This is a genomic window from Shewanella sp. MF08487 (assembly GCF_050848685.1).
Lineage (GTDB): Bacteria > Pseudomonadota > Gammaproteobacteria > Enterobacterales > Shewanellaceae > Shewanella > Shewanella glacialipiscicola.
Window position 1 is genome coordinate 57,672 of sequence record NZ_JBOZPB010000005.1, and the last position, 57,671, is coordinate 115,342.

46 protein-coding genes are annotated in these 57,671 nt (G+C 45.8%); 10 read left to right on the forward strand and 36 right to left on the reverse strand.

Annotated elements, in window-relative coordinates; translation table 11 throughout:
• Positions 1 to 90 precede the first annotated feature (90 nt).
• Positions 91 to 597 (forward strand): TIGR00645 family protein, encoded by a 507-nt coding sequence (locus tag ACRN9H_RS05160; RefSeq protein ID WP_432312738.1) that lies wholly within the window; start codon positions 91 to 93, stop codon positions 595 to 597.
• A 309-nt stretch (positions 598 to 906) separates the two neighbouring features.
• Positions 907 to 1,401, forward strand: coding sequence for a TIGR00645 family protein (locus tag ACRN9H_RS05165; RefSeq protein ID WP_432312740.1), 495 nt, complete (start codon positions 907 to 909; stop codon positions 1,399 to 1,401).
• 87 nt (positions 1,402 to 1,488) lie between these two features.
• Here the strand turns inward: ACRN9H_RS05165 and ACRN9H_RS05170 are convergent, their stop codons facing one another.
• The 7 genes from ACRN9H_RS05170 to ACRN9H_RS05200 form a co-directional block, all read right to left on the reverse strand.
• Positions 1,489 to 2,733: a dicarboxylate/amino acid:cation symporter gene (locus ACRN9H_RS05170; RefSeq protein WP_432312742.1), complete on the reverse strand. Its 1,245-nt coding sequence runs from the start codon at positions 2,731 to 2,733 to the stop codon at positions 1,489 to 1,491.
• 401 nt (positions 2,734 to 3,134) lie between these two features.
• Positions 3,135 to 4,007: a DUF7281 domain-containing protein gene (locus ACRN9H_RS05175; RefSeq protein ID WP_432312743.1), complete on the reverse strand. Its 873-nt coding sequence runs from the start codon at positions 4,005 to 4,007 to the stop codon at positions 3,135 to 3,137.
• Positions 3,995 to 5,215, reverse strand: coding sequence for a phosphoenolpyruvate carboxylase (locus tag ACRN9H_RS05180; protein WP_220733356.1), 1,221 nt, complete (start codon positions 5,213 to 5,215; stop codon positions 3,995 to 3,997). Before ACRN9H_RS05180 ends, ACRN9H_RS05175 begins: the two co-directional genes overlap by 13 nt.
• 48 nt (positions 5,216 to 5,263) lie before the next feature.
• Positions 5,264 to 5,917 (reverse strand): hypothetical protein, encoded by a 654-nt coding sequence (locus ACRN9H_RS05185; protein WP_432312745.1) that lies wholly within the window; start codon positions 5,915 to 5,917, stop codon positions 5,264 to 5,266.
• Positions 5,917 to 9,591, reverse strand: a complete 3,675-nt coding sequence (locus ACRN9H_RS05190; RefSeq protein WP_432312746.1) for an ATP-binding protein — start codon at positions 9,589 to 9,591, stop codon at positions 5,917 to 5,919. The genes ACRN9H_RS05185 and ACRN9H_RS05190 overlap by 1 nt, the downstream gene beginning before the upstream one ends.
• 291 nt (positions 9,592 to 9,882) lie before the next feature.
• The gene (locus ACRN9H_RS05195) at positions 9,883 to 10,503 is read right to left on the reverse strand and encodes a response regulator transcription factor (protein ID WP_432312748.1); all 621 of its coding nucleotides are present in this window, start codon (positions 10,501 to 10,503) and stop codon (positions 9,883 to 9,885) included.
• Positions 10,503 to 12,560, reverse strand: a complete 2,058-nt coding sequence (locus tag ACRN9H_RS05200; protein WP_432312750.1) for a sensor histidine kinase — start codon at positions 12,558 to 12,560, stop codon at positions 10,503 to 10,505. The genes ACRN9H_RS05195 and ACRN9H_RS05200 overlap by 1 nt, the downstream gene beginning before the upstream one ends.
• Before the next feature lie 374 nt (positions 12,561 to 12,934).
• Here ACRN9H_RS05200 and dsrO point away from each other — a divergent pair, with 374 nt between their 5' ends.
• From dsrO to ACRN9H_RS05215, 3 genes are read left to right on the forward strand one after another with little or no spacing between them, the layout of a single operon-like run.
• A complete protein-coding gene (gene dsrO / locus ACRN9H_RS05205) occupies positions 12,935 to 13,735 on the forward strand; it encodes a sulfate reduction electron transfer complex DsrMKJOP subunit DsrO (protein ID WP_432312751.1) in 801 nt (266 codons plus the stop codon).
• Positions 13,725 to 14,807, forward strand: coding sequence for an NrfD/PsrC family molybdoenzyme membrane anchor subunit (nrfD, locus tag ACRN9H_RS05210; RefSeq protein WP_432312752.1), 1,083 nt, complete (start codon positions 13,725 to 13,727; stop codon positions 14,805 to 14,807). Before dsrO ends, nrfD begins: the two co-directional genes overlap by 11 nt.
• A 51-nt stretch (positions 14,808 to 14,858) precedes the next feature.
• Entirely contained in the window at positions 14,859 to 17,966 is a 3,108-nt protein-coding gene (locus ACRN9H_RS05215; RefSeq protein ID WP_432312753.1) for a tetrathionate reductase subunit A, read from the forward strand.
• Positions 17,967 to 18,070: 104 nt separating this feature from the next.
• Here the strand turns inward: ACRN9H_RS05215 and ACRN9H_RS05220 are convergent, their stop codons facing one another.
• The 7 genes from ACRN9H_RS05220 to ACRN9H_RS05250 all read right to left on the reverse strand — a co-directional run bounded on the left by ACRN9H_RS05220 (position 18,071) and on the right by ACRN9H_RS05250 (position 27,424).
• Positions 18,071 to 18,772, reverse strand: a complete 702-nt coding sequence (locus ACRN9H_RS05220; RefSeq protein ID WP_263187617.1) for a DUF3581 domain-containing protein — start codon at positions 18,770 to 18,772, stop codon at positions 18,071 to 18,073.
• Positions 18,773 to 18,981: 209 nt separating this feature from the next.
• Complete coding sequence (locus tag ACRN9H_RS05225; RefSeq protein ID WP_432312754.1) at positions 18,982 to 19,212, reverse strand: hypothetical protein; 231 nt, start codon at positions 19,210 to 19,212, stop codon at positions 18,982 to 18,984.
• 150 nt (positions 19,213 to 19,362) lie between these two features.
• A complete protein-coding gene (locus tag ACRN9H_RS05230) occupies positions 19,363 to 19,758 on the reverse strand; it encodes a DUF2391 family protein (protein ID WP_432312755.1) in 396 nt (131 codons plus the stop codon).
• Between the two features lie 107 nt (positions 19,759 to 19,865).
• Positions 19,866 to 20,144, reverse strand: coding sequence for a peptidylprolyl isomerase (locus ACRN9H_RS05235; protein WP_076497981.1), 279 nt, complete (start codon positions 20,142 to 20,144; stop codon positions 19,866 to 19,868).
• 160 nt (positions 20,145 to 20,304) lie between these two features.
• The gene (mrcB, locus tag ACRN9H_RS05240; RefSeq protein ID WP_432312756.1) at positions 20,305 to 22,611 is read right to left on the reverse strand and encodes a penicillin-binding protein 1B; all 2,307 of its coding nucleotides are present in this window, start codon (positions 22,609 to 22,611) and stop codon (positions 20,305 to 20,307) included.
• A 93-nt stretch (positions 22,612 to 22,704) separates the two neighbouring features.
• The gene (hrpB, locus tag ACRN9H_RS05245) at positions 22,705 to 25,278 is read right to left on the reverse strand and encodes an ATP-dependent helicase HrpB (RefSeq protein WP_432312757.1); all 2,574 of its coding nucleotides are present in this window, start codon (positions 25,276 to 25,278) and stop codon (positions 22,705 to 22,707) included.
• A gap of 154 nt (positions 25,279 to 25,432) precedes the next feature.
• Positions 25,433 to 27,424: a TonB-dependent copper receptor gene (locus ACRN9H_RS05250; RefSeq protein ID WP_432312758.1), complete on the reverse strand. Its 1,992-nt coding sequence runs from the start codon at positions 27,422 to 27,424 to the stop codon at positions 25,433 to 25,435.
• Between the two features lie 364 nt (positions 27,425 to 27,788).
• Here ACRN9H_RS05250 and thpR point away from each other — a divergent pair, with 364 nt between their 5' ends.
• Positions 27,789 to 28,346 carry an RNA 2',3'-cyclic phosphodiesterase gene (thpR, locus tag ACRN9H_RS05255; RefSeq protein WP_432312759.1) on the forward strand — a complete coding sequence of 186 codons (558 nt, stop codon included), beginning with the start codon at positions 27,789 to 27,791 and terminating at the stop codon, positions 28,344 to 28,346.
• Between the two features lie 139 nt (positions 28,347 to 28,485).
• Here thpR and ACRN9H_RS05260 read toward each other — a convergent pair whose 3' ends face one another.
• Entirely contained in the window at positions 28,486 to 29,265 is a 780-nt protein-coding gene (locus ACRN9H_RS05260) for a sel1 repeat family protein (protein ID WP_432312760.1), read from the reverse strand.
• Between the two features lie 432 nt (positions 29,266 to 29,697).
• Here ACRN9H_RS05260 and crp point away from each other — a divergent pair, with 432 nt between their 5' ends.
• From crp to ACRN9H_RS05280, 4 genes are all read left to right on the forward strand, one after another.
• Positions 29,698 to 30,333, forward strand: a complete 636-nt coding sequence (crp, locus tag ACRN9H_RS05265; RefSeq protein ID WP_220773948.1) for a cAMP-activated global transcriptional regulator CRP — start codon at positions 29,698 to 29,700, stop codon at positions 30,331 to 30,333.
• An 82-nt stretch (positions 30,334 to 30,415) separates the two neighbouring features.
• Positions 30,416 to 30,763 (forward strand): PepSY domain-containing protein, encoded by a 348-nt coding sequence (locus tag ACRN9H_RS05270; RefSeq protein WP_432312761.1) that lies wholly within the window; start codon positions 30,416 to 30,418, stop codon positions 30,761 to 30,763.
• Positions 30,744 to 31,418, forward strand: a complete 675-nt coding sequence (locus tag ACRN9H_RS05275; RefSeq protein ID WP_432312762.1) for a response regulator transcription factor — start codon at positions 30,744 to 30,746, stop codon at positions 31,416 to 31,418. The genes ACRN9H_RS05270 and ACRN9H_RS05275 overlap by 20 nt, the downstream gene beginning before the upstream one ends.
• Positions 31,415 to 32,743, forward strand: coding sequence for an ATP-binding protein (locus ACRN9H_RS05280; protein ID WP_432312763.1), 1,329 nt, complete (start codon positions 31,415 to 31,417; stop codon positions 32,741 to 32,743). Before ACRN9H_RS05275 ends, ACRN9H_RS05280 begins: the two co-directional genes overlap by 4 nt.
• 93 nt (positions 32,744 to 32,836) lie before the next feature.
• Here the strand turns inward: ACRN9H_RS05280 and ACRN9H_RS05285 are convergent, their stop codons facing one another.
• The 21 genes from ACRN9H_RS05285 to ACRN9H_RS05385 form a co-directional block, all read right to left on the reverse strand.
• Positions 32,837 to 33,640, reverse strand: a complete 804-nt coding sequence (locus ACRN9H_RS05285; protein WP_432312764.1) for a DUF1338 domain-containing protein — start codon at positions 33,638 to 33,640, stop codon at positions 32,837 to 32,839.
• Positions 33,641 to 33,849: 209 nt separating this feature from the next.
• Positions 33,850 to 35,310 carry a succinylglutamate-semialdehyde dehydrogenase gene (astD, locus tag ACRN9H_RS05290; RefSeq protein WP_432312765.1) on the reverse strand — a complete coding sequence of 487 codons (1,461 nt, stop codon included), beginning with the start codon at positions 35,308 to 35,310 and terminating at the stop codon, positions 33,850 to 33,852.
• Positions 35,311 to 35,319: 9 nt separating this feature from the next.
• Entirely contained in the window at positions 35,320 to 36,339 is a 1,020-nt protein-coding gene (astA, locus tag ACRN9H_RS05295; protein WP_432312766.1) for an arginine N-succinyltransferase, read from the reverse strand.
• Between the two features lie 127 nt (positions 36,340 to 36,466).
• Entirely contained in the window at positions 36,467 to 37,684 is a 1,218-nt protein-coding gene (locus ACRN9H_RS05300; protein WP_432312767.1) for an aspartate aminotransferase family protein, read from the reverse strand.
• 782 nt (positions 37,685 to 38,466) lie between these two features.
• Positions 38,467 to 39,612, reverse strand: a complete 1,146-nt coding sequence (locus ACRN9H_RS05305) for an HDOD domain-containing protein (RefSeq protein ID WP_432312768.1) — start codon at positions 39,610 to 39,612, stop codon at positions 38,467 to 38,469.
• Positions 39,613 to 39,816: 204 nt separating this feature from the next.
• On the reverse strand, positions 39,817 to 42,297 hold the full coding sequence (locus ACRN9H_RS05310) for a S9 family peptidase (RefSeq protein ID WP_432312769.1): 2,481 nt from the start codon (positions 42,295 to 42,297) through the stop codon (positions 39,817 to 39,819).
• Positions 42,298 to 42,488: 191 nt separating this feature from the next.
• On the reverse strand, positions 42,489 to 43,073 hold the full coding sequence (locus tag ACRN9H_RS05315; protein ID WP_338726521.1) for an anthranilate synthase component II: 585 nt from the start codon (positions 43,071 to 43,073) through the stop codon (positions 42,489 to 42,491).
• Between the two features lie 181 nt (positions 43,074 to 43,254).
• Positions 43,255 to 43,692: a ClpXP protease specificity-enhancing factor gene (locus tag ACRN9H_RS05320; RefSeq protein ID WP_432312770.1), complete on the reverse strand. Its 438-nt coding sequence runs from the start codon at positions 43,690 to 43,692 to the stop codon at positions 43,255 to 43,257.
• Positions 43,692 to 44,321, reverse strand: coding sequence for a stringent starvation protein SspA (gene sspA / locus ACRN9H_RS05325; protein WP_076498011.1), 630 nt, complete (start codon positions 44,319 to 44,321; stop codon positions 43,692 to 43,694). Before sspA ends, ACRN9H_RS05320 begins: the two co-directional genes overlap by 1 nt.
• A gap of 96 nt (positions 44,322 to 44,417) precedes the next feature.
• On the reverse strand, positions 44,418 to 45,116 hold the full coding sequence (locus ACRN9H_RS05330) for a cytochrome c1 (RefSeq protein WP_432312771.1): 699 nt from the start codon (positions 45,114 to 45,116) through the stop codon (positions 44,418 to 44,420).
• Positions 45,116 to 46,330 carry a cytochrome b gene (locus ACRN9H_RS05335; protein WP_432312772.1) on the reverse strand — a complete coding sequence of 405 codons (1,215 nt, stop codon included), beginning with the start codon at positions 46,328 to 46,330 and terminating at the stop codon, positions 45,116 to 45,118. Before ACRN9H_RS05335 ends, ACRN9H_RS05330 begins: the two co-directional genes overlap by 1 nt.
• The gene (gene petA, locus ACRN9H_RS05340) at positions 46,330 to 46,920 is read right to left on the reverse strand and encodes a ubiquinol-cytochrome c reductase iron-sulfur subunit (RefSeq protein ID WP_006080059.1); all 591 of its coding nucleotides are present in this window, start codon (positions 46,918 to 46,920) and stop codon (positions 46,330 to 46,332) included. Before petA ends, ACRN9H_RS05335 begins: the two co-directional genes overlap by 1 nt.
• A gap of 368 nt (positions 46,921 to 47,288) precedes the next feature.
• Entirely contained in the window at positions 47,289 to 48,182 is an 894-nt protein-coding gene (hflC, locus tag ACRN9H_RS05345) for a protease modulator HflC (protein WP_432312773.1), read from the reverse strand.
• Positions 48,183 to 48,185: 3 nt separating this feature from the next.
• Entirely contained in the window at positions 48,186 to 49,328 is a 1,143-nt protein-coding gene (hflK, locus tag ACRN9H_RS05350; protein WP_432312774.1) for an FtsH protease activity modulator HflK, read from the reverse strand.
• Positions 49,329 to 49,364: 36 nt separating this feature from the next.
• A complete protein-coding gene (hflX, locus tag ACRN9H_RS05355) occupies positions 49,365 to 50,672 on the reverse strand; it encodes a ribosome rescue GTPase HflX (RefSeq protein ID WP_432312775.1) in 1,308 nt (435 codons plus the stop codon).
• Between the two features lie 23 nt (positions 50,673 to 50,695).
• Entirely contained in the window at positions 50,696 to 50,968 is a 273-nt protein-coding gene (hfq, locus tag ACRN9H_RS05360) for an RNA chaperone Hfq (RefSeq protein ID WP_263187640.1), read from the reverse strand.
• Positions 50,969 to 51,060: 92 nt separating this feature from the next.
• Positions 51,061 to 51,987, reverse strand: coding sequence for a tRNA (adenosine(37)-N6)-dimethylallyltransferase MiaA (gene miaA / locus ACRN9H_RS05365; RefSeq protein WP_432312776.1), 927 nt, complete (start codon positions 51,985 to 51,987; stop codon positions 51,061 to 51,063).
• A complete protein-coding gene (gene mutL, locus ACRN9H_RS05370) occupies positions 51,980 to 53,893 on the reverse strand; it encodes a DNA mismatch repair endonuclease MutL (protein ID WP_432312777.1) in 1,914 nt (637 codons plus the stop codon). The genes miaA and mutL overlap by 8 nt, the downstream gene beginning before the upstream one ends.
• Positions 53,894 to 53,906: 13 nt before the next feature.
• The gene (locus ACRN9H_RS05375) at positions 53,907 to 55,379 is read right to left on the reverse strand and encodes an N-acetylmuramoyl-L-alanine amidase (protein WP_432312778.1); all 1,473 of its coding nucleotides are present in this window, start codon (positions 55,377 to 55,379) and stop codon (positions 53,907 to 53,909) included.
• Positions 55,380 to 55,387: 8 nt separating this feature from the next.
• On the reverse strand, positions 55,388 to 55,846 hold the full coding sequence (gene tsaE / locus ACRN9H_RS05380; protein ID WP_432312779.1) for a tRNA (adenosine(37)-N6)-threonylcarbamoyltransferase complex ATPase subunit type 1 TsaE: 459 nt from the start codon (positions 55,844 to 55,846) through the stop codon (positions 55,388 to 55,390).
• A 95-nt stretch (positions 55,847 to 55,941) separates the two neighbouring features.
• Complete coding sequence (locus tag ACRN9H_RS05385) at positions 55,942 to 57,426, reverse strand: NAD(P)H-hydrate dehydratase (protein WP_432312780.1); 1,485 nt, start codon at positions 57,424 to 57,426, stop codon at positions 55,942 to 55,944.
• Between the last annotated feature and the right edge of the window lie 245 nt (positions 57,427 to 57,671).

The window sequence follows — 57,671 nt, forward strand, 5'->3', positions numbered from 1 at the left end:
ACTAGCACCATTAAACCTATTAATATCAATACCTTTAATAATTTAAATAGATTAACTTATGCTATGCGTTATAGGAGGGTTAAACGTTATATGGAAAAGTTTTTTGAAAAATTGATGTACGAGTCGCGCTGGATCATGGCGCCTATTTATCTGGGATTAAGCCTAATGTTATTCGTATTAGGTGTGAAGTTTTTTCAGGAAATCTGGCATATTCTGCCCATCATTTTTGACATGCATGAAGTGGACTTAGTGCTCATCACACTGTCGCTAATTGATATCACTTTGGTGGGCGGGCTTATCGTGATGGTGATGTTTTCAGGCTATGAGAACTTTGTTTCGCAGCTGGATGTCGATGAAGATAGCGAAAAGCTGAGCTGGCTTGGCAAGCTAGATGCTGACTCCCTCAAAAATAAGGTCGCCGCTTCTATTGTGGCCATTTCATCCATTCATTTGCTTAAGGTGTTCATGAATGCTGAAAATATCTCTAACGACAAGATTATGTGGTACTTGCTGATCCATATTACGTTTGTGCTATCAGCCTTTGCCATGGGATATCTGGACAAAATTACCCGTACCAGTAAACAGCTGACGTCATAGTCAAATAGCATGAATTAAGTCGTATTATTTCTGTGATAAAGTAAAAAGAATAAAAAGCCACTGCTGACAGTGGCTTTTTATATTTATCATCGACGACTTAGCGTCAGCATTGGCTTTAACTCACTCAAGCTAGTGCACTTTCTCGGTTTGAGCGGCTAAGGTAATACCACGGCGTAACGCTTAGTGTATCAATGAGTGCATACAACTTGTCACGGCCTAAATGCACAGTTAAAGTGCATTATGTTATTGTTTTGCAATAAGCGACTGAATTAATTTCTAGCGCATTTTATCTGAAGGGTTAAAATTTTTATGGAAAAACTGTTTGAACGATTGATGTATGCATCGCGCTGGATAATGGCGCCCATTTACTTAGGATTAAGCCTAGTACTAATGGGTTTAGGCATTAAATTTTTTCAAGAGATCTTTCATGTACTACCGATCATTTTTGAGATGCGCGAAGTCGATTTAGTGCTCGTTACGCTGTCATTGATTGATATCACGCTTGTCGGCGGTCTTATCGTGATGGTGATGTTTTCTGGCTACGAAAACTTTGTATCGCAGCTAGATGTTGATGAGGATAGCGAAAAGTTAAGCTGGCTGGGTAAGCTGGATTCAGGCTCGCTGAAAAACAAAGTAGCCGCCTCTATTGTGGCAATTTCGTCGATTCACTTGCTCAAAATATTTATGAATGTTGAGAACATTTCCAATGACAAGATTATGTGGTACCTGCTGATCCATATCACTTTTGTGTTATCGGCCTTTGCCATGGGGTATTTAGATAGAATCACCCGCGTTAGCAAGTAACAAGTTCGCAGCTTATCCATTGTAAAATCGTGAAAAAGAAAGCCACTGTAATCAGTGGCTTTTGCATTTATACAAGAGGGTTTAGCGTTAGCTCTTCGCTAATGCAACTTGATGCACTTTCTCAGTTTGATCCACTATGGTCAATACCGCAGCGTCCCCCACTACATTACAAGAGGTGAGCACCATGTCGATAATGCGATCTAAGGCCGCCACAATCGCAAACGCTTCTATCGGTAAACCTATTTGATGAATTAACACACCAAGCATTACCATGCCGCCACCGGGCACGCCGCCCGCTCCCACCGACAATAGGAAAATACTAAAGAGCAACGAAGGCAGTTGATCTGTGGTAATCGGCATATCAAAGGCGTTGGCGACAAAAAATATTGCGATCGTGATATAAATGGCCACACCGCCCATATTCATGGTCGCGCCAAGCGGCACACCAAAACCTGCGACTGCACGATTTACGCCTAATTTTTCGGTTAAAGTGCGCATAGTCACCGGAATCGTCGCGTTTGAGCTTGCGGTTGAGAGTGAAAAAAGCACCAGTTCTTGGGTTTTATCGCGAAAGTTTTTAGCAGAGATAGGGGTAAATATGCCCACTGCTATAGGGTAAACAACAAATATCCACAGTAGCAGCAGCGCGAGTATCAGCACCATATACTCAACCACGCTCACCAACATGCCCGCATCTAAGGTTGCGCCAAGCTTAAGCATCAGCGCAAAAACACCGTAAGGGGCGAGGCACATCACCACTGAAATCAGCTTCATCATAATTTTGTTAGCGGTCTGAAAGCCTTGTATCGTGCCAGCAACATGCTCACCGAGTGACTTAATCACGCCGCCAAGCATTAGCGCCATAAAAATCACTTGCAGCATATTGCCCGACATAAAGGCCGCCACAGGATTACGCGGGACGATATCAATCACCAGTGCCATTAAGTTTGGTAGCTCAGTTGCGGTAATCGCCACGCCATCCGTGCTGCCCATATCCACACCCTTTCCGGGCTCGAGTAATAACACCAGCAATAACGCAGTTGCGATGGCTACCACGGTATTAATGATATAAAAACCGAAGGTTTTACCGCCTAAACGGCCAAAGCTTTTGAGATCTTGTAGCTCGCACACGCCACAAACAATACTCACAAACACTAATGGCACCACCAGCATCATGATCATATTAACAAACATAGTGCCAACGCCGTCGGCAAGCTCGACCAAATTGTCCGAGAAGAAGCCGATATCGTTTAAAAAATACTGCACTATGGTGCCGAAAATAAGGCCCGCAAACAGACCAATAAAGATCCGCGTCGAAAGTGATTTCATCATGTTTGTGGTTTCCGCAAAGATGTTATTTCTGGTGAGTCATTGTCCATAATGAGCGCAATAGCCAATCCACTTTTGGCCTAGGCGGGGGATAGTGAAACATGCTGCAGGTTAATTCAATGAGTTTATTTCATTTTTTAATGTTTAATAAAACTGCAAATATCACGTTAATTACACATAACATTGATAATTAAAGCTAATTAAAACATCGAAATGATATGCCAATAGTTTGCACACTTATTTAAGATATTTTAAAAAACAAAATTACATCAAAAATATATCAAATTAAACATTTAAATAACCAAGTAGGGGTTGCCCTAAGATTTAATGACTGATTTATTGACTATAAAAGCATTAAACACTATTGAAGTGACGAAAAAGTAGAGAGATGAAATAAAGATGGGCTAAATATATGGCACTAACACTAGTTCAAGCTCGTGAGCCAGCAGGTGTTGCTGTTTGATGCTGAGCCGATGTTGACTGATCCAACAAGCGAATTTCTGCCAATTATGTAAATCAGCATGCTGTAAATACTTAGCCTGTTTAGCTTGCTTGTCGAAATCACTGCTCGAATTAATTTGTGCTATCGCCAATAACTGCGCTGGTGCGCTCAGCGCAAGTTGCGGCACAAGCCAATGAGTCACGCCCATTAAGAGATGGGCGATTTGCAGCCCTGCGGGATCTAAGTCGGTAAAAGCGATAATTGGCAATCTACCTGCCATAGCTTGTAAAAAGTGCCGCACACCAATCGGTGAATGATGACCGTTGCCACGGTAGATAACCATCACATCAGTTAAATCCTGTGGCAAACGCGCTTGATGGATAACATCAAACACATCCAAGTTTTCAACCACTAAGATGGCGCTGATATTATGTTCACGGCAGAGCGCCTGTGAAGCCTCCAATGGCACGCGCAGCGAGGATAAAGCGGATATTGCAACCGGTGGCGATTGAAAGCCCAGAAACTTGAGTAAAACATACTCGGCTTCGGGACGGATTTTAGCGAGCTTTTCATCGTGACTTTTGGCGGACATCGTCATGCGGTCAACATTGAAATCTAATTCCCGTAAATCAAGCCCCATTAGCGCTAAAACGCCTTGCCTTAACAGTTCAAAATCACGCGGTGCGAAGCACAAATGCTTTTCAGACTCATCTAACTCGCCCACTTCTAACTCGCGGTAAATCGCGCGCCAGTTAGCCGTAAGCTTAACCTTGGGAGCGCGCTTAATAAAAGCGCTCTCCAATAACTGCAACTGTTGCTGGCCTAGGCGAGCCATAATTCAACATCACGAATGATAAAGTTACCGCTATAAATCGGATGCGGTTCGCCTAATGGCTCAAGCTCAAAATAGGCTTTGTGCTCATCGGGTAAGCCTTCATAACCCCCAATCACTTGGTAAATCCAGCTTTCAGCATTCCAAGGCAGCGCTTTATCTGCCAAATATTCCAGCGCCGATTGGCGCAGGCCAGACTCAATCACATCGACAAAATACTCATCTACCGCTTGTTTGAGCGGATTATCTGGCACATCAAAATCTTCACTTTGAGTAAGTGACACGGGCGCATCGCGCTCACGCACCGCAGCAACCACAGGATGACGGCTAATGGCTTTAATGTGCGCCACTATACCCATTAGCTCTAGTTCTTGGCTGGCGTTGTGTACGTCTACCGCAGCTGGAGCGAGCAAAACTTCAGCGCGATTAAAAAGACTCGGAATCTCCTTGTGCGACACATGGTCCGCAGGACGATAATCAGGATGCAAATCGGTATAGAGTAACCAGCCTTTTAGCAAACGAGTGCGGCCACGAATTTGCCTGAAACGGCCTAAAAGCTCCAGTAATCGCCCCTGCACTACGCTGAGCTCTTGGGCGCAGTCGCTCATGGTTTCTTGCAAGGTGGTCACTATCAGCTTACGTAGCTCACGGATATCACCCGCGATTTCGCCCAGCTCACTAAACTGGAACATCTCTAAGCCATTCAGTAATTCAGACACTTGGCTTTGGGCGAGTTCGTTTTCACGGATTTTTGCGTTAATAGTGCCAACATAACCGAATTCGTTATTAATGCGGCCCCACAGTACCCGAATCGAATAACGCAGGCTGTCGGCAAAGCTATAAACATGCTCACTTAAATCAGATAAATAGGCCTCGGCGGCGCTGTAGTCTGAGCTGTGACGGGCTTCTTTGTAATGGTCGGCCAAGGTTTTAATGGTAGCTAAGGCCGAACCGACATTAGAGTCGATTTGGCGATTGCGCTCATCACTTAAGCCTTCTTCGAGCAAGGCGCGAACAGAACGCTTAAGCCGCAGCTCCTGATCTGGCTCTGGACGCCATAAAATCCCTGCCTGTTTAAGCTTTTCGACCACGCTTGGATCGTGCGCATCCTCGTTAAGAGAGCCCGCCAAATAGGTATCCATAATGATGTCAGCATGGCGACCTAACTGCTTAAGCAGTTTCACACCCGCCTGATGTAAGTTACTGCTCATCATGGCCTCCTTGGTCGCAGCTTTTACCTAGGTTTAACAGTGCCAGCATTATATTAGGTCCCGCTGGGTAGCCGTTTCTGCCTGTGCTTCTAGTCTTAAACCTTCGGTTTCATCGATAAACCGAATGACTTCATACAGATAATCCAGCTTGCCCGTGGCAATATAGATTTGCTTCTCCGCATTGGGGCGTACTAAATAGCCGAGTTCGACTAAGCGTTTGAAGACTAATTTGATTTGCGCATCGCTGTTAGTGCTGGTCGAGCCAAATAAACGATATTGGCTGAGTTTGGCTAACTGCTCACGAAACGCCGGCGTGTCTTCGATGCGGCTTTGCAGCTCAGTTAAACGCACGGGCGCGCCTTCGCTCAGCGGCGCATCTTGGCCACTGGCTTCTTGCACTAATACCAGCCATTCCACCAGCGGGATCAATGCCTGACAGATATCTTTAAACTGCGATGAAATCACTTTGCGTTCGCTATCGCCGAGCTGCAAATAACCACAGAAGAACACATCGCCTTCGGCGGCGGACGCCACGATACGGTTGATCTGGTTTAAATAGGCTTCGACCCGCTCGCGGGTGCTGCTATTTTTAAGGGCGCGCCAGCCTTCTTCATTGGTGGTGCGGCAAATAAACTCGCCCTTGAGTAACAGCTCAATCAAAGCGCCTGTGCCAACTAATACGGTTTGGGTTGCATCATTCATTAGATGGCCTCCTTCGACAAACGCTTATTCAACATGTCGGCTATTGGGTTCACTTTAGGCTTCACCACCTGCAACTTCTTGGTTTGTTTGTTGATAATGTAACGATTGGCGAACAAGTTCAGCACCTCAGACTCAGGATTCGGGAAGGCGCCCAGCACACAAATATTGTTGTTTTCGCAGGCGTCGAAAATCTTCTTCACGTTGGTATGATGTAAAGTGCCCAGCTCATCAATTGGCCAGTGAATGGTCACATCGGCGCGGCCACGCAGCAAACGCGTGAATGCCAGCAGGAACTTACACAAAATCAGATACGCCATACCGTGGCTTGAGGATTCGTTAAGCTGTCTGTCGGTGCGGATAATCAGATCGCTGTTACCTTCTTTAAGGCGCAGCTCGATTTCCAACAACTTAGAGATGCCCCCCGTTAACGCGGCGCGGCCGATAATGTCTAAGGCGCGGCGCATACTGTTGGTGTAATCCTCATCGGGCAAGCCATTAAAGCCATCGGCTTTCCAATGCTTAAAGGCTTTGACGAACTGCTCAAGCTCAGGCCAGAACTCTAACTCACTGATGCGCGAGCGAATACGTACCGCCGACTCAGACACGCCTTCGAGGAATAACTCTTCGCCCACTTCGCGGGTAATACGCGCACTTTGGGAGGCAATGCGACGGTCGATATCGGCTAATACATCATAGAAGGCAGTTAAGTCGACGCCGAAAATCCGTCCTTGTTCACGCAGCGCAGTAATCGATTGCGGCACTATCACGTTCAGCAATTGCTCAAGCTGTGGCACTAACTTGCGGTAATCCAGCAGGCGAATACCTTTATCGTTGATAAAGCTCGATTCTTCACGGGCACGCTCCCAGGTTTCAGCAAGGCCCGAACCTGACTTGCTGGCGATCACTGAGTCGAAATGCTCCACATATTGCTTCACTGATCCCATCAGGTAATCGCGTTTCAGCAGTAAATCTTCACCTTGGCGCAGGCGCTCGCCTAGGCTGCCTTGGGCTTCTTCGTTATTGGCAGGTAACTTAAGCTCGGCCAATTTGCGCATTACGGCGCGTAACTTCGTTAAGTTTTCAGAAGCTTCAACCTGCGCCGCATCGGACGCTTTACGCTCAGTTTCAAGTTGTTGACGGCGAGTCTTCACATCTAAGGTTTTCGCCTTAAGCTGTTGATCGATTTCCGAGACCGCGCGCTTCACATCGCTAAGCTGAGTTTGCAGTTTAGGTTTACGCATCAACCAAGTGTGTTGATACCAATCGTCAAAGCGCAGTACGTCACTACGACGCTGCTCAGCGCGGCTGATTTTGGTTTCTAATTCGCGGATCTGCTGCTTGAGTTTGAGGATATTATCCTCATCCACACCGCGGGATTTAAGCTCGTTTTTGTACCACGTCTCGCAGGCTTTCTGCTCAATTTTGGCGCTTTCGCGGCGGCCTTCAATGGTCGCTTTAATTTGGCCGAGTTGATTGTCGAGCGCGCCGATCACTTCCTGCCAATAGGCTTGTTTTTCCATGCGCGCTTCGAGCGCTTGCTCTTTTTGATCTTCGAGCCAGAGTTCGTGCTGATGTTTAAGCTGTTTCAGCTCGCCATCCAGCTGAGTCAGTCTTTGTCCTGCATGGGCTTTGCGCTCGCTCAATGCTTTGTTGATTTTATCTTGCTCACTGCGCTTTTCATCGAACAGACGACGCAGATCGTCACGGCTATTTTTATAGGCTGTGCGGGCAAACGTGAGTTCACGGCTGAGATTATCCAACTCGCCATTAATGGCCACCAGCTGAGATTCGGCCTCGGCCTGCATTTCTTGGGCACTAGTGTGGGCTTCTTCGGCTTTGCTTAACCGAATCCGCAGCTCTTGCTCGGAGGCGGCATATTCAGGCACATCGATCGCTTTAAGATCTAAATGTACGCCAAAGAAAGCTTCGCTCGACTCGCTAACTAAACTGGGATGTAAATCAGTGCGATGCAGTAGTTCAGGCGCGATCACTTTACCTAAACTTTGCTCCCAACCTTGGGCTTCCTTACGCAGAAACTCCAATAGGGTGTGGGATTGCGGGAACAGCATGTGGTGTAGTTCATCGAGCGCTGTTTGGCGCTCATTCACCCTTAAGGTGGCAATACGCAGGGCTTCGTTAGCTTGGTCGCGTTTAGCCCGCACTTTACGCTCGTCGCTGCTTAAGCGCTCGACCTTAGCATTACAGCTTTCTTGCTCTTCATCAGCGCGATGAATACGTTCGTCAAAAATCGCTAGACTTAACTTTTCTTCTTCGGTATAGGTCACGCCATCGACACGTAATTTAAGCTCGGCGGCAGTGAGTTTAAATTGGTATTCCTGCTCGCTAAAGCTGGCCTTGCCCACATCCATTTGGTTGCGCCATTGCAGCTCTAAGGCGTCGATATCGGTGCGCGCCACTTCGCGTTGCTTATCGCGGGCTTCGCGCTGCTTGTCTTGGTCGCTATGCAGCCCCTCTAACTCGCGGTTTAGCTGCTCGCCAATCTTACTGCGACGAGCATTGTACGCAGCCTCGATATCTTGGTGCTTCTCGGTTTGCAGCTTATGGCGTTCACTTAAGTTTTCAACATCGGTGCGCCAGTTTGGCAGCATCTCGAGATCGGCCTTAGCTTGCTCTATGTTGGCATCTAAAAAGGCGCTGTGCTGATCTTCAATGGCATCGAGTTCATACTCGCACTTTGCCACATCGCCCTTGGCGGCCGATAAATCGAGGTTGAGCTCATCGCGCTGCTCTTTCCATTCATCGTCGAGCAATCTGAGTTTTAAATTCAGCTCTTTAGATAAGGTTTGCTGAATATCTTGGCGATCGGCTTCTAAGGTTTCATCGTTACGATAACCACGGGACAAGCTTGATAAGCGCAGTTCGGCGCTGAGCAGTTGGTTAAATTCTTGCTCGAGTTTTTCAAACTCAGGGCGAATGACTTCAAACCCTTGGATAAGTTGGCTTTCACGGATCCACGCCTCAACGCGCTGCGGATTCAAACGTGAGCTGGGCGGATTAACCCCGTCTTCCTCTAAAATGGCGGCGATCATGGATTTGACCGTCTCCATTTTGCCTTCTTTGGAGTGCACCGCTTTGGCGAGTTTTTCGATGTGGCGCAGGGAATGCTCGCCCTCACACAGGGCAAATTGGCGTGCATAGCCGCGTAGTTCGCTTCGGTTGCTGCCCGTGCTTAATAGGGTGCGATCGTTTTGAATAATGGCGCGATATTCGCGGGTGTTGAGCAAGTTAGTGGTGGCGATACCAGCACGTTTTAAATCACGACCTAATTCCGCCATGGTGTGGCACAGAATAGTGTCGCCGTTTTGCGATTTAATATAATCACTTAGCTCAAAACCTTTGGCGATAAAGCGATAGTTAACGCCCTTCCCATCGCCTGCCGAGGCCAGCACGGCTTGGTACAGTAAGCCATCGGCCTTTTGATATTCGTAAATGATGTAGCTTGAATCGTGTGGTAAATACCAACGCTCGAAACTGTCGCGGGTCGAAGGCACCACGCGACTTGGGTATTCACCATAAAAAACAGGGACTAGACGTTGTAATGTCGTTTTACCCGAGGCGTTAGTACCACAAATGTTGGTATGACCATTGAGGGCGAGTTCCACCACGCCCGGAAGGTGCGTATCAATCAGCACAATACGAATCAAGCTTGCCATTTCATTCCTTATGCAAACGGGAGCGTCTTATCTATACAGTAAAAATAAGACTATCCAACAGGGCCACTATGCTTGGCCTTAAAAATCGTGCCCCTAAAATAAGGCAATCGCGGTGTATTGGCAATTCGGCGGCGCGCCACTAATGCCTTGGCTCACATATATACCCAAGCTATCTGAAGATATAAGTTTCAGCATATTCAGGTAGCTTGGGTATAACGGTGCCAATGATACGATAACTTAGCAAAAATACGCGGCTAACAAAGCGGCAACTAGCGCAGTAAAAGGTAAATTTTAGCGGTTATCTTCAAGGCGCAGGCGATCGGCGATCCGGCTATAGATCAGCATCATTTCCGCCAGCGATCCCACTTGCATACCTTTCATCAAATTGGCGCGGTGGATCTCGACCGTGCGCATGGCAATACAGAGGCTATCGGCAATCTCTTGGTTCTTCAGGCCTTGGGCAATCAGGTTGAGTATCTCCCGCTCCCTTGGCGTGAGCGCTTGATAAGTCTCAAGATACTGATTGTCTTGATAATGCGTTTTAGCATGTTTCAACGCTTTGACGACCGCTTCGGCTAACTTAGCGCCATCGGCGGGCTTTTGGAAAAAATCCACCGCACCGAGTTTGAGCGCTTCAACCGCCATAGGCACATCGCCATGACCGGTAAGATAAATAACCGCTAAGGGACTATTTGTAGCGATAAGTTCAGCGTGCAGCTGAGAACCACTCAAGCCCGGCATGCGCACATCGACTAACGCGCAGCCTGGCTGCGTTAAGTCTACTTCGGAAAAAAAAGCTTCCGCGCTATCAAAATCAATAATATTAAGGCCGTAACTTTCGAGCATAAAACGTAATGAACGGCGCACAGAATCATCGTCATCAATTAAATACACGGGCAATTCAAGGCTCATCACAACACTCCATCGGCTTTACGGGGTAAAGATACTTGTACTTGGCAACCGCCATTAACGGCGCTATCTAACTTAAAATGGCCACTATGGCTCTCAACAATATCGCGGCAAATGACGAGTCCTAAACCTAATCCCTCTAATTTAGTCGAGTAAAACGCTTGCATTAACTGACTGGCCTCTGAAGTTAGCCCGACGCCATTGTCAGTAATGGTCAGCACTATTTGGCTCTGTTGGTAATCAAGCTCAATATCGATTGTGGGTGTATAGCGCTGCTGGTGAGCAGCGTCTTGAGCTTCTCTTTGCATTAACTCCCGTTGTTGCACGCAGGCATCGGCAGCGTTTTTTAATAGATTAAGTAATAACTGCTGCATGCCAACTTCATCAAGGGGCTGTAAATAGGGCGTACCCGTGATATTGATGCCAATGTTGATCTGGTGTCGTTCAAACTCGTAAGCCAATAGTGGCGTCGTGTCTTGAATAAGTTCATGTAAAAAGCACAGCACTTTAGAGATAGGCCGCTTTTTCATTAAATTACGTAAGCGGCTAATAATACTGTCGGCCCGCGTGACTTCCTGCTGGATAAGCGTCAACACCGATTGCAGTTCCTCTGTTGTGCTACCCCGCTGTAACCGCACTTCGGCACCGTGACAATAATGGCCAATTGCCGCCAAAGGTTGATTGAGCTCATGGGAGAGGCTGGCACCTAGCTCGCCAACAATAGCAATTCGTTGGGCATGCTCCAATAACATGCGGTTTTCACTGAGTTGACGCTGGGTATTAAGTAGCTCTCGACCCCGACGACTAAAACGATATTCCAACCAAAAATGATACACATTGAGCAGCACTAAAATACCCAGTACAAACCAAGCCCATTGTTGATGAGACTTTACCCACAGCCATGCATTGTGCCACCAAGGTGTTTGCAAAGGGTGCATGTCGAGATCTTTAAGCAACTGATCAATCGCCAATTGGCTTACCGCCGTCGTCCAACCAGCTGAATCTGCGGCCTTAGCGGCTAAATGATCTTCAGGGAGTGCCAATAACGCCTGCGTGACACTTTTGGCTAAAGATTGCGAAGCACGATTGGTTTTCGCCATAGACCAGTTAGGATACAAACGGGTCGAGACTTGGCAATGAAACCCCGCGGGGGCCTGATTATCCAGCACCCGATAATCTGCTATGTCTATTAGGCCTTCGCGCTGCATTTGCTCAAGCTGACACACAGGCACCACGACGGCATCTAACGCAGAAGCTTGTGACACTTCATGATGAGTATTCAGATCAAGAGTCGAATCGGGATTAGCGCTAATACTGGGGCTAACATCAGGGCTGGTATCAGTAGTTGCTTGTTCAACATTGGGGTCAACAATAGCATCAACATTGGAGTTCATACTGGCAATATTAGGCGATGCATGGGCTGCAAAGCGGCGACCACCTAGCTGATAGAGTAAGTTATCTAACGGAAAGCCTAATGGCACGATATAGCCAACAAAACGAGGTAAATCAATACCTTTTAATTGAGCTTCATACACTAAGGTTAAGTAACCGCCAAAGGCACTGGTCGACACTATACCCAACCGGCGCCCCTTTAAGTCGCTTAAGGTGTGATAGGCAGAATCGGCCCGCACAACCAGTGCTGAGCCCACTTGCATCGCCGCGCCATGATTAACCGGACTGCGCAACGTTGCCAGCCAAGAAAGGGAATATTGCCGCGCCAGCAATACCGATTGTCCGGGATTGGTGATGACAAAATCCAGCTCTTGGGTTTCAACGCCCTTAGCCAATTCATCTAAGGATAACGGGTGTAACCTAAAGTAACTGTTAGGAATTTGTGTTTCAAGCCAACGCATTAAAGGCTGCCAACGCGTAATAGTCGCCTTATAGCCCCGTATCGCCAACACACCCACATCTACTACAGCATAAGGTTCATCATTAAACTGATAGTGAGAGTCATCATTAGGCTGATCGTTAGGCTCGGCTGCTAAGGGACTCTTTGCGACAAGTGGCGTTGGGGTGGCAGATACCGACGGTTCAGTGTGATCTAGTGGTTTAGCCATCGCATCGCCAGTAAATAAGACACTCAGCAAGACTAAAACCACTATCGAGCAACACGCATAAAACCCGTATTGAGCAAGTAGATCCCACCTTGGGAGACAATGCATTATATGGTTTTTTATGGCCGATAATGGGCGGCAATACAATCTGAAATACACTCCCTCACATCCTTTAAAATACAGTTTGAGTTCACACTTAATGGTCATTCTAACGGATTTTTATTGCGCTAGATCAAGTCCACAATTGATATGTGGAATACCACTATAGTTATAGTCCCTCCCCTTTAACAGAATGTTCTACATACCTCGCCATAAACCTATAAATCTGAGGTCTATGAGCCAGTTTTTAGCGATCTGCAAGAGTGAAGGAAATCGGTATGGACAAGAGTAAACGTCAGTTTCTCGGCAAAATGGCCAGTGTGAGCGTTGGCGCCGCATTGATCCCCGTAGTGCAAGTATATGCGCAAGATAATCCACAAAGCGGTAATGCTGGTAGCAGTAGTCAAACCTATAATGCGAGCGAAGGCCAAGTCGGCAAACGTTACGGCATGGTGATTGATTTACGTCGCTGCGTTGGCTGCCAAGCCTGTACGGTAGCTTGTACTATTGAAAACCAACCACCGCTAGGACAATTTCGCACCACAGTACAACAGTACGAAGTGTCACAGCAAGATGAGGCGTCCAGTCCAGCATTCTTAATGCTGCCAAGATTGTGTAACCACTGTGAAAATCCACCCTGTATTCCTGTATGTCCAACGGGCGCCACCTTCCAGCGTAAAGACGGTATCGTTGTCGTGAATAATGAATGGTGCGTGGGTTGTGGCTACTGTGTGCATGCCTGTCCCTACGATGCGCGCTTTATCAACCACGATACTAACACCGCCGACAAATGTACTTTCTGTGCCCATAGATTAGATGTGGGATTACTGCCCGCCTGTGTTGAAACCTGTGTTGGCGAAGCACGAGTGATTGGCGATCTTAACGATCCTAACAGCCAGATTAGCCAGTTACTCGCAGCCAATAGCCGCGACATTAAAGTGTTAAAACCTGATGCAAACACGGCACCTCGGGTCTTTTATATTGGAATGAGCAGTGCCTTTGAAGATCGCATTAGCGGCCAAGCCCCTGTTCGCACTTTACTCACTGACACTGGCGAGGAGATCCACCATGGTTATTAAAGAAATCTTTACCCCTGATATCGCCATTACTTGGCTCCCTTGGGCAGTGCAATACTTTTTTATGATGGGTTTAGCCTATGCCAGCGTATGGGTTGCCACCATCCATTTATTCACTAAAGGCAAACGTGATGACAGATTACTGAAACTCTGCGCCAGCTTAATGCTAACCGCGGGTATTGTGGCACCGATTGCGTTACTCGCTGACTTACATCAACCGCTGCGCGCGTGGCACTTTTATGCCCAAGTGCGTCCTGATTCTTGGATGTGGTTCGGCGCATTTTTACTGCCGGTATTTTCAGGCACCAGCGCCGTGTTTGCCTGGTTATTGCTGCGCCAATATCTCCCCAATCGTTCAAATCAGCCCAATCAAGACTGGGTACAACGTATTGCGAGCTTGCTCCGATTTGGTGACTGGGAAAGTGACAAACTGATTAAAATCATCGCCATATTAACCACCTTAAGTGCTTGTAGCATCGCGCTTTACACCGGCATGGAAACCATGGCCATCAAGGCTCGTCCATTGTGGCACACCTACTGGCTGCCACCGTTAATGGCCACCAGCGCCTTATTGGCAGCCTGCGGCACCTTAGCGGTATTAAATCGCCTATTGCACGGTTATCAGCAGGCGACTCAAGACAGTCTATTACTGTGGATCCGCGCAAGCTTCGGCCTATTTGCACTGTGCCTTATCGGTTGGGCTTTATTTGATAACGGCTCAGCGCCAGAAGCCGCGCTTTTACTAGAAACCAGCCCAAGCTGGCAACTAGCGGCGATTTGGGTACTGATTACACTGGCGCTACTCGCGTTGATGCTGGCACTACGCCATCTCCCTAATAGCGTGATGTTAATTGTGAGCTTAACCAGTATTCATCTAGCATGGGGCTTTCGCTGGATAGTGCTAATTCAAGCACAAACCGACCCTAAATACGGCGCAGGTACTTACCTTTACCAATTACCTTGGGGATCTGAAGGACTATTAGGCATAGCCGGAACCTTCGGCCTGTGGTTAGCATTAATCGCGCTCGTCTCTGAATTAATTCGCCACACACCCAACGCAACGCTTTCACGTTGAGCAGCCCATTGAACCTACAGAATTAACGTAGACAGAATTGAGGAGTCCACTATGGACAAAAGTAAACGTCGTTTTATCAAAGGGGCTGCTGTAACGGGTGGCGTAGGACTCTTTGCCGCAGGTTATAGCCATACCTTAACGCAAATAGGCAAAGGCGTTGTTAATGGTACTTCGGGTAAACCGACCCATGATCCCCTGCATGGCAATTCGTTAACACCTGAATACAAAGTCGATTTAAAAACCGGTCAACTTATCAGTAATGATGAGCAGCGTGTCGTCAATACTATGTGTTTAGGCTGTTGGACTAAATGCGGTGTGCGCGCACGTATCGATCAAAAAACCGATAAAATCATCCGCATTAGCGGTAACCCTTATCACCCATTATCGGCTAGAGAACATATCGATTTTGACACGCCAATTAAAGCGGCATTTGTTGGCCTTAGCGCGTTTCAAGAGCAAGGTTTACAGGGTCGTTCAACAGCCTGTGCCCGTGGTAATGCTATGTTGGAGCAATTAGATAGCCCACATCGTGTTACCCAATGCCTTAAACGAGTGGGTAAGCGTGGCAGCGGTCAATGGCAAAGTATTAGCTTTGAGCAATTGTTAAATGAAACCGTTGAAGGCGGAGACTTATTTGGTGAAGGCCATGTTGAAGGGCTGCGCGCAATCCGCGATGTTAGCACGCCACTGGATGCCAATAACCCAGAATACGGCCCTAAAGCCAACCAGCTATTAGTATCAAATGCCTCAGATGAAGGTCGCGATGCACTGATTAAGCGCTTTACCTTTAATAGTTTTGGTACGCGTAACTTTGCTAACCACGGTGCCTATTGCGGCTTTACTTACCGTGCGGGTGCGGGTGCGTTACTCGATGATTTAAAAAAATATGCTCACTTAAAACCAGATTGGGATAACAGCGAGTTTTTACTGTTTATCGGCACCTCACCCCAGCAATCGGGTAACCCGTTTAAGCGCCAAGCCAGACAGTTAGCCAATGCGCGGGTCAATAACACCAACTTCAGTTATGTAGTAGTGTCACCCATGTTGCCCAACACATCTAACCAACCCTGTGCAGGCAACAATACTTGGCTACCCATTAGGCCAGCAACAGACTCAGCATTAGCAATGGGCATGTTACGTTGGATAATTGAGCAACAACGTTATGCGGTTAATTTCCTCACCGCACCGAATGTGGAAGCGGCTAAAGCGGCGGGGTATCGCGGTTTTAGTAATGCGAGCTATCTTATCGTCAGCGACCCAACGCTGCCAAGATTTGGTCAGTATTTATATGCCAGCGATCTGGGCTTACCCTTTGAAGGCAAAGCCTACGGTGAACAAGATTCGCCTTTGGTTATCGACGAGGCTAGCGGAGCTGTCACATTGGCGAGTATGAGCCAAAAAGCCAAGCTCGCGGTTATTCACAGCGTTGATACGCCCAAAGGCATAATTGCCGTTAAATCGAGCTTCCAGCTATTAAGCGATGCAGCCCTTGGCTTTAGCATGGCGGAATATGCCAAGGAATGTGATATCAGCGAAGCAAAAATTATCGACCTTGCCGATAAATTTACCAGCCACGGCACTAAAGCCGCGGTGATTACACATGGCGGCACGATGAGCGCCAATGGTTTTTACAGTGCATGGGCGATCATGATGCTTAACGCCATGATAGGTAACATAAACTTAAAAGGTGGCGCTTTAGCCTCTGGCGGTTCGTTCCCTGCCTTTGGTAAAGGACCACGATATAACCTGCAAGAATTTGACGGTATGCTCGAACCTAAAGGGATATTTTTATCACGCTCGAAATTTCCCTATGAGAAAACCTCAGAATACCGCCGTAAGGTCGAAGCGGGCCAATCGCCCTATCCCTCTAAGGAGCCTTGGTACCCTATTTCATCGCCATTATTGGGCGAGCATTTAACCGCGGCAGTACATGGCTATCCCTATACGCTCAAAGCATGGATTAACCACATGGGTAACCCTGTTTATGGCCAAGCGGGTTTAGGTGAAGCCATAGGCGAGCAATTAAAAGATCCTAAAGTGTTGCCGCTGTTTATCAGTATCGACAGTTTTATTAACGAAACCTCGGCGCTATCAGATTACATTGTACCCGACACCTTAACCTATGAGTCATGGGGCTGGACCTCTGCATGGCAAGGCACAATGACCAAAGTGGTCACTGGCCGCTGGCCGATTGTCGAGCCTCGCGTCGCTAAAATGGCCACGGGTGATGTGGTGTGTATGGAATCTTTCCTTAGCCAAGTGGCAATTAAATTAGCACTCCCCGGTTTTGGAGAAGATGCCATAACCGCCGCCGATGGTAGTTTGCATCCGTTAACTCGCGCTGCCGACTATTCACTTTATGGCGCAGCGAACGTGGCATATTTAGGCACAGCGGTCGCCGATATCAATGCCGAAGACATGTATCTTAGCGGCGTTAGCCGGATTCAAGCGGAGCTAAACACTAGGTTAAAACCTGAAGAGGTCAAAAAAGTCAGTTACTTATTTGCCCGCGGTGGCCGCTTTGAAAATATGCGTAATGCCCGAGATGAAGCGGGTAATCCTAGCAAAGTGTGGCCTAAACCTATGATGCTGTGGAACCCAGAGGTGGGCAGTCGTCGTAATAGTTTAACAGGGGAGTTTATGAGTGGTTGCCCACGCTTATATCAACCCGCCTTGGCCGATGGTACACCACTCGACAAGGCGTTTGATAAATCACAATGGCCATTACTTATCAGCAGCTATAAGTCTCACACTATGAGTTCGATGAGTATTGGTTCAGACCGCTTGCGCCAAGTTCACCCCAATAACCCCGTGCGACTTAATGAGAAAACCGCAGCACGTTTTGGGATTAGCACCGGTGATACCGTTAAAATCAGCACGCCTAATGGCAGCGTGATTGCCCTAGTGGAATGTGTTGCTGGCGTGCAAGCCGACTGTATCGCTATAGAGCATGGCTATGGTCATAAAGAACTCGGCGCGCGTGACACTGTGATTGACGATATTAGCATTGCTGCCAATCCGTTGATCCGTGTGGGGATTAATATGAACGACTTAAACTTGTTTGATCCAAGCCGTAATGGGCGTTATCCGCTAGTGGATTGGGCAAGTGGCGCATCGGCCAGACAAGGCCTGCCGGCTAAGATTGAAAAAATAGCCTAATCCCGGCGCATAGAATGTAGTCAAGCGTATTTAGCGCATAAAAAACGAGCTACCAATGGCAGCTCGTTTTTTTATGTGTTGTATTTGAGTAACAATATTAACAACTAGAAATCCGTTTTACGGCCTTCATAGGTCGCGCGCATTTGCTGCATAAACGCCTCTTCATAGGGACGTAATCCACTCATTACTAAGGTTTTAATCCCAGTGCCGACAACAGTATCGCCACTATGCAGCTCAAAATGCAACGTGACATCACCGCGTTTACCGTTGATTTTTAAGTCTTGTCCAACAAGCGACAATGTCACTTCAATAAAATCTAAAGTGGTTAAATCAAACGACATACTTTCGTAAATCACTAAGGGTCGCTCTGGGTTTATCATCACTTGATGCTGCTTCATCAAAGGGATCAAAATATCAATAAAGTTATGCCCAGAGAACGCCACATACTGACGAATAAAGGATTCAGTCTGCGCATCACAACGGCTGACATCACCTTGACGGCTGACATTCAGGTAGACTTTTTCACGACTATCACAAATCGAGAAACTGTCATTCACCTGTGCCGGAAACTGTAATTCAGTGCCATCACCCACCATGCCTGCAAAGCTAAATTTCATCTGCTGGCTTAAGCCATACTGGGTTAATACTAAGGCGAATAACAAATCACCTGGCACACAAAAACGCTTAGCACCCACGTCATGTATAGGATTGAAGTCCTGCGCAATTTTTTTGGCGAAGTCACTGGCTTGTTGTGCGGAAACGGAAATAGCTTGATTTTGCTTTAAAAAATACGGCGCTAGAAACATATAAACTCTATTTTAAATGACTCAAATAAGGATGGATAACAAAATTATCAAGAGTTTACCTTACATTAGGCATTTAACTCACCCGATGACTTAGCCCCAAGGAATACTTACAAAGTAACAGCATATTCACATTTGTAAAGCCAAACAAATCGCAGAGGTAATAACATTAATGAACAAGCAATGGGCGCAAATAGAAACTGAACAACACATTAAACTCTTTTAAATTCACGTTTTAACTGATAATCATCGTCTGTAACTAACTGCTCGAGCACTTCAATACGCTGACGCAAACTGGCTAACTCAGCCCGCAGCGCTTGATTTTCGACTTCTTGCTCACGACTCAACCCACCTGATTTATGGCGTATTTTCATAATCGCCACCACATATCCACCCACGATGGCGAATATTGGGATAAGCAAAGCGAGGGTGCTAGTGTTCATGTTGATTTCCTTTCACTTTTATTTGGCTAAAATATCGAGCTTAAAATCTCGATTTGAGGCTGGCTTTGAACAAAGCCAATATCAAAATCTGCGAATAAGTATGCGCAAGATAATCGCAATTCACCAGTGACCCAATTTAGCCAACCCGCATCATTCCTTATCAAAACTGTCCACCACAATCGCACCCATGGATGCGGGCATAGAGATCACGATAATCCGCTTAATTGAGGTCAGCGGGTCCTCAAAAAATGGCACTTTATCAAGACAAAGCAGCACCAAGAAAACTACACAAGCTGTGAGTAAATATGCCACTACAATACGAAAAATAAATACTGGAACTCGGGTACGAATATTTTGCTGAAACACACTGTGGTAGGTAAAAACACTGAGAAATAGTAAGGATAAGCTAAACAGCATGGCAATATTGAGCACCGGCAAGGTTTCACCCAGTCGCCACGCTTCCTCAGAAAACGCGACGGGCACCGCAAGTGCAAAGGCGCCAACACAAACTTGGCTGGCATCTTCGCTATTAAAACTAAAGATCATGCGCATCGCTCCTTAATACTCCATCCCTTTGATGAGTTAAAAATAACGTTCAGCTAATCAGAACGCTACAAATGCCATCGAAGTATACCAGCCTCACTCCAGCGGCATTAAGTCCGATAAAGCACTTTAACCACATGAAAACCAAACTTTGTTTTCACAATATGTGGCACTAATAACTCACCACTGAAAGCGACTTTATCGAACTGGGGCACCATTTGACCTTTTTTAAATTCGCCTAAATCACCGCCTTTTTTAGCCGATGGACAAGAGGAAAAACGTTTGGCGAGCATCGCAAAGTTAGCACCGTTATTCAGCTGCTTAATAATATCCTCAGCCTGCTCTTTATGTTTCACTAAAATATGCACGGCGGCAGCGGTTTTATACATGTCATTTCTCACTTGGAATTAACCAGCCATACAAGGTTAAATTGGCGTTATCGCGTAAACACACGACAACGCCATTCATACTCTGCAAAGACGGTTTTAACTTAACGGTATATGCTCAATACGCAGGGCATTATTGAGCGACTCTCAACCCAACTACCAACTATTGGCCGAGAATTTTTTGCCACCACTGTAACGGCTCACCACAGTTGTTTATTGGACGATAGGTTGCCGTTAATGCTGGCAGCGCATCAACATTGCTACAGGTAGACTCTTTAGCGACACCAGTATCACGGTCAAAAAAGCCCCTTACCACCCCATTGACCTGAATCGAACGCAGGCTTATCGGTGGGCGCTCCTTTAAGAAGGCAAGATATACGGCCATGGCGCCACTGCTACCATATAAGCTGGTTTTACCGTTATCGTCACGCCCCACCCAAATGGCCGCGACGTTACGCTCATCAAAACCGGCAAACCAAGAGTCGCGGCTGTCGTTACTGGTACCTGTTTTACCTGCTAATCCCACGCCGGGGAACGCATTACCCAGACGCGTCGCAGTTCCGGTATTGACCACTTGTTGCATCGCGAACTGAATTAAAAAGTCCGTTTCAGGCGATATGGCTTGCTCTTTAGGTAGTCGCGTTACGGGTAATGGATTCTTTTCAGAATCGAGTACCGCCGTCACGGTAGTTAATTTACGGTAAACACCACTGTCGGCTAAGGTTTGATACACCTGCGCCACCATTAATGGTGAACCATTGACCGCACCCAGCAACATGGAAGGGTACGGATTTAGTGGTTCATGCCAGCCCGATTTAGCCAAGGTTGTTGCGACCGCATCCACACCAACCGCAATACCGAGGTTGACTGTAGGTACGTTCATCGACTTTTTTAGCGCTGTTAACAGCGGTACTTGGCCAGTAAACTTTTTATCAAAGTTTTGTGGTGACCAAGTTTTACCTTGCTCACTCTTTAAGGTTATCGGTTGATCTTTAAGCGGTGTCGCTAACGTAAATTGGCTATTAGGTGCTAGAGCGGTGGCATACACAAAGGGCTTAATTAACGAACCTATAGGGCGGCGAATTTCTACCGCGCGGTTAAAGCCGTCAAATCCTGGAGTTTTATCACCGACCATAGCCGCGATGCCACCGGTATATTTATCTGTGACTACCATGCCTATCTGTAATGACTTATTGCTCTTATCTAAGCTTTTAAGCGTTCGGGTTACCGCGATTTCGGCAGCTTCTTGAGCCATAGGATCGAGCGTGGTATAGATTTTCACCCCTGATTGCTTCAACAGTGCATCGCCATAACGCTCATTAACTTCTTGTTTTACTAAAGCAAAGAATGAAGGTAACTTCTGATGTGCGGGTTTATTTACATTACGAATGCCTAAGGGTGACTCCACGGCCGCCTTGTATTCGGCCGTATTTAAATGGCCTGCATCCATAAGTAAACGCAATACAAGATCGCGACGCTCTTGAATACGCTCAGGATATTTCCAAGGGTTGTAATAAGATGGGCCTTTAATCGCAGCCACTAAAAAAGCCTGTTGAGAAATCGTTAACTCAGTGATCGGGCGGCCAAAATAGAAGCGCGATGCTAACCCCATACCATGAACAGCACGGGATTTATCTTGTCCCATATACACTTCGTTTAAATAGGCTTCGAGGATTTCTTCTTTGCTGTAACGAAAATCAATAATCACAGCCATTAAGGCTTCGCGCACCTTGCGCAGTAAAGAACGTTCACTAGACAGGAAAAAGTTTTTCGCTAACTGTTGCGTTAACGTCGAGCCGCCCTGCACTGTGCGCCCCGCACTGATATTGACCAACGCGGCGCGCGCAATCGCAAAGGGATTAACGCCGTGATGTTCATAAAAACTGCGATCTTCCACCAGCAGCAATGCCTGCACAATCGACTGCGGCATTTCTTCGGTGGGCACAAAAAGTCTGTCTTCGCCGTCACCCGTAATAATGCGATCGAGCAATACCGGTTCAAGGTGGAACACGGCAAGTTGGCGCTTGTCTGACACTCGAGTCACCGAGCTGACGCCATTGCTGTCGAAACTTATCATGACTCTTTGTTCAACCTGATCGCCTTCAGGATGCAAAAAGGGTCGACGCCATAATTCAATACGCGTGCTTGAGGCCGAAAACTCGCCAACTTGGCGTGGATTGGCCACTTTGCGATAACTGAGCAACTTAAGCTCGGCCATAATTTGCGGATGGCTGACGGCAGCGCCAGGATAGAGCGCCATAGAACGGCTAAATACCTGCGCCGGCAGGTGCCATTTTTGTCCTTCAAATTTTTGCGCAATAATTTGATCAAGATAAATGCTATATAAAGTGACGAGGGCCAATCCAGCCAAACCCAGCTTCCAAGCAATTGACCAAATTCGTCGAAACACACCACGGTTGTTTTTAGACCTGCGAGACGCGGGTGTTTTCTTTGTTGTCTTAGTTGTCATATCTACTTCATCATTGGTGCATTTAAGGACTTAAGCCATAAACACAACGGCAAGCACCTTGTGCATTAAAGCCTTTTATAAAGGCTGGCTAAACTATGGCTGAGCTAAACCCAAGGTTTTTTTCTTGGTAAATTTTGTTGGTAATGTATTCACAGGATCGTCGGGCCACAAATGTTTTGGATATCGGCCGCGCATTTCCTTTTTCACTTCTACATAAGGTCCCTGCCAAAAACTGGCGAGATCCGCCGTCAGCGCTAATGGCCGCTGCGCCGGAGAAAGTAACTCCATCGTCACCTTTAACTTACCCTGCGCGAGCATTGGACTTTGTGCCATACCAAAGGTTTCCTGTAGCCGCACACGCAGCAGCGCACGTCCAGACTCATCGTATACAATCGGCGCTGAGGTTCCGGTGACTAACGGCCACGAAGTGGGCAATAACTCCTCGAGTCGTTGTTTCTGCTGCCAGCTCAAACAGTTTGCCACAAAAGCAAAACAATCGAGCTTAACTAATTGCGGCAGATTATTCACATTTTCAAGGTAAGGCGCCAGCCAAGTTTCGAGATTGGCTAATAATGCTTCATCATCAACTTGGGGCCAGTCACTGCCCACATCAAACTCAGTAGCGAGTTTAAGCCTATATTGAAATTGCTCTAAATTATTGTTCCAATTGAGAATGAGTAATCCTTGTTGGCGAATATAAGCCAGTAAGGCCGCGACAATTTGTTTACGCTCAGGCTTAGCAATTGTCTCGGTTTTTACTAAAATGTGTCCGACCTTGTATTGGCGCTGTGCAATAACGCGGCCCTTACTGTCATCCCAGCCACACTGTTCATGGATTTCTAACAAATCGGTTAATTCGCTATCAAATAAACTTGGCTGAAACTGACTTGCCAAGTAAATTCGCCCAGCGTTTCTGCCTTCGGTTTCTTGAAAATCCGCCACCACTACCCAAGGGGTTTGCGCTAATGCATCTTCGCCAGCCAGCACCACACCTGTGCCATTGGCTAATTGATAGCCCTCAACACCGCGGGCTTTGGCGATGCGGTCTGGATACGCTAACGCCAATAATAACCCCACATCGCTGTGGTGAGCATGGGTTGCGACTTGAGATAAATCAGCAGTTAATGCGAGTTTTTTCTGCCACTGTTTGGCTTGCTGTCCCGCTTGCCCTTGACTGGCAAAATGCAGGTAATTCATGATATCGGCACCTTTTTTAGGTAGCCCTCGCGCCTCTAAAATTCCCGATAGCAAACAAGCCAAGCTACCTAATTGCACAGCTTGCCCAGTGATATTTTTTGCGCCCAAGCTTTTAGCACCCAATAGCATGTGGGCGAGCCTTGGGTGGCATCCTAGCTCGTAGGCCGTTTTGCCGTGGGACGTCAGTTTATTGTGGCTATCGACCATGCCTAAACGCTGTAACAGTTTCCACGCCAACGCCTCATTCACACTCGGCGGCGGCGTTAACAGCATTAAATCGCTAAAAGATTTAGCGCCCCAATAGGCACAATCGTGGGCCATAGACACCAGATCCGCTTGGCTTATTTCGGGTTCATCCGCCCTTAGCATCCGCCCATGTTCTTCTTGGCTCCACAGGCGTACACACACACCTGCCGATAAACGTCCGGCGCGGCCGCTGCGCTGAGTTGCAGAAGCTTGGCTAATACGCTTTAAGCCTAAACGGGTTACGCCAGTCTTGGGATTAAAACTCGCTTGGCGCTTATAGCCACTGTCGATGACAAAACCTATGCCCTCAATGGTTAAGCTTGATTCTGCGACGTTAGTGGCTAACACGATTTTGCGCCTGCCGTCTGTCGTTGCCGCTATTGCGCTGTCTTGCTCCGCCCCTGAAAGCTCGCCATAGAGGGGGCAAATCAAAAAAGCATCATAACTTAAGCGATCACGCAGAAACTGCTGCAGTCGTGAGATTTCGCCTTTTCCGGGTAAAAACACCAGCACGGCATTATTGTCAGTGGGCTTGTCCATATTGGCATTGCCTAATGAGACTAGCTCGAGCACGCAGCGGCCAAGGTGATCAATCCAATGCAGCTGAGTCGGCACAGGGCGATATTCGATGTCGACAGGAAAACTACGACCTTCACTGTGTAAAGTCACGGCTTGAGGCATCAGTTCGCCCAAGGCAAGGCCAGATAACGTCGCTGACATAGCTAATATCTTTAAATCGTCCCGCAATGAGGCTTGTACTTCGAGCGCTAGGGCAAGACCTAAATCAGTGGTGAGATGCCGTTCATGAATTTCATCGAAGATGATCATTTCAATCCCTGTTAACTCGGGATCTTGCTGGATCATGCGCGTGAGAATGCCTTCGGTGACAATTTCTAAACGGGTATTGGCACTGATTTTTGATTCGCCACGAACGCGATACCCCACCTCTTGCCCCACCGTTTGCTGGCGGCAACTGGCAATATAATGCGCCACACTGCGAGCCGCAACGCGCCTAGGCTCGAGCATTAAAATACGGCCACTGATTTCTGGCCAATCCAGCATAGCCAAAGGTAATGCCGTCGATTTTCCCGCACCCGTGGGCGCCTCGAGGATCACTTGAGCGTGACGAGAAAATGCCGCGCGCAGCGGTGCAAGTAAAGAATGAATGGGTAGATGGTTCAATGCACAAATATACAAAGGATAAATTATTCGGCAGTTTAACATAGCTGGTTAATACTGTCCCTTTTACACCCTCGTCTTTAAAACAGTCATGCCTATTGAAAGAATTGTCCTCGATTGCGTTAGCTAGCGCAATCGAGGACAGAGGTAGAAAAAACCTAGATTAATATTGAATACTTACTTGAAATATCTACCTAATTTAAAAACGATAATTAAGTTTTACCCAAGCATTGCGTCCCGGCTCATTAACCCTAAACATCGCTTCACTACCGGGGAGATCGTTGCCTGTACCCGCTTTACTCACGTGCTCGGCGTAGGTGATATCAAATAAATTCTCAACACCCACAATCAGCGATAAATCTTTGGTATAGGACCAAGAAGCATTGAGCGCTAAGGTTCCAAAACCATGACTGGCGCCCAAATCCTGCCCTACGATATTACCATGGCCTAAGGTATATCTATCTTGAGCCGCAACCACACGCCACAGGGTCGCCAAGGTCCAACTATTCCATTGATAATTTAGAGTTAACCTTGCCTCAAGAGGTGAAATCTGCCCCAACGCAACCCTATCGGTATCGTTGTTCCCCCGCGTGTAACTTACGGTTAATTGAGTCGACCACTGATCGTTCAGCGCGTAGTCTAGACTAGCTTCGCCACCATACAAGGTTGCGTCAATATTACGTGCAACAGCCGCAGTTCCTGTGGCATCGACCAGTATATAATCTTCAATTTGACCATAAAATAATGCCACCGAGGTTTCAATTGGCCCCTGATAAATCCAACCGATATCAAATTGATTCGTAGTTTCTACATCCAGATCAAAAGCTTTTTGCCCTAAAGCCGTTGCACTGGTCTTCATGATCTCCCAATAATCGGGCATACGTTGAGCAGAACCAAAACCCGCATAGTATTGATGTCCCGCTAAAGCATATTCATAACGCACAAAACCACTGTAAAGTTTGTCGTCACGCTCTCCCATCTGGGCAATTAACAGCTCTGTATTCCACAGGTCATAACGTATACCGGCATGAATGCTATTTTTATCGATGCGATAGATAGATTCAGCAAAGAAGCCGTAATTTTTATAACGCATATCGTCTTTAAATGGTTTTTGCAGTAAGTCATCTAAACCGACATCACCAGCAGCCATGCTGCGACCATCATGCTCACTCGACATGTAATCAAGGCCAGCAGTCAATTCAAATGCATCCAAAGGGGTTAATTCTAGCCAAACATGACCTCCGTCGGTCATGCGCCGCACATTGGAACCAGAATTTACACCTTCATCAAATCGATCCATGATGTGATCGTTTTTATTACTAAAAAATTGTACTTCAACTTCGTTTAACCAAGTCGATTCAAATTCGTGCTGTAGTAACGCGGTGATATCGCGATTATCAATCTGGCGAGCCTTATTTAATCGGTCGGCATATTCTGCTTCCCCACTAGACTCACCATAAGCAAGCTCAAACACTGTCCGCTCCGATGGCGTCCAACCTAAAGCTAAATGGCTATTCTGGCGGTCATAGCTGGATTGAACTTTGTTACCATCGCCATCTTGATAATGATCGCTACTTGATTGATTCATATCAAAATCAATATAATAATCTTTATCACCTGCCGTGATTTCAATAATGCCATCACGGCGCTCAAAACTGCCACCCGTTGCGCTGGCGCGACCTTCAACATCGGCATCCGCAAATTTATGACGATTCTTTTCAAATAAAATAGTGCCAGCCGTGCCAACGGGACCATATTTCACAGTTTGTGGACCTTTTATTACTGTTATTTGGTCATAGGCTTCTGGGTAAATGTAGTTAGTCGGCGGATCCATTCGTCCACCACAGGCACCGTAAACATGCTGACCGTCATCAACAATGCTTAAGCGCGAGCCACCTTGCCCTCTAAATGTCGGATCGCCACCGGATCCCCCTTTGCGGGTGACATTAAATCCGGGGATAGACCGTAAAAAACCGGAACCATCATATGCAGGCAAAGGTAAACGATTTTGTTTAGGATCACTGACTAAATGCACAGGCTGACGCATGACATCACCCGTGATTAATAAGTAATCGGTACACGTCTTATTTTCTCCACAGTTTGTGGCTTGTGATCCTAACGCTAACTGAGGCAGTGTGGTGCCCAAAATACTGGCAATGATATAAGCTAACTTCATAAGCTTGTTTGACATAAATCCCCCTAAGTATTGTTTTTAAACATTTTTCAATAGGGGATTCTTATGGCTTTTAATTTAACAGCAATCACAATAGAAAAAAGCGCGACAATTTGCCGCAGCTAAAAATGCGCCAGTGCACATAAACAGAAATGATGAGAAGTAAGCGACTTAACGACTATCAACACTAACCATGTATCGAATTGAGCCGCTTTGAATGAGAGGATATTAGCAATTGATGTGTCGCCGCCCGACTAAAAATGGCACCTTAAAAAAAGTTAACGTGTCGATAAATCCAACCATAGACTCAAAGCTGACATGACACTTAACACCAAAAAGATTGCTTAACCTCTTCACGTTCAGCATAGGGACTAACCAATATATGCAACAGAAATTGTTTCTGGGTTTCACCCCGACAAGCGCACAAAAAGAATATCTCATCGCATTGCAACAAACACTGCGTACAAGCCTACACCCTGATGCAAAACCCGTTGGCGCTCAAAACTTACATTTAACCCTCGCTTTTCTTGGCTTAGTCGATGAGAGACAAAAAATGAACTTGATTGATGCGGTCAATAATTTAGTTAAGCCCACATTTAGCATAAATCTCGACGGGTTCGATTTATGGCCCAATGCACAAGTATGTTGCTTGAGGGGTTATGAAATTGTGCCATCGTTAGCACAATTAGCGAGGCAAACACAGCTAATAGCCGAGCGCCTGCAATTATATAAAAGTGAACACACCTTTTGCCCGCATATCAGTTTATTCAGAAAGGCAAAAGGATGGCGACAGGCTAATAACCCCCCAGATTTAACGATGTTTAAAAATGTAGATAGGAGCGGATTAACCTTAAGGCCGGACAGTTTACATTTATATCATTCCACAAACACCACAACCGGAGTGGAATATCAAACACAGCATACTTGGACGCTCACCTAAACTGATTAAAGCATGTAATAACTAAGTTTTATTTAGGCTGTCATTCACGTAATCAACAAGCTTTATTTAAAGACATTATCTTTAAAAGCGATAAAATTAACTTAAAGCGCGTTCTTTTTATAAAAATGGTTAAAAATACTTATTCTAATAAATGTAGGGTTTCACGATAGGCACGTTTTTGTTCGTAGGTTTGTAACCTTTGTATAAACTCATCCGTTTTAGTCATTACCGCGCTTGCTTTTAATGCTTCAATGGCTTTTTGTTGCGTCGAAATAGCGGCACCAAAATTGCCCACCTCAGCGTAAGCTGCAGCAAGATTATCTAAATTAGTGGGATCGTTTTCATTAGTTTTAAGTAATTTTAAAGATAATTCGACCGCTTTATTGCCATCACGATATTGAGCTTCAGGACACGTTGCTAAGATCCAGGCGACATTCCCTAAAGCGACATCATCACCCACGTGGGAGAATTGCTCGACCGCTTTTCCGCAATTTCGCTCAACACCGTCACCGCCAGAGGCGTAAATAAAGCCTAAACGAAACTGAGCCCAGCGACTTCCTTGCTCGCCCAGTGCTTTATACCAATGCTCAGCCACAGCTAAATCACGCTTCACTAGCTGGCCTTCATATGACAAATCAGCTAGCGTTTGTTGTGCTTTTTCATGCTGCTGCTCAGCTGCAAGGGATATCCAATGCAAGCCTGATGACACTTCTTGAGACACAAAACGTCCAGAGAGATACATTAATCCCAGCAAAAATTGGGCATCGGCATCACCTTGCTCTGCCGTCACCTGAATATGCACAAACTTACTGGCCGCAAGTTCAGCGGCAGGTTGTGGGATAGAAAACGCTTGAGCGGCAGAGCTGAGCCCTAATGTAAGGCTTAAACCTACGCCCCAAACCCATAATCTGTATTTCACTGAGTTAACCTCTCTTAAAAGTGACTACACTCAAAGTTAGCCAGAATTAACCTTATAAGTCGAGCCTAAATCTAAGCAGAACTCAGGAAAAAGACTGAAAAGAGCACTATGGGCGTTCGCTTTTACAAAATTAAAACAGCTAAAAATGTAATTTAGGGTCACTTTAAATCCATTATCTATAATAAAAAGACCTTAAAGAACTGGTAAGATGTGATTAACTCGACAGAGTTAAGTGATTCCAACAAGTTTTAAGTCGATTTAGTTGACTTAAATCACTAAATCAGCAAAATAAGCTCTAATTTTAGATGGTTAATTGCATTTATTCACTTATTCTAAACTAAGACTTTCATCAAGTTTTTGTGCGTTTAATTGACGTAATATGCTTATTTAGAATACTCTTACTTTCGTTTTAATCAATCGAGGAATATCAACATGGCTCTGATTGGTAAGCCAAAACCGGATCCAACTTTGGAATGGTTTTTATCACACTGTCACATTCATAAGTATCCAGCAAAAAGCACTCTTATCCATGCTGGTGAAGACTCAGACACTCTTTATTACATTGTAAAAGGTTCTGTAGCCGTATTGATTAAAGATGAAGAAGGTAAAGAGATGATCCTCTCTTACCTGAATCAAGGTGACTTTATCGGTGAGTTAGGTTTGTTTGAAGAGCAAGCAGAACGTACTGCTTGGGTTCGAGCGAAGCAAGCATGTGAGATTGCTGAAATATCTTACAAGAAATTCAGACAGCTGATTCAAGTTAACCCTGAAATTCTCATGAAGCTATCTGCACAAATGGCCTATCGCCTGCAAAGCACTAGCCAAAAAGTGGGTGATCTTGCATTCTTAGACGTTGCAGGCCGTATTGCTCAAACTCTATTACATCTAGCGAAACTGCCTGATGCGATGACACATCCTGACGGCATGCAGATTAAGATCACTCGTCAAGAAATAGGTCAAATCGTTGGCTGTTCACGGGAAACTGTGGGCCGTATTTTGAAGATGTTAGAAGAACAGAATTTGATCCAAGCTCACGGTAAAACAATCGTGGTATACGGTACGCGTTAAGTTAGTCTTCAGCTTGATTTAAGCCGACCTGATTAAAGTGGCCTAGAATTAATTCTAGGCCATTTTTTATTGGAGAGTTCAAATGAAACGGCTGTTTTTAATGTTTTTTTTCAGTCTGTTAATGTTTACGCATCCAAAAAAATTGAATGCCGAACCGATTGAATTAGAACACTATCAAGCTAAAGCGCTCGTCAACTCTGGGCAAATACTGTCCTTAAACGGTACACTCGCTGTAGTTAATCAATTTTGCCAAGGCGAACTAATTGATGCGCATCTGTATCAAGAAGATCATAAATGGCGCTATGATTTACAAATCAAAGTTCAGCGTGGCCAAATCGTTAATCTCAGTATTGATGCAACTAATGGCCAAGCTGATAACTCAATAGCACTACCGAGCGAATGTCGAAAACATGAAACTGTTACTCGTTGAAGATAACCCTATGTTGGTCAGTGAGCTTTCAAAGCAGCTCAAAGTGGCTGGCTATGTTACTGATATTACTGATAAGGCTGTTGAGGCCGATTACCTGATTAAAGAAACCCAATACGATTGCGTGATTCTAGATATCGGTTTGCCCGATGGTAACGGTCTTGAATTACTCGAAGGCTGGCGCGCTCAAGGGATCAGCACTCCGGTAATCATGCTAACCGCCCGTAGTCAATGGCATGAAAAAGTCGAAGGTTTTAATGCTGGCGCCGACGATTACTTAGGTAAGCCCTTCCATACACAGGAATTATTGGCGCGAATCCAGGCTTTAATCCACCGTGCACATGGTCGTCTAAACACCTCAAGTAAACAATTGAGTTATGGTGGTGTGGTTTTAGATGAAGCAGAACAAACGGTAAAAGTGGCCGAGCAGTTATATGAACTCACCGCTATGGAATTCAGACTGCTAAAAATCTTCCTTATGTCACCTAAGAAGCTGTTATCTAAGACACAACTCACCGATAAGCTCTATCAGTTTGACGATGAAAAAGAGAGTAATGTGGTGGAAGTTTATGTCACCCATTTACGTAAGAAATTAGGCAAAACCGCTATCGAAACCCGTCGTGGCCAAGGTTATATCTTCCACGGCATTGTTGAATGATTTCAATCCGTACTAAGCTCAGTTTATGGTTAACGGGTCTATTAGTTTTAGGTACAGTCATAGGGCTCATATTGTTTGAGTCCATGCTACGACAAGCCTTCCATGATTCTATTATCAATCGCTTAGAAGAAGATCTTGAACACATTATGTTGGCAACCCATATCCATGATGGGGATATCAGCATAGACCAGAGCCAGCTTTCCAGCTTCTACAAGCCCGCCTATTCAGGCCGTTATTTTCAACTTAATCTGCCAAATGAAGTGATCCGTTCACGCTCGCTGTGGGATATGCAGTTAGATATTGAACCGCTACCCCCCAATCAAACGCGCGTCTGGCAGGCTAAAGGCCCTAAAAATAACGATATGCAGCTGTTATCGTTGGGGCTAAATTCCAGCAGCGCCAATGTCAGTGCTACTTTGACCGTTGCCCAAGATTTAAGTATTGGCAGGCGGGTATTCAGTGAGGTTTATGGCACTAAGCTTGGGATAAATCTCGCCATGCTATTTGCGATGATTGCGGGGATTTTCATTATCTTGCGCCAATCTTTTAAGCCCGTAAAGCATATTCAGCACGCGCTTTCTCGGCTAAGACAAGGTGAGATTACCGCGCTAGAACTAAATAACATTCCCCCTGAAGTACAGCCATTAGCCAAGACCTATAATGAGCTACTCGAGTATACCGCCAAACAAATTGAGCGTAGTCGCAATAACTTAGGTAACTTAAGCCATGGTCTCAAAACGCCACTAGCCGTAATGCAGCAACAGGTTGAAGCCCTTGGCCTTAAAGATCCCGAAACCGCCATTGCCTTGCAGCAACAACTCGATGTCATTCATAAGATGGTCGAGCGTAAACTGGCGGCAGCAAGGATCACCGGTGACATGCTTCCTGCGGCGCAGTTGGTGATCCCAAGGGATTTACAGAGTCTGGTTAATACCTTAAACAAGGTTCATCGTAACAAGAACATAGAATGCGATTTTGACCTTGACGCAACTATTTTACGCTTACCCATCCACAGAGAAGATGGTATGGAGCTACTGGGTAACCTACTCGATAACGCCTTTAAGTGGGCTAAGAGCAGAGTGAGTATTCAACTATCACGCCAGCAGGATCGGCTCAGCCTTTGTATCGATGATGACGGCCCAGGAGTTGCCAATGATGAGCTAGATAAGCTCACCCAACGGGGCACTAGGCTAGATGAGTCAGTAATCGGCCATGGCTTAGGGCTATCGATAGTAAAGGAAATTGCCGAGCAATATGAGATTGATCTCAAGTTCAGCCACAGCGCTCGCTTAGGTGGACTGAAAATTGAACTGAGCTTTAGCTAACATCATTTAAGCTATTTGGCTTACAGCACCTTTTTAAAACATAAAAAACGCCATCGAATTGATGGCGTTTTTTATGCTTAATGTCTGTTGACGTTAGGCTTTATTCACATTAGTGCTTTCAAAAATCTTGTCGGCAGACGCTGCCACAAAGCCTGTGTAGAGCTCACCATTGGCCATAGGATAACGTAGCGCAAACTCATAGAAACAGCTTGGGATTTCCACTGTTGCATCGGTGAATTCAAGGCCAATCTTATCTGCCATAGTCGACGATTGCTCTAATAACACTTCTGGCGAACCTTTGATCTCGCCACCTGAACTATTGAGCACAAAGCCCGCTTGCTTCAGGGCATTGTTCACTGACTCTAAGGTTTCAAAACCGTCGAGGTGATTGATAGACACAGTGAAATGGTTAGCGCGATAGCCAAAAGCCGCTACCCAAGCCGCATATTCGCTCTCAGTTAATAAGTCCTGATAGGTTTTAGCATCTAAAGACCAATGGCGACCCGAGTAAATAAAGTTGTCCGCCGTGGTCGCGGCAGCATCTACTTGGGCGATTAAGCCTTGAATGGTCTCTTGTAGCGCTGGGCTAAATTCTTCAACTAATAGCTCAGAGATAAACACTTTAGGCTGAGTCGAGTCTGGATGTTCAAAATGCTTAGCGATCAGTTTTTTCTGTTCAAACTTATAATCACCACAAGGTACATAACCTAACGAAGTGAAATGCTTAGCAAGCACGGCCAAATTCACCTTAGCGATGTTAAAAGTACGCAGGGCAATATGATCGTTGATGATTGGCTTACCATGACCCAGCAGCGCGTGCACTTTTGCCGCCGAAGGGGTCATTTGAATATAGTCTTGCCACAGGGCGGCAAATAACGCGTTGATGTCGGTATGCATAAAAACTCCTTTTATTGTGCTGCGGTTATTGCTGTTATTTTGCCGCGAACACTAAATGTAACGACCTAAATGCCACTGTTGCAGCGTCATACATACCCACAGTAGAAGCTCAAGTCACGTTACTGCTTGTTATTAAAAAGGAAGAACATTCGTCCTTCCTCCTCTTTACCACGTACTCTTTACCACATAAAAGTCAAATCTCTACCCGCTTACAAGCTCAAACCTGGGCTTAATGTCGCAGGTAAGCTCACTGCATCGGCCTCGACCGAAGCGACGGGATAAGCACAGTAATCGGCGGCATAGAAAGCGCTCGCTCTGTGGTTACCCGATGCACCTACGCCACCAAAAGGTGCCGCGCCCGATGCGCCAGTGATTTGTTTGTTCCAGTTAACAATCCCTGCACGAATGCGCGCAAGGAAATAGTCATAATCTTCACGACTATCGGCCAGTAAACCCGCAGACAAACCATAACGCGTTTGGTTAGCCAGTTTAATCGCTTGATCGAAATCGCTATAACGCACTAGCTGTAGCAGAGGTCCGAAGTATTCTTCATCTGGCAAGACATCGATAGCCGTCACATCGATAAGGCCAGGAGAGACTAAGCCCGTACCCGCTTCTAAATGGGTTAACTCGACTAACGATACGCCACCCAAATTCTGCAGATTTGTCTGCGCCGCAACCATACCTTTGGCGGCAGTTTCAGAAATCATTGAGCCCATAAAAGGTTGTGGCTGCGCGTTCCAAGGGCCAACTTTAATCTGTTTGATCGCAGCTGCTAACATGGCAATCAAGGCATCGCCCTGCTCGCCTTGCTCTACATATAGACGGCGCGCACAAGTACAACGTTGGCCAGATGAGATATAAGCCGACTGCAAAATATCGTGCACTGCGGCCTTAATATCCTGCACACCTTTGATGATCAGTGGGTTATTACCCCCCATCTCAAGTGCTAAAATCTTGCCCGGATGACCCGCATATTGTTGATGTAAAAAATGACCTGTGCGTGAACTGCCAGTAAAGAACAGACCATCGAGCTGCGGGTGAGAAGCCAGTGCTTTACCCGTATCCACTTCACCTTGGACTAAGTTAAGCACGCCAGCAGGCAGACCCGCTTTATCCCATAGGCTGACCATCAACTCAGCAACTTTAGGCGTCAATTCAGAAGGTTTAAAAATCACAGTATTCCCCGCCAACAGCGCAGGCACTATGTGGCCGTTCGGCAAATGACCAGGGAAGTTGTAAGGACCGAACACCGCCACAACACCGTGGGGTTTGTGACGGATAACCGCGCGTCCCGCTGGCGTATCGTTGGCTTCAGTGCCCGTACGTTTATTGTAAGCCGCAGCCGATAAAGCAATTTTGCCTATCATGGCGCCGACTTCGGTCGCGGTTTCCCACTGAGGTTTACCGGTTTCTTGGGCAATCGTTTCAGCCAATTCCGCTTTGTTGGCTTCAAGTTGGCTGCGATACGCTTCGACTATGGCTAAGCGGGCATCGAAACCTAACATAAACCAATCAAACTGCGCGGCGCGCGCGGCATCAACTGCGGCGTTAACTTGTTCTGCTGTTGCAGTTTTACCTGTCCAAATAGTTTGAGCATTGGCAGGGTTAATTGAGGCCACGTCATGACCTTTGCCAGCATGCCACTGACCTTGAATATAATGTGTCATTTGTTATTCCTACATTGCCAAAATACGGATTTGATCGCCTTTTGCGAGCAACAAACCCGCTGCCAGCTCAGGGCTGATAATGATGTGTTCGGATTTGTCGTCCACAGCCAGTGCGGCAGACGTCGCTCGGTAATTGGCTAATTGGGTATTTGAGATAATAAATTGAGTGTCGGCTTCGACCATGTCACCAATATCGACGGTCAATAAACGACTTTCACGCACGCCGCGAATGTCCGATAAACGACACTCCACCGTTGGACCACCATCAAAAATATCCACATAACCGCGGCATCGAAAGCCTTCGGCCTGCAGCAAACTTAATGCGGGACGGGTATTGGTATGCACTTCGCCAATCACTTTCTGTGCTTCTTCCGGCAATAGACAAACGTAGACCGGATTTCGTGGCATCATCTCGGCCATAAATGCCTTTTTACCCAAACCAGAAAGATAATCCGCCTGAATAAAATCTATGCCCAAAAAGTGTTTTTGCAACCAACCATAAAAAGGTGAATGACCATCGGCATCGCTCACACCGCGCATTTCGGCAATCACAGTTTCGCCAAAACGCTTCGCATGTTGAGCTAAAAACAGAAAGCGACTGCGGGATAACATGCGGCCATTGTTGCCCTTGCGATATGCTTCACGCAAAAACAGCGTGCACATCTCAGCAGCGCCAGTGTAGTCATGGCAAAGGGTGAGGGTTTCGACCTCGTTACGCACATCAATTTGTTCAGAATGATAGACTTCGGTACCGAGTCGATAATGGTAGAACGCATCTTCCATTCCCACCGCCGCTTCGATGGCGCACGTTCCCACCACTTCACGGATATCGGTATCTTCCAGCACCATCAGATAACCTTCATCGAAGGGAGTCTCTACGGCTTTGACGAATGAGGCTTCTGCTCGCGCAATTTTATGTCTGAGCAGATCCGCATTCACAGGTAATGACGTAAAACCATGACCAGACTCTTCGGCAATTTGATATAAAGCTTCAAAATCGCCAGCCTGAATAGGACGTATGATTAACATCTTAGTGTCTCCTCACTTTGGCTTACCGTGCATCAAGGCACCTCTCTTCAAAAAGACAGGCAGTGATGCAGGTAAGTATTCCCTGACAAAAAAGGAGTGCGAATAAATTCAGCACTCCTTTGGTCATTTAGGCGGCAGCTATGCTCGCCACAGCACGTTCAAAACGAGCTAGACCTTCAGCAATATCTGCCTCAGGGATCACCAGAGAAGGAGCAAAACGCACCACGTTAGCACCCGCCATCAGGCTCATTAAGCCTTCAGCGACAGAGGCTACCAAGAAGTCGCGTGAACGACCTTGATATTGTTCATTAAGTACAGCACCTAGGAGTAAACCTTTACCGCGCACTTCTGAAAATACATGATATTTTTCATTGATTTTATTTAAACCATCACGCAATAACTGCTCGCGATGTTTAACGCCGTCTAACACTTCTGGCGTGTTTACCACATCTAATACCGCATTGCCGATAGCGCAGGCTAATGGGTTACCACCGTAGGTAGAACCGTGAGTACCCACTTTTAAATGTTCAGCAATCTCAGCCGTTGTCAGCATAGCTGCGATAGGGAAACCACCGCCGAGTGCTTTAGCTGTGGTTAAAATGTCAGGCACGATTTCAGTACCCATGTAAGCGTACAGTTCGCCAGTACGACCCACACCCGTTTGCACTTCATCAAAAATCACTAGCGCATTGTGCTTGTTAGCCAGTTCACGCACGGCTTTCAAGAATGCAGGATCGGCATCGATAATACCGCCCTCGCCTTGCAGTGGCTCAAGCATGATGGCGCAAGTCTTATCCGTTACTGCGGCTTCTAAGGCGGCAACATCGTTAAATGGCAGGTGAGTAATGCTCTGCGGCTTAGGACCAAAACCATCGGAATAGGCAGCTTGCCCACCGACGCTCACGGTGAAGAATGTACGGCCGTGGAAGGCTTTATCAAACGCAATGATTTCGTCTTTCTCAACGCCGTGCTTTTCTAAGGCGTAACGACGGGCAAGTTTCAATGCGGCTTCGTTGGCTTCGGCGCCAGAGTTGGCAAAATACACTTTGTCGGCAAACGTGCTGTTGACTAATTTAGTCGCTAATTCTAAGGCAGGCTCATTCGTCATTACGTTTGACAGATGCCATAACTTTTCGCCTTGTGTTTTAAGGGCATTAACAAGGGCTGGATGACAGTGACCTAAGCAATTTACCGCAATACCGCCAGCAAAATCGATAAACTCGTTACCCTCTTGGTCCCACACTCGGCTACCTTCACCACGTACAGGGATCACGGCTGCTGGCGCATAATTAGGTACCATAACTGCATCAAACTGGGCACGGTCTAGCTTTATATTCACGCTCATTTCTTCATCCTTTGTATTTATTTAATGGCAACGAGCACCATCAGAGTCCCATGCGTATCTTTATCTAGAGTTAGTGATACTGGGATGACTTGTATCTATTAATGACCATTATTAGCGAAAATGTGATCAAAACACCAGTTTTTCACAAACACCTATCCTATAACTTTGGCTCAAACTGCATAAAGATTGCGATTTAAGAACTATACAAGCACTTAATCCCGTGACTCTTAGCATAATTAGTCATAAAAAAAGTTATTTACCCATCGTTTTACTAGTTATTCACTGAATATGAATAACTACAGCATGTTAACTAATCAAGCCTGAAAGTACAAAGTGGCTATTTTTCACTCTAACCTCAATGACTTCTACTAATCATCATCCAGAGGAAATACACTGCGCATGTTTAAGGGTAAACGTCCTAATGGCTTGTCTTCTAAGCCGCTTATTTGGCTTAGTGCGAGCTTAGAAACGTACTATTTTCACATCTCGTATCTGCTACCCGTAAACCAACAGCCGCTCAGCTAAGTGAGGTTAAAATAATGACAAATCACTCGCAATAAATGTTGCATAAATGGCGTTATTTACAGTCAATGTGAGTGATGGGGCTTGTGGAGGTTATCGAATTTCAAGGTAAGTCATTATCGGGATGATAAGCCGATAATTTTCACCCAAGTTAATAGGCAAAAATACCGTTTGCTGACATGAGGCAATGCAAAATCATATTGATTCATGTGCCCTATTATAGGCCGCAAGCGGCTATCTAACTCATGATAAATTGGCCATTACAGCAGATCTAAACGTCGATAATTTTGCGCTTTCAAACGTAACACTTCTTGCTCTGTTAATTGATAATAATCAAACATTAAGCGTCTTTCTTGTGGGTCGATTTGGCGCATTTCTTCAAGTAATACTACCTTCGCATAACAGTTCGCCCGTGCGACGATTGCGGCCTGAGGTGATAATTCTCGATAAGTTAAGGTTTGATCTAGCTCCTTCAATAACAATGTTAACGGACTCGTTTCAAACTTAAGTAACTCTAATAACTGCCAGTTAAGTTTATGCCCATGATTTAGCACTTGTTCATACACAGCTTTGGCGGGAAACTCTGTGGCGATAACCGCATCATGTACCTCCTTGTCACGGCAAAGACTCGCCTCCCGTATCCAAGTGCCCCATGTGTGATCAAATAATCGCGCACTTAAACTCAGAACAACAGACGTCCCTAATTGATTAAGCAAAGCACTACTGTACACCAATGCAGAATCAGTATTATGAAGCTGCGCTAATGTATTTGCCGCAATGCCACTGACTATGCTGTAGCGCCATAATTTACGGGTAGTCCATAACAATTTAGCATTAGCACTCGGCAGCCAATTACGTAAACAAAAATACGGAATGATACTACGCAGGTTTTCGATACCGATGAAATTCATCACTAATTTAATATCGGTGACACGTACGTCAGAACTCTGGGGGCGGCGCGCACGAAAAGACGGGCTGTTGACCATGTTGGTTAAATCGCGGCACAACCAACTTACGTTACTGATCAGCGGTCTTAATCGCGTCGCATCAAGATTTTTTGCCAGCAGTAATTCCAGCAACAAAATTTGCGATTCATTGATCTCTGACTTAGCCAGAACCAGTTCGGGGGACGCGAGTTGATGCTCGATGGCGTTATTGACCGTTTCATGCAGCTGGCTCGACACGGCTTCGAACACTTCTTTGGCTTTAATTTGTTTCATCAAACGCGCCAAAATCGCTTCGCGCTCAACATCTAATTTATTTGCATCGGCCTCTAATTCAAGGTCGAGGTCATCCAAAAGAGTCGGGCTCGCTTTATGCTTTCCGAGAATCAATTGCTGATAGAGTCTGTGCTCTATCTCTATAATTTTGCCGGGTCTTACACCGCCCGCAACCGAAATCGCCACTATAAATCTTTCCTATATCGCTAATGCCCGAGTGACGTCAACACAATCAAACTCTCAAAATCATTACAATTTCAGCACATACACTTAATCTTAGCAATAACGCAAAGTCGTAGAACACAAACATAGTGTTATATCGGATATTTCCTACTCAGTTGCCCAATCAAAAGGCCTCATATAGAGGCCTTTACAGGAAGTTGAGCTGAGTTATTTGAGTTCTTGTTCGAATAACTTATAGATGCGGCGGTATTCGTCTAACCAGCTAGAAGGCTGACGGAAACCATGGGGCTCGACAGGATAAATCGCCGTTTCAAAGGTCGGTTTTTCCAGTTCGATCAAATGCTGCACCATACGCACGCTGTCTTGGAAGAAAACGTTGTCGTCCATAACGCCACTCATAATAAGCAGTGGTTTCGTTAATCCTTGGGCATGCTCAATCGGAGAGCTGCGCTCATAGGCGATAGGATCAACATCAGGCGTATTTAAGATGTTGGAGGTATAAGGCGCATTATAATGTGCCCAGTCTGCCACAGGACGCAATGCGGCTCCTGCTTGGAACAAATCAGGTGCAGTGAACAATGACATAAAGGTTAAGAATCCACCGTAAGAGCCACCATAAGTCCCGACACGCTTAGTATCGACATGGGTATGAGTCGCCATCCACGTTACGCCATCCTTTAAGTCTTCCACTTCTGGATGACCCATATTGCGATAAATCGCCGTACGCCAATCGCGACCATAACCCTTAGAGCCACGGTAATCCATGTCCATCACAACATAACCTTGTTGAGTCAGCAGGTTGTGGAACATAAACTCGCGAAAATAACCGCTAAAACCATAATCGGCATTCTGCAGATAACCTGCACCGTGATTGAAAATCACCGCAGGATATTTCTCAGCGCGGGACTTATCATAGCCTTGCGGCAAATAAACGCGGGCGTACACATTGCCAGCACCATGATTTGAAGGTACTGCTACCACTTCTGGCGCTTGCCATGGGTAATTTTTGAAGGCATCACTGGTATAAGACGTCAGCTGCTTTAACTCGCCGCCAATGGGTTGAACATAAAGCTCATTTGGCTGTGTGCGGCGTGAGGCATTGAGTAATAGCTGAGTGCCATCGGGGCTTAGGCTGTAATCTAAGTTGCCATCCCACTGCGTTAATTGCTCATTTTTACCTGTAGCTAAGTTCACCCGGTGAACGTTATAAATGCCAGGGTGAGTTTGGTTAGCTTTGTAGTAGATATAATTCGCGTCCGGTGACAGCGTAATATCGCTCACCACAAACTTGCCTTGGGTTAAGGCGCGCGGCTTTTCACCGAGTCCTTTCACATAGAGCTGTGAATAACCTGATTCTTCCGACAAATAGTACAGAGAATCCGTCCTCGGCAACCAACCGAATTGGTTATAGTCGTAATTCACCCAAGCGTCGTCATGCAAACGATGTTCGGTGGTGAATTTACCTTTAGCTAAATCGACACTGGCTATCCAGCGATCTTTGTTATCGGTGGCTTCTAGCATCAGGGCTAATTTATCTTCCGATTCATGCCACTGAATCGCGCTCTGGGTCCAGCCCCAATCCTGAATTAGCTGAATTTTGCGTGGCGCTTTAGTGCTTTGGTAAGTTTCACCTTTCGCTTTAGCATTCTCAGCTTTCACTTTGGCAAGCACATCTTCATCAAAACCAGTCAGGCCCTCGATAGTGATATCGACTTGTTTATGCTGGTTTAAATCAAGCACTACAAAGCGTTGTCCTGGCGGCGTATCTTCAGCCACACGTGCACGCACGGGTACAGGGTCGATATAACCGTCGCTACCTAAGTAGTTAGGCATGATGTCGTGTTCGCTGCTGCCGGTGTAATTCTTATCGGTCAGAGCAAGTAAAATATAGCGGCCATCCGGTGACAGGCTGAGCTCTGACACCACTTCGCTATCGCCTAAATACCAAGTGCTGGCGGCGAGCGTTGGATCGCTTTTTTGCAATTCATCTTTGTACTGTGCTTTGGCTTTGGCATTCTCTTGCTGCAGCGCCACATACTTAATCAATCTGTGCTGTTGCTTAGCAATATAAGACGTTGGATCTGTTACACCTTCTGGCGCTTTCGCCATTTTAATTTCGGCAAGCTGCTCGACTAAGCCTGAGTCTTGATGAATTTGGAAAACATTGTCGCCCTGCCAATAGGCGATATCGCCATTATTGAGATAACGCACGCCATCGATGGCACTGCGCTGACGAGTCAGTTGGCTGATTTTACCTGTGCTTAATTGCTTAACAAAAATGTTGCCCTGATACAGATAAGCCTTGTGGGACTTAGTGCGATCAAACACGCCAAACTGCTGATCTGCCGCGTGTAATTTATCAAGCGCTAGCTCGACTGCGCGACTGTCATTGATGCCTTGCTGATAATAACTGCGCAGAGGTGAAGCACTCGCTTGGCGGGCAAACAGCACGCTTTGGCTATCGTCGCTCCAGTAAGCTTCTTTGGCGAAAACCCCCATCCAATCGGGATTTGCCATAATTTGATTAAGCGTAAGCGCCTGTGAAACCTGTGGCGGTTGGGCTAAGGGAACTTGGAATGCTTGCGGGGATGATGCAGGAGCTGCTGTTTCAGTCGATGTCGCTGCGCAACCTGCCAATACGGCAACCGCTAACGCACTTAAACCCAAATTTCGCATTACGCTTCTCATTTGTCCTTCCTTTTATTGTTATCGCAATGGCTAAATGACCCAGTCGAGTTTACCTGCTGGTTTTGCCTATTCGCGTAGTTTTGCCGAAGTTATAGCATAGTTAATTGCTAAACTTGCTTAAAAAAAGGATAAATCTTGTAACAGAAATTGATAGTACGAATATAGTGCGGGTAGTTTTTAGGACGAGGAAATTATACAGGCACAGCAGGTTGAGCTAAAAAATTGGCTAATAGTTCGAGACCTTGCTCGGTAAGAATCGATTCGGGATGAAATTGCACCCCATACAGCGGTAAGTCCTGATGGCTCATGGCCATGATTTCTCGGCCATGGATCGGATCATCAAACCAAGCATCGAGAACAAAACCTTCAGGCACAGCATCTACCAATAACGAGTGATAACGTGTGACGGTTAAGGGCTGATTTAATCCCTCAAATAACCGCTGGCCAGTATGCGCAATGGCGCTGACCTTGCCGTGCATTACCCGCTCGGCACGCACCACATTGGCACCAAAAACCTGCGCCATCGCCTGATGCCCTAAACACACACCGAGGATCGGCATGCGCGTGGCAAAATGCTCAATCGCCGCAAGGGAAATCCCCGCCTCATTGGGAGTGCAAGGGCCGGGCGAAATCACCAGATGAGTAGGCGCAAGCGCCTCGATTTCGGCGATGCTAATTTCGTCATTACGTTTGACCACTATCTCTTGCCCTAGCTGCTGAAAATACTGCACTAAATTAAAGGTAAAAGAGTCGTAATTATCGATCATTAGCAACATACAAGATCCATTGGACTGAATGGTAAAGGTATAACGCATATCCAACGGATGAATGCGGGCGCAAATGCTACCACAGGTTTAGTTAATTACGGCGATAAAATACAGCGACAAAAAAGCCAGTCATTCGACTGGCTTAGTTTTAAAACAACTTGAGCATTCCACCACAGCTATTTAGCGGCCGTTATTTAACGACGGTCAAATGGCTGCGACGCTTGGGTGGCTCATCAGTCGATTCAGGCGCTTTAGCGTTTGTCTTAACAACCGATAAAGATGAATCGACTTCATCATCAATCAGATAAGCATCTTCGATATCGAAGACAGTACCCGAGCCGTTTTCACGGGCATAAATAGCGACAATAGCCGCCATCGGTAACATTACCTGCTGAGGAACACCGCCGAAACGTGCATTGAACTCCACAAACTCATTGCTAATTTGCAAATTGCCCACTGCGCCAGCAGCGATGTTTAACACTATCTGGCCATCCTTCACGTATTGCTGTGGTACTTGGGTACCTTTAACAAAGGCATCCACCACAACGTGAGGAGTCAATTGGTTATCCATCAACCAATCATAGTAAGCCCTTAGTAAATAAGGACGATTTGGAGTCAAAGGTTTCATTACATACCCATGCGCATTTCGCGTTCAGCTTCAGTTAAAGAAGCTTTAAACGATTCACGCTCAAAAATTCGGGTCATATACGCTTTGATATCTTTAGCGACACGGCTATCTAGCTCAATACCTAATACAGGTAAGCGCCATAACAATGGGCCAAGGTAGCAATCCGCTAGACCAAATTCTTCGCTCATGAAGTAAGGCACTTCACCGAAGACAGGTGCTATAGCAATCAGGCTTTCAGTCAACTCTTTACGAGCCGCTTCAACGCGATCACCCTTACGGATACGCTCAACTAGCGCATACCAGTCTGTATCTATACGGTGCATCATCAAACGGCTTTGACCGCGAGAGACTGGATAAACTGGCATCAAAGGCGGATGAGGAAAACGTTCATCCAAATATTCCATGATAATGCGTGATTCGTATAATACGAGTTCACGGTCTACCAAAGTAGGCACTGAGTTATATGGGTTGACTTCAAGTAAGTCCTCAGGCATTTCGTTAGGGTCGACCTGTAAAACATCAACAGTAACCCCTTTCTCAGCTAACACGATACGCACTTGATGGCTATACAGATCATCAGCACCTGAAAACAGTGTCATGATAGAGCGTTTGTTGGCAGCAACAGCCATTGATACCCTCCAGAATCGAAATAAAACAAAAGTAAACGAGGGGCAAAGCCCCCCGTTTACACTATGCGGATATTACATTTTACCCGTTATTGGTGCCTAGTGTACATCTTTCCAATACTCTTTCTTCAAGAGGTAGGCCACAATAAAGAATATAAATAGGAATCCGAGTACCCACCAACCCATAGCTTTACGCTCTAATTGGACAGGTTCAGCAGAATAGACTAAGAAGCCAGTGATATCACGTACAGCTTGGTCGTATTCTTCCGCATTTAATTTACCGCCAGTCACAACAATAGAACCATCGGCTTGTTTAACAGGTGTACCCTGTAATTCTTCAAGCACGTGAGGCATACCAACCGATGGGAATACTGTGTTATTCACACCAAATGGGCGACTAGGGTCTTTATAGAAGCCTTTCAGATATGAATAAACCCAATCCTCTCCACGAACGCGCGCCACTAAGGTTAAGTCTGGTGGTGTAGCGCCAAACCATTTAGCAGCATCTTTTTGTGGGATCGCGTTTTGCATCAGCTCACCAATTTTAGCATCGGTAAACATGTACTTATTACGCATATCATCAGCAGAGATACCAAGATCGGTAGCTACGCGTTCATAACGTTGATATTGAGTGCTATGACAACCAGAGCAATAATGTTGGAACAGGTCCACACCACGCTCTAAAGAAGCTTTATCATGCAAATCAACATTGGCATCTTCCAAATGTATTTTATGTCCGCTCGCGGCCATAGCCAGCGTCGGCAACAAGGTAACTAATGCAATCAGTAATTTTTTCATTAGTGTGTCAACCTCGCTGGAACGGGTTTAGTTTTTTCATTCTTGCTGTATACCCACAGCGCCACAAAGAAACCAAAGTAAGTGAACGTAAATACCTGTGCAACGATCGTTAGTGCTGGCGTAGCAGGAACCACACCTAAATAACCTAAGACGATGAACGAAACAGCAAACTGAGCAATGTTCAGCTTGTGTAATGTACTACGGTAACGAACTGACTTCACTTTACAGCGATCTAACCATGGCAATACAAACAGTACTGCAATCGATAGTCCCATCATCACAACACCAGCTAATTTGTCTGGGATCGCACGCAAAATAGCGTAGAAAGGTGTGAAGTACCAAACAGGAGCAATATGCTCAGGCGTCTTCATGGAGTTAGCCGCTTCAAAGTTTGGCTTCTCAAGGAAGTAGCCACCGCCTTCTGGAATGAAGAACAACACATAACAGAACACGATCAGGAAGCCTGCGACACCCATGATGTCTTTTACTGTGTAGTATGGGTGGAATGGAATACCATCAACTGGCCAGCCATTCTCGTCTTTGTTTTTCTTAATTTCGATACCATCAGGGTTGTTTGAACCCACTTCGTGTAACGCAATTAAGTGTAAGAACACAAGAACCACTAATACTAACGGCAGTGCGATAACGTGCAATGCGAAGAATCGGTTTAGTGTCGCGCCAGAGATCACGTAGTCACCCCGGATCCACAGAGTCAAGTCATCACCAATAACGGGGATAGCACCGAACAGCGAAATAATAACCTGCGCGCCCCAATATGACATTTGTCCCCATGGCAGCAAATAACCCATAAAGGCTTCAGCCATCAACACGAGGAAAATTAACATACCGAACAGCCACAGTAGCTCTCTAGGCTTCTGATATGAACCGTAGATCAAACCACGGAACATGTGCAGATAAATCACCACAAAGAAAGCAGAAGCACCCGTAGAGTGCATATAACGCAGCAACCAACCGTATTCAACGTCACGCATTATGTATTCAACAGAAGCGAAAGCGCCTTCTGCTGTTGGTACATAGTTCATTGTTAACCAGATACCCGTCAGTAATTGGTTAACCAATACTAACATCGCTAGTGAACCGAAAAAGTACCAAAAGTTAAAGTTAGTTGGCGTAGCATACTGACCCACGTGACGGTTATAAGTCGCCGTCATTGGGATACGCGCATCAATCCAATTAATTAAATTCTTAACCATTACGCCACTCCTTTATCTACACCAATAATCACGGTGCCATCATCAACATATTGATGTGGAGGGATAACTAAGTTCAATGGAGCTGGTACGCCTTGAAAAACGCGACCGGCCATATCGAACTTAGAGCCATGACATGGACAGAAGAAACCAGAAGTGACACCTTCAACTTGCTCACCGAATGAATCAGGCAAATAAGTAGGTGAACATCCGAGGTGGGTACAAATACCGACAGCAATAAAATACTCTGGCTTAATTGAGCGCAAAGGATTGGTTGCATAATCAGGCTGCTGCATTTCAGCAGAAGCAGGATCTCTTAACTTATCATCATGTGTTGGCAGTTCATTGATCACAGCATCTGTGCGACGGACAACCCATACAGGTTTTCCACGCCACTCAACACGGATCAGCTGACCTGGCTCTACTTTACTAATATTTACTTCGACCGGTGCACCTGCAGCTTTTGCTTTGGCACTCGGATTCCATGACTTGATGAAAGGAACCGCTACAGCGACGGCACCAGCACCACCTACTACGGCGGTTGCAGCTGTCAGGAATCTGCGACGTCCGGTATCGACTGGCGCATTGCTCATCCACTTATCTCCCAGAGGGTGTTGGAATTTTTATATTTCAAAGACCTTCGGCCTTAGTCATCACTAGGGTCAAAAATCGAAGTTTGAAGCGGGGCTCATTATAGCTAAAAATTAGAAGCAGATCATAGTGAAAACACTCAAGTAAGTTAGGGAGATTGCGTGTTTTTTCAAAAAAGTTCAAAAAACATCCCACTTTTAGCTATTTTCAATCTATTTAGAGAGTATTTTAAACACCTCGCCCGTAGCTTAGGCATAAAGCATGCATCGCTAATGTGAATGCGCATTTACATTGCTATATCGATTAACAATCATTAGATAAAAAATAGGCCCTGCATTGCAGGGCCTATTAAATTAATTAATGTTATGTCTTATTTCTTAGGTGCAGTGCTCTTCATATACTTGAAAAACTCGCTATCAGGCTCTAACACCATGATATCGGACTTACCTGAAAAACTCGCACGATAGGCTTCTAAGCTACGTACAAAACCAAAGAACTCAGCATCTTTACTGTAGGCATCAGAATAGATCTTCGCTGCTAATGCATCACCTTCACCACGAATGGTTAAGGCTTTACGCTCAGCTTCAGCAATCTTCACTGTTACATTGGCATCAATCGTTGCACGAATGATTTCAGATTGCTCTTTACCTTGTGCTCTATGCTCTTTTGCCACAGCTTGACGCTCGGCGCGCATACGTTGGTAAATACTGTTACTAACGTTAGCAGGTAAATTGATTTGCTTTACACGCACATCAACAACTTCAATACCTAAGTCTTTAGCGCTTTCTGAGGCGTTTTCTAACGCATCATTTTGCAATTCATCACGCTTACCAGAAACAATCTCTCTGATAGTGCGACGACCAAACTCTGTGCGTAAATCGTTGTTGATCTTACGTTGTAATAGCGATTCTGCATTCGACTTAATACCACCGTTTGTAGACAGGTAATATTTTTCGAAATCCGCAATACGCCACTTCACATAGGAATCGACCATAAGGTCTTTCTTTTCTGAAGTCACAAAACGATCGGCTGCGCCATCAAGTGTTTGAATACGCGCATCAAGTAGCTTCACTTTGTCAATCACTGGCACTTTAACATGCAGACCAGGACTATAGACACGAGTGACTTGCTTACCGTCAACATTGTCTTTTAGTATTTCACCAAAACGCGCCACGATAGCCCGCTCGCCTTCATTCACCACCATTAAAGATGACAAACCAATACCTAAGAGTACGGCGATAAGAATAATACTTAATCTACCCATGGATTACTCCCTCCCTTGGCGAGTACGATCATCGCGGGATGGACGTCCACTCAAAGGCTCATTCGCGCGAGTCGTTGATACAGATGAAGAATTGACATTTTGCTGTGGAATTACTTCCAGCTCAGTTGTCGCAGGCTTCTGCTGAATTAACTTATCTAGCGGTAGATACATTAAGTTGCCATTATTTTTGGCATCAATCAGCACCTTATTCGTATCCGTCATCACTTGCTGCATTGTATCAAGATACAAACGCTTACGAGTGACGTCAGGCGCGGCTTGATACTCAGGTAATAACAGCTCAAAACGAGCCACTTTACCGCGAGCTTCTAACACTTCACGTTCTTTATACGCACTCGCTTGCTGTGCCATACGTTCAACTTCACCACGAGCTTTAGGTTCAATTTCACGGGCATAAGCTTCAGCTTCACGAATAAAACGCTGCTCATCTTCTTGGGCAGAAATCGCATCATCGAAGGCGTCTTTCACTTCTTCAGGCGGACGTGCCGGCAAGAAGTTAACGTCAACAACGGCAAGACCCAGTTTATACGGTTCAAGAATGCGCTCGAGTTCTTTCCACGTATCGCGACGAATAGCATCACGGCCTGTAGTCAGAATATCATCCATTTTGTTATGTCCAATAACATAACGCAGTGCACTGTCTGTCGCTTCACGCAAACTGGCGTTCGCATCGACGGCACTAAATAGATATGAGTAAGCATCTAAAATACGATACTGAACATCAAGCTCAACTTTCACGACGTTTTCATCGGATGTCAGCATGCTACCAGACGCAGGAATTGAGCGAACTGATTGAATATCAACAGGAAAAATTTCATCTATAAACGTAGCCTTCCAGTGAAGACCCGGACCAATTTCGCCATTGTGTTGACCAAATCGCAGTGCCACACCACGTTCTGCTTCTTTAATTGTATAAAAACCCGAAAGTCCCCAAACAACCACAGCAACAGCAAGAATGATGATTAAGCTAAACGAGCTAAAAGATTGACCTGATGAGCCATTTCCTTTGCCGCCAAAGCGTTTTGAAAGATTACGAAAAACCTCATCGAGGTCCGGTGGCCCTTTGTCGTTACCACCTTTATTTCCCCAAGGATCATTACCCTTGTTACCGGGCTCATTCCAAGCCATTTAGCACTCCATAAGTGGATGAAATAAATTAGATTATTAACGTGTACCTTCATCTATCGATTCATCGAAGATAAAGGTTTCTAACTCACCCTGACTCTGTTTAGTTAATCGGCGCCAATTGGCATCCGATAAACGAACAGACAAAATACAGTTCCCCAGTGAGTCGTACTCCTTCTGCTGTATTGCATCCAGTCGATAAAACTGGCCAAGATAATGTCCAGCAGTTGCCGGAATTCTAAGTGTGAGCTCTTGAATTACCTCACCAATTAATTCAGTAATGGCTTTTAAGAGTAAATCAAATCCCAAATGCTTTTGGGCTGAAACCCAAACTCGAGTCGGTTTACCCATATCGTCATATTCAATTCTTGGCGTTACATCCTCGAGTAAATCGATTTTGTTACATACCACGAGCTGCATGACTTCATCGGCTCCAATTTCTTTCAATACAGACTGAACTTGATCAAAATTATCCGTCATATTTTCATCTGCACAATCGACAATATGCAGTAATAACTCAGCCTGTTTTGTCTCTTGCAAGGTTGCCTTAAATGCAGCAACAAGATCATGAGGCAAATGACGGATAAACCCTACAGTATCCGCTAATATCACGGCACCATCGGGTAAGTTTAACTTTCTTAATGTGGGGTCGAGAGTAGCAAATAGCTGGTCAGCAGCATAAACATCTGATGATGTTAAAGCATTAAACAGCGTTGATTTACCCGCGTTTGTATAACCAACTAATGACACTGTCGATAAATCACTGCGCTTACGCGCACGCCGACTCTGTTCACGTTGCTTATCAACTCGCTCTAAACGCTTATTAATATTCTTAATCCGACCTCTGAGCAAACGTCTATCGGTTTCGAGCTGAGTTTCCCCAGGACCACGTAGACCAATACCGCCTTTTTGCCTCTCCAGATGCGTCCAACCACGGATAAGACGAGTCGACATGTGGCGCAATTGCGCTAGCTCCACCTGTAACTTACCTTCGTGTGTCCGTGCTCGTTGGGCAAAAATATCTAGAATAAGCGTCGTACGGTCGAGCACGCGACACTGACATACCCGTTCTAGATTACGCTCTTGAGCCGGACTCAACGCATGATTAAAAATCACGACATTGGCATCGGTCGCCGCCACTAATGCGGCTAACTCTTCAGCTTTACCTGAACCCACAAAAAACTTACGATCCGGCGAACGTCGACTTCCAGTAATAACACCAACCGATTTAGCTCCGGCGGATTCAACTAATAACTGCAGCTCAGTTAAATCTTCTCGGCGTTCCTCATCGGAAAAGTCGATATGGACAAGAACCGCTGTTTCTCCAGCCTCATAACGATCAAACAAGAAGCAAACTCCTCAGATAAAACTTATTCGCCACTAGGCGCATCATCTTGTGCACCATATCCGCCCTGAGCATTTTGATGCGGAGTAACGTTAAATGGACGCGCAGGCACAACAGTAGAAATAGCGTGTTTGTAAACCATTTGGCTCACAGTATTTTTCAACAGTATGACAAATTGATCAAACGACTCTACCTGTCCTTGGAGCTTAATGCCGTTTACCAAGTAAATAGATACAGGAACGCGTTCACGACGCAATGCGTTCAAAAATGGGTCTTGTAAAGATTGCCCCTTAGCCATTTTATTATTTCCTTTTTAATTTATATAAAACAAACCGATATAAGTGATAGTTTTTTGTTTAGTTTTAGTATTATACAGCAAGGGCTAATAAGCTAGCGGCATTGACGCATAAGTGTAACTAAATTCCCCTCAGCACCACTTTCAAGCCAATTCAACTCTGGCCAACTGCGCAACCATGTTAATTGACGCTTAGCTAATTGCCTAGTAGCAGCAACCGCTTTTTCGACCATAGTATCATAGTCAAACTCACCATCTAGGTATTGCCAGCATTGTCGATAGCCCACACAACGCATTGATGGTAAATCTAAATGTAAGTCTTCTCGGGCTTTAAGCTGAGCAACTTCCTCAATAAAACCTTGTGCGAGCATAATCGTAAAACGTTGCGCAATTAAGTCATGCAGCGTTTTACGCTCACGTGGTGCAATTGCAAACTGCACTACGTCATAAGGTAAAGGAGCAGACTTAGTTTGCGTCAACTCGGTCATACTCTTACCGCTTATTCTATAGACTTCCAGCGCTCTGGAAAGTCTTTGTGGATCATTAGGATGAATTCTTTCTGCCGACACGGGATCTATCTCCCTTAATTGGTCATGCAGCGCTTCCCATCCTATAGTATCGGCTTCAGTTTGAATATCAGCCCTAATGGCTTCATCCGCGCTAGGCAAAGGCGATAGACCTTCGAGTAACGCTTTGAAATACATCATGGTTCCACCAACCAATACTGGTGTTTTTCCCATGCTGATAATTTTTTCTATTTCGGCTATCGCATCGACTCTAAAATCGGCTGCCGAATAGCTTTCACTGGGATCTCGAATATCAATTAATCTATGTGGCCCGCGAGCTAACTCTTCAGCAGAGGGTTTGGCACTGCCGATATCCATACCACGGTAAATTAATGCTGAATCAACCGAAATAATTTCACAATTATGCTTCTCTGCCAATGCCAATGCTAAAGCCGTCTTACCAGAGGCCGTTGGCCCCATCAAAAATAATACTTTTGGGTGTAATTTTCTATTCACTGACTTGCTCTTTTAGCCACGATTGCCAAGGTAATGAAATTGCTTTATCGATAATTAGCTGCCTTTTTTCTTCTGCTAACTGCGAAAATAAGGCCCAGGTATCTACTGCCGAAACAAATCCCGTTAAGCTATGTTTGGCTAACCAAATGGCCAACGCACTCGGCGCAGGTGCTTCAAAACGCAACGATTGTAACCACTCAGGGATAACTTTTGCTAACTGGCTCTCTCTGAGATATGGGGGCACTTTTTTAATAATCAACTGCTGATAACGAATTGTTAGTTCTAATCCAAGTTGCTGTATTAAGGTCTCGTTTTCATCAAGTACAGCTTGCCAATCTGCATCGGCGGCAACAGATACTGGCATCAGTAAAGGTTGACCAATTAATCCGGTCGCTAGTTTAGCTTCAATCTCTTGGCTTCGCGTCACTAATGCTACTGATTTAATCGATAATAAGCAGAGACTATCTCCTATTGCCATCACCCAATATTGTCCATCTAATATTGTAGGCATAGGCACTGATGGCTGAACCACTTGATCTTTAACGCTGTACGCAGGTGTTTGCAATAGCGCACCATAACTGGCAATTGCCGCCTTTGATGGCAACTCCGTACGTTGTCGAGACTCTCCCATAGAATAACTGCCACGCTGGCTATCTCTTGGCGTTACCATGCTACCAAAGGCATTCGTTTGAGTACCAAAACCAGTGCCCTCACGTCCAGCAACGACAGATTTTGCTTGCGCCGCTGCAATAACAGGAGGTTGAGCAGACTGAAGTGTATCAGCTTGCGTATTAACTTGAGCTGAATCAGCGCCAAGTGCAAACGAGACAGATGCTTCAGCGCAACGTTTAGGAGCATCCACAAATACATCTTCAACCTCATCCAAAGAGCTTGGGTGTTCGACGTTGAGCTCCCCCGCTTCTTCTAGTGCCGATTGTAATGCTTGCAGAATGTAATCATGTACATAACGTGCTTGGTGAAATCTCACCTCATGCTTAGCGGGATGCACGTTCACATCCACTTGATAGGGGTCGATATCCAACATTAACACATAGCCGGGTTGCTCAAGCTGCGCTTTTTGCGCAAAAGCCTGACGCACCGCATGATTGACTAAACGATCGCGGATAAGTCGACCATTAACATAAAAGTAATGGGTATCGTTGACCACTGACGACCAAGGTGATTGCAAATAGCCGCTAAGGCGTAAATCATCATGTTGGCATTCAATCTTTAACGCTTGTTCGGCAAAGGGTCGGCCACATACTTGCGTTAAACGCTGTAAATACTGGGTTTCATTCATTGCAGGGCGATAGTTACGCACCGTTTTGCCATTATGCGTCAGCGTAAAATGGATATCACCACGAACTAATGCAATGCGCTTTAACCATTCATCAATATGAGTAAATTCCGTTTTATCGCTCTTTAGAAAACGCCTTCGAGCCGGAGTATTAAAGAAGAGATCTACCACTTCAATGGTTGAACCGACAGGATGTGCTGCCGGCATCACCTTAACTGCCATATCTACGCCTTCGGCATGAGCTTGCCACGCCTCAGTTTGTTCAGCGGTGCGAGAGGTTAAGGTTAAGCGTGAGACTGAGCTGATACTGGCTAGCGCTTCGCCGCGAAAACCAAAACTAAGAATGGCTTCAAGATCATCTAAGGTGTGTAACTTTGATGTCGCATGGCGCGACAAGGCCAGCGCGAGTTCATCTTTAGCGATACCAGAGCCGTTATCGCGAATTTTAATCAGCTTACTGCCGCCTTTGTCGATTTCAATATCGACTCGGCTCGCTCCTGCATCGAGGCTATTCTCGACTAATTCTTTGACAACGGAAGCGGGTCTTTCAACCACTTCCCCCGCCGCAATTTGGTTCGCTAATTGCGGCGGCAGGATCTGAATACCCATCATGCTTTCCTATTTAACTCTGGGGTATGACTAGCGTTTGCCCTAGCTGCACCACATCGGATCTCATGCCATTTGCTTTTTTGATGCTAGACATAGACACGCGATAACGCTGCGCTATTGCAGATAACGATTCACCGCGGCGGACTTTATGCTTAACTTTGGTCGATACAGAATCATCCACATAAGCTTTAGGCGTTCTTCCGGTTGACGCTATATCAGTTGATGCTATTGCAATTGATGATTTTGCGGTTGCTTTTGCTGGTTTAGCGCTGTTAGATCTTACACCGCCTCTTTGAGCAAGCAAGGTATCCGCTGGCGGGTTATTGTGATAGTAACGACTCACGCCTTTATAAATCGCATTAGCAATATTTTCTTGATGGCGACTACTCGACAATAAACGCTCTTCTTTCGGGTTTGAAATAAAGCCCGTTTCGACCAAAATAGAAGGAATATCAGGTGACTTTAAAACGGCCAAACTGGCAGACTCAGGTCGACTTTTGTGCAGTTGGGTTACTCCGCCTAAGTCTTTTAAAATATCCCCAGCAACAGAATGACCAATCGCCATAGAGCTATTCATTGACATATCAAGTAAGGTCATCGCTAAATACTGTTCATTATCGGTATTTTGGATAATATCTCCCGCACCACCGAGTAATTCTGAATGTTTTTCTTTTTGCTCTAACCAACGACCAATTTCACTGTTAGCCCGCCGCATAGATAATACCCATACAGAGGCACCGCGTGGATTGGGTGAAGTAAATGCATCGGCATGAATTGACACCAACAGATCGGCTTTGCTATTACGGGCCAGTTCGGAGCGTTTATTTAAATTTACAAAATAATCACCCGTGCGGATCATCACAGCGCGCATCCCTGGCGTATCATTAATTTTACTTGCTACGCGCCTTGATATTTCTAAGGCAACCTTTTTCTCATACACTCCAGAAGGACCAATAGAACCTGGATCGTCACCGCCATGTCCCGCATCAATCGCAATAACGATATCTCGGGATGATTGCGCTGACTGAGTGACAGTTTTAATCGGTGTAGATGTCACCACTGCGGTAGCTACCGACAAGGTTTTATCTTCTAAATCAACCACTAGACGATTACCGTAGGGCGCGGTCACTGGCAAAGCAAATAAGCTGGCATTGAGAGGTTTCGCCAATTCGATGACTAAGCGTAAATCCCCCTTCGTTGGTGACTGACTTACCCGCACCCCCTTAACCAACTTACTGTTATTTTCTAGCTTATTAAGTGTCACTTTTGCGACTGATTTTTTTAAATCCACCACTAAACGGTTAGGTCCGTCCAATGTAAAATAGCTGTAATTTGGCACTTCACTTAAATCAAACACGATTCGAGTTGACTCTGGCGCAGCCCAAATACGTACGCCTTCTAACTTATTAGCTGCATAGGCAGCTACAGAGAAAAAGGAACATAACAATATTATAATAATTTGAAAATAAACGTTATTTTTTGTCATTGTTGTTTTTATTTTATCGCTGCTAATAACTTTTTACCCGACTCTGATAAAGCCTTAATGCGTATTTCACGACCACTATTTTGGTAACATAAATGTATATGGATATCCGCATCAGGCAGTAAACCCTCACCTTTATCTGGCCATTCGACAATGCACAAACTCTTATCGGTGAAATAATCACGAATACCCATAAACTCGAGCTCTTCTGGATCATTTAAGCGGTATAAATCAAAATGATAAACTTCGACACCCTCTAGCTCATATGGTTCAACTAAAGTGTAAGTTGGGCTTTTAACAGCGCCTTTATGACCCAGTCCTTGAATTAAACCGCGGCTTAGGGTTGTTTTACCGGCCCCTAAATCACCCGTAAGATACAGAGTCAAAGGCGCTTGGACATGGCGGGCTAGTTTTTGCCCTACGGCAATGGTGTCGTCTTCATTGTCTAAGAAAAAAGTTAACTCTGTCATATCCGCTTATATCACTGCTGTTATTGAGGGAGAAGCGACTCAATCTTATGAAGGAATAGGACAAAGTCCAGCCCTGCTTGAGTCTCACATACCGCCTAGAGTAAATCACTATTCACTAATTGGCGAATAAAAGGCATTAAATCACTCGCTAACATACCACGTTCTCCTTTCGCAGCCGCATGATCGGCAGCGCAGCCATGCACAACAACACCCACAACTGTCGCCTGCATATTATCCATCCCTTGAGCCATTAGCGCGCCTATAATACCAGATAACACATCGCCACACCCACCACTAGCAAGCCCAGGATTACCTACTGGCGCCACCACCATTTTTTTGCCATCAAAAATCACCGTTCCGGCACCTTTTAGTAGCACTACGCCACCATACTTCTGTTGCATAGCACGCACGGCTGCAAATCGGTCTTGCTCAATTTCAGCAACCGAACAACCGAGCAAACGCGCTGCCTCACCAGAATGAGGCGTTAATACCCAATTAGTTTGCTGGCGAGGTTCATGGCTTAAAAGATTTAATGCATCGGCATCTAAAACACAGGGCTTATCGCTTAATCCTGCGGCTTTAAACAAGTTATAACCCCAATCATGTTTACCTAGGCCCGGCCCAAGTACGATAACCTGTGCCCAACCAAGGCGTAAATACACCTCCATATCGACTAAATCACAGCCCCAAAACATGAGCTCAGGACGGGAAACATTCACGGTGAGTTGATGCTCTGCTCGACTGATTACAGTGACCAGCCCGGCTCCTGCGCGCAAACAAGCCTCACTCGCTAGCCTAACGGCACCAGCCATGCCAGCATCACCGCCAATCACGGTAACTTTGCCTGATTGGCCTTTATGACTATCACGGGCTCTAGCGGCAAAATAAGCCTTAAGTGTCTCTTTACCTACTCTTTGTGCACTCGCTTTTGCGAAGAAAGGCGTTAAGCCCAAATCAGTAAATTCAAGCTCGCCGCTATAATGCCGCGACTTACCCGTTAATAAACCTTGCTTCAAACCGCCAAAGCACAAAGTAACATCCGCCATTACCGCCACGCCAGCTATGGCGCCAGTATCGGCAATCACTCCTGAAGGTAAATCAAGGCTCAAGACCCACGCAGCGCTCTCATTGATGGCGTTAATATACTGCGCCATATTGTCACGCACAGTATCTTGCACACCGGTACCGAGTAAACCGTCGACTATTATTCTTGCCGCATGAATTAGCGCGGCGTCGAAGGTCAATAATTGTCCATCATCTGCAAGATAATGAGCCAACGCTTGCTGGCACTCAGCAGTACGTGCAGATGAAGCCATCATCACAGAAACGTTAATACCACTCGCCCTCACCAACCTCGCGCACACTAAAGCATCGGCACCATTGTTACCGCTACCAGCGAGGATTAACACAGGTAAGGCTGTGGAGTTATGTTTTGTTAAACACTCAAAAGCCGCCGCGCCAGCACGCTCGACCAATTCATAGAGGCTCAATACTCCCTGTGACACTGCACTCAATTCAGCTTCACGAACTTGCACTTGGGTATATAGCTCCTTGGGGAATTGCGATAGATCTTGTGCCATGAAGGATCTCCTTAGATGCCAATGACTATATTTCACAATGAGTTACCTCACCATAGTCATCTTGGCAGAACTGAGCAAGGCCGATAAACATCAGCTAATAGATCAAGAAAGTAGCAAGAATTGGAACGGGAAATTATGACGTAAATCAGCTCCGGCGTAGAAAACCGGCCAAACTAAGCAAAAGTAGAGCAAAAGTCGTTGATATGCAGATGGCATAAAGACAAAAACCAGCATTAGGCTGGCTT

Coding starts and splice junctions, on each gene's coding strand:
- sspA (WP_076498011.1), bottom strand. CDS start 44,321: ATGGCTGTTGCTGCCAACAAACGCTCTATCATGACACTGTTTTCAGGT.
- ACRN9H_RS05320 (WP_432312770.1), bottom strand. CDS start 43,692: ATGAAACCTTTGACTCCAAATCGTCCTTATTTACTAAGGGCTTACTAT.
- ACRN9H_RS05285 (WP_432312764.1), bottom strand. CDS start 33,640: ATGCATACCGACATCAACGCGTTATTTGCCGCCCTGTGGCAAGACTAT.
- dsrO (WP_432312751.1), top strand. CDS start 12,935: ATGGACAAGAGTAAACGTCAGTTTCTCGGCAAAATGGCCAGTGTGAGC.
- ACRN9H_RS05165 (WP_432312740.1), top strand. CDS start 907: ATGGAAAAACTGTTTGAACGATTGATGTATGCATCGCGCTGGATAATG.
- mutL (WP_432312777.1), bottom strand. CDS start 53,893: ATGGGTATTCAGATCCTGCCGCCGCAATTAGCGAACCAAATTGCGGCG.
- ACRN9H_RS05275 (WP_432312762.1), top strand. CDS start 30,744: ATGAAACTGTTACTCGTTGAAGATAACCCTATGTTGGTCAGTGAGCTT.
- ACRN9H_RS05235 (WP_076497981.1), bottom strand. CDS start 20,144: ATGTATAAAACCGCTGCCGCCGTGCATATTTTAGTGAAACATAAAGAG.
- hrpB (WP_432312757.1), bottom strand. CDS start 25,278: ATGTTAAACTGCCGAATAATTTATCCTTTGTATATTTGTGCATTGAAC.
- ACRN9H_RS05250 (WP_432312758.1), bottom strand. CDS start 27,424: ATGTCAAACAAGCTTATGAAGTTAGCTTATATCATTGCCAGTATTTTG.
- ACRN9H_RS05180 (WP_220733356.1), bottom strand. CDS start 5,215: ATGAGCAGTAACTTACATCAGGCGGGTGTGAAACTGCTTAAGCAGTTA.
- petA (WP_006080059.1), bottom strand. CDS start 46,920: ATGAGCAATGCGCCAGTCGATACCGGACGTCGCAGATTCCTGACAGCT.
- ACRN9H_RS05220 (WP_263187617.1), bottom strand. CDS start 18,772: ATGTTTCTAGCGCCGTATTTTTTAAAGCAAAATCAAGCTATTTCCGTT.
- ACRN9H_RS05315 (WP_338726521.1), bottom strand. CDS start 43,073: ATGTTGCTAATGATCGATAATTACGACTCTTTTACCTTTAATTTAGTG.
- ACRN9H_RS05300 (WP_432312767.1), bottom strand. CDS start 37,684: ATGAGCGTGAATATAAAGCTAGACCGTGCCCAGTTTGATGCAGTTATG.
- ACRN9H_RS05175 (WP_432312743.1), bottom strand. CDS start 4,007: ATGGCTCGCCTAGGCCAGCAACAGTTGCAGTTATTGGAGAGCGCTTTT.
- ACRN9H_RS05215 (WP_432312753.1), top strand. CDS start 14,859: ATGGACAAAAGTAAACGTCGTTTTATCAAAGGGGCTGCTGTAACGGGT.
- ACRN9H_RS05200 (WP_432312750.1), bottom strand. CDS start 12,560: ATGGCTAAACCACTAGATCACACTGAACCGTCGGTATCTGCCACCCCA.
- astD (WP_432312765.1), bottom strand. CDS start 35,310: ATGACACATTATATTCAAGGTCAGTGGCATGCTGGCAAAGGTCATGAC.
- ACRN9H_RS05230 (WP_432312755.1), bottom strand. CDS start 19,758: ATGATCTTTAGTTTTAATAGCGAAGATGCCAGCCAAGTTTGTGTTGGC.
- mrcB (WP_432312756.1), bottom strand. CDS start 22,611: ATGACAACTAAGACAACAAAGAAAACACCCGCGTCTCGCAGGTCTAAA.
- ACRN9H_RS05375 (WP_432312778.1), bottom strand. CDS start 55,379: ATGACAAAAAATAACGTTTATTTTCAAATTATTATAATATTGTTATGT.
- ACRN9H_RS05330 (WP_432312771.1), bottom strand. CDS start 45,116: ATGAAAAAATTACTGATTGCATTAGTTACCTTGTTGCCGACGCTGGCT.
- ACRN9H_RS05310 (WP_432312769.1), bottom strand. CDS start 42,297: ATGAGAAGCGTAATGCGAAATTTGGGTTTAAGTGCGTTAGCGGTTGCC.
- tsaE (WP_432312779.1), bottom strand. CDS start 55,846: ATGACAGAGTTAACTTTTTTCTTAGACAATGAAGACGACACCATTGCC.
- ACRN9H_RS05225 (WP_432312754.1), bottom strand. CDS start 19,212: ATGAACACTAGCACCCTCGCTTTGCTTATCCCAATATTCGCCATCGTG.
- crp (WP_220773948.1), top strand. CDS start 29,698: ATGGCTCTGATTGGTAAGCCAAAACCGGATCCAACTTTGGAATGGTTT.
- ACRN9H_RS05185 (WP_432312745.1), bottom strand. CDS start 5,917: ATGAATGATGCAACCCAAACCGTATTAGTTGGCACAGGCGCTTTGATT.
- ACRN9H_RS05280 (WP_432312763.1), top strand. CDS start 31,415: ATGATTTCAATCCGTACTAAGCTCAGTTTATGGTTAACGGGTCTATTA.
- ACRN9H_RS05385 (WP_432312780.1), bottom strand. CDS start 57,426: ATGGCACAAGATCTATCGCAATTCCCCAAGGAGCTATATACCCAAGTG.
- ACRN9H_RS05170 (WP_432312742.1), bottom strand. CDS start 2,733: ATGATGAAATCACTTTCGACGCGGATCTTTATTGGTCTGTTTGCGGGC.
- astA (WP_432312766.1), bottom strand. CDS start 36,339: ATGTTAATCATACGTCCTATTCAGGCTGGCGATTTTGAAGCTTTATAT.
- ACRN9H_RS05195 (WP_432312748.1), bottom strand. CDS start 10,503: ATGAGCCTTGAATTGCCCGTGTATTTAATTGATGACGATGATTCTGTG.
- ACRN9H_RS05270 (WP_432312761.1), top strand. CDS start 30,416: ATGAAACGGCTGTTTTTAATGTTTTTTTTCAGTCTGTTAATGTTTACG.
- ACRN9H_RS05160 (WP_432312738.1), top strand. CDS start 91: ATGGAAAAGTTTTTTGAAAAATTGATGTACGAGTCGCGCTGGATCATG.
- nrfD (WP_432312752.1), top strand. CDS start 13,725: ATGGTTATTAAAGAAATCTTTACCCCTGATATCGCCATTACTTGGCTC.
- ACRN9H_RS05335 (WP_432312772.1), bottom strand. CDS start 46,330: ATGGTTAAGAATTTAATTAATTGGATTGATGCGCGTATCCCAATGACG.
- hflC (WP_432312773.1), bottom strand. CDS start 48,182: ATGGGTAGATTAAGTATTATTCTTATCGCCGTACTCTTAGGTATTGGT.
- hfq (WP_263187640.1), bottom strand. CDS start 50,968: ATGGCTAAGGGGCAATCTTTACAAGACCCATTTTTGAACGCATTGCGT.
- hflK (WP_432312774.1), bottom strand. CDS start 49,328: ATGGCTTGGAATGAGCCCGGTAACAAGGGTAATGATCCTTGGGGAAAT.
- ACRN9H_RS05190 (WP_432312746.1), bottom strand. CDS start 9,591: ATGGCAAGCTTGATTCGTATTGTGCTGATTGATACGCACCTTCCGGGC.
- thpR (WP_432312759.1), top strand. CDS start 27,789: ATGCAACAGAAATTGTTTCTGGGTTTCACCCCGACAAGCGCACAAAAA.